49 protein-coding genes and 4 tRNA genes (2 of these 53 cut by a window edge) are annotated in these 57,671 nt (G+C 57.0%); 40 read left to right on the top strand and 13 right to left on the bottom strand.

Going from position 1 to position 57,671, the window contains the following annotated elements; translation table 11 throughout:
• Positions 1-1,634, bottom strand: the 5' portion of a protein-coding gene (gene rne, locus JJO78_RS10640) for a ribonuclease E (protein ID WP_273623643.1). It extends 1,549 nt beyond the left edge of the window; 1,634 of the gene's 3,183 nt are visible here — the first part of the coding sequence; the start codon lies at positions 1,632-1,634; the stop codon falls past the left edge of the window.
• A 704-nt stretch (positions 1,635-2,338) separates the two neighbouring features.
• Between rne and rluC the strand changes: the two genes are divergently transcribed.
• The 3 genes from rluC to JJO78_RS10625 are packed head-to-tail and all read left to right on the top strand — an operon-like array spanning position 2,339 to position 5,053.
• Positions 2,339-3,280: a 23S rRNA pseudouridine(955/2504/2580) synthase RluC gene (rluC, locus tag JJO78_RS10635; protein ID WP_185906490.1), complete on the top strand. Its 942-nt coding sequence runs from the start codon at positions 2,339-2,341 to the stop codon at positions 3,278-3,280.
• A gap of 50 nt (positions 3,281-3,330) precedes the next feature.
• A complete protein-coding gene (locus JJO78_RS10630; protein ID WP_036205004.1) occupies positions 3,331-3,978 on the top strand; it encodes an HAD family hydrolase in 648 nt (215 codons plus the stop codon).
• Between the two features lie 25 nt (positions 3,979-4,003).
• On the top strand, positions 4,004-5,053 hold the full coding sequence (locus tag JJO78_RS10625) for a S49 family peptidase (RefSeq protein WP_273063143.1): 1,050 nt from the start codon (positions 4,004-4,006) through the stop codon (positions 5,051-5,053).
• On the opposite strand, the gene JJO78_RS10620 is transcribed toward JJO78_RS10625, so the two are convergent.
• Positions 5,020-5,655, bottom strand: coding sequence for a Maf family protein (locus JJO78_RS10620; RefSeq protein WP_273623642.1), 636 nt, complete (start codon positions 5,653-5,655; stop codon positions 5,020-5,022). The genes JJO78_RS10625 and JJO78_RS10620 overlap by 34 nt on opposite strands.
• 121 nt (positions 5,656-5,776) lie before the next feature.
• Between JJO78_RS10620 and JJO78_RS10615 the strand changes: the two genes are divergently transcribed.
• The 14 genes from JJO78_RS10615 (at position 5,777) to putP (ending at position 19,652) form a co-directional block, all read left to right on the top strand.
• A complete protein-coding gene (locus tag JJO78_RS10615; RefSeq protein ID WP_075194781.1) occupies positions 5,777-6,331 on the top strand; it encodes a YceD family protein in 555 nt (184 codons plus the stop codon).
• A gap of 71 nt (positions 6,332-6,402) precedes the next feature.
• Positions 6,403-6,582 (top strand): 50S ribosomal protein L32, encoded by a 180-nt coding sequence (gene rpmF / locus JJO78_RS10610; protein ID WP_036205010.1) that lies wholly within the window; start codon positions 6,403-6,405, stop codon positions 6,580-6,582.
• 43 nt (positions 6,583-6,625) lie between these two features.
• On the top strand, positions 6,626-7,627 hold the full coding sequence (gene plsX / locus JJO78_RS10605; protein WP_051946665.1) for a phosphate acyltransferase PlsX: 1,002 nt from the start codon (positions 6,626-6,628) through the stop codon (positions 7,625-7,627).
• A gap of 129 nt (positions 7,628-7,756) precedes the next feature.
• Positions 7,757-8,692 (top strand): ACP S-malonyltransferase, encoded by a 936-nt coding sequence (fabD, locus tag JJO78_RS10600; RefSeq protein ID WP_228209776.1) that lies wholly within the window; start codon positions 7,757-7,759, stop codon positions 8,690-8,692.
• Positions 8,693-8,708: 16 nt separating this feature from the next.
• Positions 8,709-9,452: a 3-oxoacyl-ACP reductase FabG gene (gene fabG / locus JJO78_RS10595; RefSeq protein WP_007154070.1), complete on the top strand. Its 744-nt coding sequence runs from the start codon at positions 8,709-8,711 to the stop codon at positions 9,450-9,452.
• 132 nt (positions 9,453-9,584) lie between these two features.
• On the top strand, positions 9,585-9,818 hold the full coding sequence (gene acpP, locus JJO78_RS10590; RefSeq protein WP_007154069.1) for an acyl carrier protein: 234 nt from the start codon (positions 9,585-9,587) through the stop codon (positions 9,816-9,818).
• A gap of 115 nt (positions 9,819-9,933) precedes the next feature.
• Positions 9,934-11,181, top strand: coding sequence for a beta-ketoacyl-ACP synthase II (gene fabF / locus JJO78_RS10585; RefSeq protein ID WP_036205013.1), 1,248 nt, complete (start codon positions 9,934-9,936; stop codon positions 11,179-11,181).
• Between the two features lie 7 nt (positions 11,182-11,188).
• A complete protein-coding gene (locus JJO78_RS10580) occupies positions 11,189-12,004 on the top strand; it encodes an aminotransferase class IV (protein ID WP_273623637.1) in 816 nt (271 codons plus the stop codon).
• Positions 12,005-12,009: 5 nt separating this feature from the next.
• Positions 12,010-13,089 (top strand): endolytic transglycosylase MltG, encoded by a 1,080-nt coding sequence (mltG, locus tag JJO78_RS10575; protein ID WP_273623635.1) that lies wholly within the window; start codon positions 12,010-12,012, stop codon positions 13,087-13,089.
• Positions 13,086-13,718: a dTMP kinase gene (gene tmk, locus JJO78_RS10570; RefSeq protein ID WP_075194786.1), complete on the top strand. Its 633-nt coding sequence runs from the start codon at positions 13,086-13,088 to the stop codon at positions 13,716-13,718. Before mltG ends, tmk begins: the two co-directional genes overlap by 4 nt.
• A gap of 67 nt (positions 13,719-13,785) precedes the next feature.
• Entirely contained in the window at positions 13,786-14,412 is a 627-nt protein-coding gene (locus JJO78_RS10565; protein ID WP_337251850.1) for an AraC family transcriptional regulator, read from the top strand.
• A 22-nt stretch (positions 14,413-14,434) separates the two neighbouring features.
• Positions 14,435-14,566 carry a helix-turn-helix domain-containing protein gene (locus tag JJO78_RS20570; RefSeq protein WP_337251849.1) on the top strand — a complete coding sequence of 44 codons (132 nt, stop codon included), beginning with the start codon at positions 14,435-14,437 and terminating at the stop codon, positions 14,564-14,566.
• A 201-nt stretch (positions 14,567-14,767) separates the two neighbouring features.
• Complete coding sequence (gene putA / locus JJO78_RS10560; protein ID WP_273623633.1) at positions 14,768-17,947, top strand: bifunctional proline dehydrogenase/L-glutamate gamma-semialdehyde dehydrogenase PutA; 3,180 nt, start codon at positions 14,768-14,770, stop codon at positions 17,945-17,947.
• A 214-nt stretch (positions 17,948-18,161) separates the two neighbouring features.
• On the top strand, positions 18,162-19,652 hold the full coding sequence (putP, locus tag JJO78_RS10555; protein ID WP_036205025.1) for a sodium/proline symporter PutP: 1,491 nt from the start codon (positions 18,162-18,164) through the stop codon (positions 19,650-19,652).
• Between the two features lie 262 nt (positions 19,653-19,914).
• Here the strand turns inward: putP and acnB are convergent, their stop codons facing one another.
• Entirely contained in the window at positions 19,915-22,509 is a 2,595-nt protein-coding gene (acnB, locus tag JJO78_RS10550) for a bifunctional aconitate hydratase 2/2-methylisocitrate dehydratase (RefSeq protein WP_036205853.1), read from the bottom strand.
• A gap of 194 nt (positions 22,510-22,703) precedes the next feature.
• On the opposite strand from acnB, the gene JJO78_RS10545 reads away from it, so the two are divergent.
• Complete coding sequence (locus JJO78_RS10545; protein ID WP_036205028.1) at positions 22,704-23,306, top strand: tRNA-(ms[2]io[6]A)-hydroxylase; 603 nt, start codon at positions 22,704-22,706, stop codon at positions 23,304-23,306.
• Positions 23,307-23,319: 13 nt separating this feature from the next.
• On the opposite strand, the gene JJO78_RS10540 is transcribed toward JJO78_RS10545, so the two are convergent.
• Entirely contained in the window at positions 23,320-24,255 is a 936-nt protein-coding gene (locus JJO78_RS10540; RefSeq protein ID WP_041333775.1) for a LysR family transcriptional regulator, read from the bottom strand.
• 119 nt (positions 24,256-24,374) lie between these two features.
• Between JJO78_RS10540 and JJO78_RS10535 the strand changes: the two genes are divergently transcribed.
• The 3 genes from JJO78_RS10535 (at position 24,375) to JJO78_RS10525 (ending at position 26,710) form a co-directional block, all read left to right on the top strand.
• Positions 24,375-25,145, top strand: a complete 771-nt coding sequence (locus JJO78_RS10535; RefSeq protein WP_273623629.1) for a ferredoxin--NADP reductase — start codon at positions 24,375-24,377, stop codon at positions 25,143-25,145.
• Between the two features lie 101 nt (positions 25,146-25,246).
• Complete coding sequence (locus tag JJO78_RS10530; protein WP_273623627.1) at positions 25,247-25,585, top strand: DMT family transporter; 339 nt, start codon at positions 25,247-25,249, stop codon at positions 25,583-25,585.
• 15 nt (positions 25,586-25,600) lie between these two features.
• Positions 25,601-26,710, top strand: coding sequence for a hypothetical protein (locus JJO78_RS10525; protein WP_227664814.1), 1,110 nt, complete (start codon positions 25,601-25,603; stop codon positions 26,708-26,710).
• Here the strand turns inward: JJO78_RS10525 and JJO78_RS10520 are convergent.
• Positions 26,704-27,429 (bottom strand): DUF2182 domain-containing protein, encoded by a 726-nt coding sequence (locus tag JJO78_RS10520; RefSeq protein WP_273623625.1) that lies wholly within the window; start codon positions 27,427-27,429, stop codon positions 26,704-26,706. The two genes, JJO78_RS10525 and JJO78_RS10520, sit on opposite strands and share 7 nt — an antisense overlap.
• Positions 27,430-27,469: 40 nt before the next feature.
• Positions 27,470-28,075 (bottom strand): DUF1326 domain-containing protein, encoded by a 606-nt coding sequence (locus JJO78_RS10515; RefSeq protein WP_126812249.1) that lies wholly within the window; start codon positions 28,073-28,075, stop codon positions 27,470-27,472.
• Positions 28,076-28,203: 128 nt separating this feature from the next.
• On the opposite strand from JJO78_RS10515, the gene JJO78_RS10510 reads away from it, so the two are divergent.
• Positions 28,204-30,189, top strand: a complete 1,986-nt coding sequence (locus tag JJO78_RS10510; RefSeq protein WP_273623623.1) for a winged helix-turn-helix domain-containing protein — start codon at positions 28,204-28,206, stop codon at positions 30,187-30,189.
• Here the strand turns inward: JJO78_RS10510 and JJO78_RS10505 are convergent.
• Both JJO78_RS10505 and JJO78_RS10500 read right to left on the bottom strand, forming a co-directional pair.
• Positions 30,164-31,960 (bottom strand): glycerophosphodiester phosphodiesterase family protein, encoded by a 1,797-nt coding sequence (locus JJO78_RS10505; RefSeq protein ID WP_273623622.1) that lies wholly within the window; start codon positions 31,958-31,960, stop codon positions 30,164-30,166. The genes JJO78_RS10510 and JJO78_RS10505 overlap by 26 nt on opposite strands.
• A gap of 33 nt (positions 31,961-31,993) precedes the next feature.
• Positions 31,994-33,862, bottom strand: coding sequence for an LTA synthase family protein (locus JJO78_RS10500; RefSeq protein WP_136633814.1), 1,869 nt, complete (start codon positions 33,860-33,862; stop codon positions 31,994-31,996).
• A gap of 99 nt (positions 33,863-33,961) precedes the next feature.
• Between JJO78_RS10500 and JJO78_RS10495 the strand changes: the two genes are divergently transcribed.
• From JJO78_RS10495 to JJO78_RS10475, 5 genes are all read left to right on the top strand, one after another.
• Positions 33,962-34,843, top strand: coding sequence for a hypothetical protein (locus tag JJO78_RS10495; RefSeq protein WP_337251848.1), 882 nt, complete (start codon positions 33,962-33,964; stop codon positions 34,841-34,843).
• 260 nt (positions 34,844-35,103) lie between these two features.
• Positions 35,104-36,129 (top strand): amino acid ABC transporter substrate-binding protein, encoded by a 1,026-nt coding sequence (locus JJO78_RS10490; protein ID WP_126812256.1) that lies wholly within the window; start codon positions 35,104-35,106, stop codon positions 36,127-36,129.
• A gap of 93 nt (positions 36,130-36,222) precedes the next feature.
• On the top strand, positions 36,223-37,410 hold the full coding sequence (locus JJO78_RS10485) for an amino acid ABC transporter permease (RefSeq protein WP_085680117.1): 1,188 nt from the start codon (positions 36,223-36,225) through the stop codon (positions 37,408-37,410).
• Positions 37,410-38,495, top strand: coding sequence for an amino acid ABC transporter permease (locus JJO78_RS10480; protein ID WP_273623620.1), 1,086 nt, complete (start codon positions 37,410-37,412; stop codon positions 38,493-38,495). Before JJO78_RS10485 ends, JJO78_RS10480 begins: the two co-directional genes overlap by 1 nt.
• A gap of 95 nt (positions 38,496-38,590) precedes the next feature.
• Complete coding sequence (locus tag JJO78_RS10475; RefSeq protein WP_087149016.1) at positions 38,591-39,301, top strand: amino acid ABC transporter ATP-binding protein; 711 nt, start codon at positions 38,591-38,593, stop codon at positions 39,299-39,301.
• Between the two features lie 48 nt (positions 39,302-39,349).
• On the opposite strand, the gene JJO78_RS10470 is transcribed toward JJO78_RS10475, so the two are convergent.
• Together JJO78_RS10470 and JJO78_RS10465 are read right to left on the bottom strand one after the other, a co-directional pair.
• Positions 39,350-40,075: a UDP-2,3-diacylglucosamine diphosphatase gene (locus tag JJO78_RS10470; protein WP_075196092.1), complete on the bottom strand. Its 726-nt coding sequence runs from the start codon at positions 40,073-40,075 to the stop codon at positions 39,350-39,352.
• Complete coding sequence (locus tag JJO78_RS10465; protein ID WP_041333789.1) at positions 40,072-40,581, bottom strand: peptidylprolyl isomerase; 510 nt, start codon at positions 40,579-40,581, stop codon at positions 40,072-40,074. The genes JJO78_RS10470 and JJO78_RS10465 overlap by 4 nt, the downstream gene beginning before the upstream one ends.
• A 138-nt stretch (positions 40,582-40,719) precedes the next feature.
• On the opposite strand from JJO78_RS10465, the gene JJO78_RS10460 reads away from it, so the two are divergent.
• From JJO78_RS10460 to JJO78_RS10450, 3 genes are all read left to right on the top strand, one after another.
• Positions 40,720-42,396 (top strand): glutamine--tRNA ligase/YqeY domain fusion protein, encoded by a 1,677-nt coding sequence (locus tag JJO78_RS10460; protein WP_151982501.1) that lies wholly within the window; start codon positions 40,720-40,722, stop codon positions 42,394-42,396.
• 40 nt (positions 42,397-42,436) lie between these two features.
• Positions 42,437-43,819, top strand: a complete 1,383-nt coding sequence (cysS, locus tag JJO78_RS10455; RefSeq protein ID WP_151982499.1) for a cysteine--tRNA ligase — start codon at positions 42,437-42,439, stop codon at positions 43,817-43,819.
• A gap of 143 nt (positions 43,820-43,962) precedes the next feature.
• Positions 43,963-46,143 carry a malate synthase G gene (locus JJO78_RS10450; protein ID WP_075196089.1) on the top strand — a complete coding sequence of 727 codons (2,181 nt, stop codon included), beginning with the start codon at positions 43,963-43,965 and terminating at the stop codon, positions 46,141-46,143.
• A gap of 55 nt (positions 46,144-46,198) precedes the next feature.
• Here the strand turns inward: JJO78_RS10450 and folD are convergent, their stop codons facing one another.
• The gene (gene folD, locus JJO78_RS10445; protein WP_075196075.1) at positions 46,199-47,056 is read right to left on the bottom strand and encodes a bifunctional methylenetetrahydrofolate dehydrogenase/methenyltetrahydrofolate cyclohydrolase FolD; all 858 of its coding nucleotides are present in this window, start codon (positions 47,054-47,056) and stop codon (positions 46,199-46,201) included.
• 164 nt (positions 47,057-47,220) lie between these two features.
• Here folD and JJO78_RS10440 point away from each other — a divergent pair.
• The 10 genes from JJO78_RS10440 (at position 47,221) to JJO78_RS10395 (ending at position 56,651) form a co-directional block, all read left to right on the top strand.
• Positions 47,221-47,297 (top strand) — tRNA-Pro (locus JJO78_RS10440).
• Positions 47,298-47,347: 50 nt separating this feature from the next.
• A tRNA-Arg gene (locus JJO78_RS10435) sits at positions 47,348-47,424 on the top strand.
• A 94-nt stretch (positions 47,425-47,518) separates the two neighbouring features.
• A tRNA-His gene (locus JJO78_RS10430) sits at positions 47,519-47,594 on the top strand.
• A gap of 55 nt (positions 47,595-47,649) precedes the next feature.
• Positions 47,650-47,734, top strand: a tRNA-Leu gene (locus tag JJO78_RS10425).
• 314 nt (positions 47,735-48,048) lie between these two features.
• Entirely contained in the window at positions 48,049-49,353 is a 1,305-nt protein-coding gene (tig, locus tag JJO78_RS10420) for a trigger factor (RefSeq protein WP_036205090.1), read from the top strand.
• A gap of 185 nt (positions 49,354-49,538) precedes the next feature.
• The gene (gene clpP / locus JJO78_RS10415; RefSeq protein ID WP_036205091.1) at positions 49,539-50,174 is read left to right on the top strand and encodes an ATP-dependent Clp endopeptidase proteolytic subunit ClpP; all 636 of its coding nucleotides are present in this window, start codon (positions 49,539-49,541) and stop codon (positions 50,172-50,174) included.
• Between the two features lie 77 nt (positions 50,175-50,251).
• Complete coding sequence (clpX, locus tag JJO78_RS10410) at positions 50,252-51,535, top strand: ATP-dependent Clp protease ATP-binding subunit ClpX (protein WP_007154039.1); 1,284 nt, start codon at positions 50,252-50,254, stop codon at positions 51,533-51,535.
• 160 nt (positions 51,536-51,695) lie between these two features.
• Complete coding sequence (lon, locus tag JJO78_RS10405) at positions 51,696-54,113, top strand: endopeptidase La (RefSeq protein ID WP_036205093.1); 2,418 nt, start codon at positions 51,696-51,698, stop codon at positions 54,111-54,113.
• Positions 54,114-54,351: 238 nt separating this feature from the next.
• Positions 54,352-54,624 carry an HU family DNA-binding protein gene (locus JJO78_RS10400; protein WP_036205867.1) on the top strand — a complete coding sequence of 91 codons (273 nt, stop codon included), beginning with the start codon at positions 54,352-54,354 and terminating at the stop codon, positions 54,622-54,624.
• A 173-nt stretch (positions 54,625-54,797) separates the two neighbouring features.
• Entirely contained in the window at positions 54,798-56,651 is a 1,854-nt protein-coding gene (locus JJO78_RS10395) for a SurA N-terminal domain-containing protein (RefSeq protein ID WP_151982497.1), read from the top strand.
• A gap of 69 nt (positions 56,652-56,720) precedes the next feature.
• Here the strand turns inward: JJO78_RS10395 and JJO78_RS10390 are convergent, their stop codons facing one another.
• Both JJO78_RS10390 and pulA read right to left on the bottom strand, forming a co-directional pair.
• Positions 56,721-57,149 (bottom strand): hypothetical protein, encoded by a 429-nt coding sequence (locus tag JJO78_RS10390; RefSeq protein WP_085680126.1) that lies wholly within the window; start codon positions 57,147-57,149, stop codon positions 56,721-56,723.
• Positions 57,150-57,224: 75 nt separating this feature from the next.
• A protein-coding gene (gene pulA / locus JJO78_RS10385) for a pullulanase-type alpha-1,6-glucosidase (protein ID WP_273623617.1) crosses the window boundary here: on the bottom strand, positions 57,225-57,671 show its 3' portion. Its footprint extends 2,709 nt past the window's final position; 447 of the gene's 3,156 nt are visible here — the last part of the coding sequence; the start codon falls outside the window, past its right edge; the stop codon is at positions 57,225-57,227.

Below are 57,671 nucleotides of genomic sequence, written 5' to 3'. Positions count from 1 at the left end.
GCCTTTTCCGGGGCAGGTGCGGGCGCAACCGGGCGAATGGCTTTCACCGCTGCCTGTTCGCGGACCGGTGGCTGGGCAGCAGGGGCCTCGAAGATTTCTTCTTCCCGTTCACTGTATTCCTGAGCGACCTGGTAGCTCGATACATGCTCCACGCCGGTCTCATCGTCACGCATGCGCAGGATTTCGAAGTGAGGTGTTTCCATGTGAGGTGCGGGAACCACCACCACTTCCACTTCCTGGCGTGCTTCGATGTCGGCCAACTGCTTGCGCTTCTCGTTTAGCAGGAATGTGGCAACGGCGACGGGCACCACGGCACGGACCTGGCCAGTCTTTTCCTTGGAGGATTCCTCGTAGATCAGGCGCATGATGCTCAGGGCCAGAGACTCAATGCCCCTGATGGTGCCCTGGCCTTCACAGCGAGGGCAGACTTCGCTGCGGGTCTCGCCCAGGGATGGGCGCAAACGCTGGCGAGACATTTCAAGCAGGCCAAAGCGTGAAATCTTGCCCACTTGTACCCGGGCGCGGTCGATTTCCAGTGCTTCGCGCATCTTCTGCTCGACTTCGCGCTGGTGCTTGGCCGGGGTCATGTCGATAAAGTCGATCACGATCAAGCCGCCCATGTCCCTGAGACGCAGTTGGCGGGCAATCTCTTCCGCCGCTTCCAGGTTGGTCTGGAGCGCGGTTTCCTCAATGTCGTGGCCCTTGGTGGCACGGGAGGAGTTGATGTCAATGGACACCAGTGCCTCGGTGGGATCGATCACGATGGAGCCACCGGAGGGCAGCTTCACTTCACGCTGGAACGCGGTCTCGATCTGGCCTTCGATCTGGTAACGGCTGAACAGGGGGATTTCGTCCTTGTACAGCTTGATCTTGTTTTCGAACGAGGGCATGACGGCGCGAACGAAGTTCAATACATCCTCGTACACCGTTGCGGCGTCAATCAGTACCTCACCAATGTCCTGGCGAAGATAGTCGCGTACAGCGCGGATAATGACGTTGCTTTCCTGGTGAATAAGGAACGGCGCCTTGCGCTCACCGGCGGCCTGGGTAATGGCCTCCCAGAACTGGACGAGGTAGTCCAGGTCCCACTGCAGCTCTTCGGTGGTGCGGCCGATGCCGGCGGTACGAACGATGATGCCCATGGACTTGGGCACCTGTACATCGTTCATGGCCTCTTTCAGCTGCGCCCGCTCTTCACCTTCGATACGACGGGAAATGCCGCCGGCGCGAGGATTGTTGGGCATGAGCACGAGGTATCGGCCCGCAAGGGAGATAAAGGTGGTGAGGGCTGCACCCTTGTTGCCACGTTCTTCCTTATCCACCTGAATAATGACTTCCTGACCTTCGGCAACCACATCCTTGATGTTGATCTTGCCTTCAATCTGGCCGGGTGATTTCTTGAAATACTCCTTGGAGATTTCTTTGAGAGGAAGGAATCCGTGGCGTTCCGCGCCGAAGTCCACAAAAGCGGCTTCCAGGCTTGGCTCTACACGGGTTATGCGACCCTTGTAGATATTGGCTTTCTTCTGCTCACGGGAGCTGGATTCGATGTCGAGGTCAAACAGACGCTGGCCGTCAACCAGGGCTACGCGCAACTCTTCGGGATGAGTCGCATTGATCAGCATTCTTTTCATGGAAAGAAATGGTTCCTGTCGTTTGGTTTGGACAGAAAACCTGGGGAATAGCATCAGCGAAGCAGAACTTGCGTGCCGTGGGCCCCTTGTAACAGGGGTAATCCGACGGCCAGACGAATCAGATCCCTGCGGGGAATTTTCCCGGGGTTCCGAGGCCACCGCCGACGGTTCGCCTGCCTGTGGGCAGGAAAGAGTCGCTTTGGGTCAGAGTCTGTTGGCGCATGTTATCCGTTTTCAGGTTCACGCGGGTGCCTGGGTCTCACGTCGTATTCGTATGCTGGACGGCCCGGCCCTGCGTGCTGGTAATGATTCTTCGCGATGTCGCCCGACGGTTTTCCGTACGGTTTCTTGTTCCCCCGGCTTCTGGACAGTCGCTGTAATCAGCGTCTTCCGTTTTGGCCCGGGAGGATTTCAATCGCCGAGCCCGGTAATGATTGGGCTTTCGGCGTTCAAACTCTCAAATAGTGTCGGTATACTCCTGCCGCTCCGGCTTCTGGCATACTGGCCAGGCCGTAGACAAACGGCAGAGCACGCCGGAATATAACAGTATTCGCCGGCTCCTTCAATCCCGCAGGGTTTCCAGCGGTAAGGTATCCATGTCCAGATCGACCAGGCAAAAACGTCCCTCTTCGTCATCGCAGCCTGTCAGTGGCGAAAAGAGTAGCTCTGTGCCCGGCTCCAGAGGTGGCGAAATCAGGCAGGGTGTGCGAAAGGTGGTGGTTGATGAGGATAACCACGGTCAGCGCGTGGACAACTACCTGATGGCGCAGATCCGGGATGTACCGCGCAGTATCATCTATCGGATTATCCGCAAGGGCGAGGTGCGCGTGAACAAGGGCAGGGTGAAGCCCGACACCCGTCTGAATACGGGTGATGAGGTGCGCATTCCACCGGTTACCCGAAAGGAAAAGCCGGCGCAGGTAGTTCCAGGCTCCCGGGTTCAGGGGGTCATGCAGGACGCGGTGGTGTTTGAAAATGATCAGATGCTGGTGGTTAATAAGCCATCAGGTATAGCGGTTCACGGTGGTAGCGGGCTGGATTTCGGGCTGATCGAAGTCTTGCGGGCGGCGCGGCCGGAGGCCCGGTTTCTGGAACTCGTGCATCGGCTTGATAGGGATACATCGGGATTGGTGATGGTTGCAAAGAAGCGTTCTGCGTTGCGTTATTTGCAGGACGAGTTGCGTCACAAGCGTATTCGTAAACATTATCATGCTCTGGTGGCGGGCGACTGGCCTGGGGCTGTCAGGAAGGTCAGCGAGCCGTTGCTGCGGTTTGAGCTTGGCTCCGGTGAGCGCCGTGTTCGCGTGGATGAGGCAGGAAAGGACTCTCTCACCCGCTTCCGGGTATTGGACTCCTTTTCAGGGTATACCCTGGTTGAGGCCTCACCGGTAACCGGTCGCACCCATCAGATCCGTGTTCACAGTGCCTGGGCGGGGCATCCGATTGCCGGCGATGACAAGTATATGGATGATGTAAGCCTGCGGGCATTTCGTTCCGCCGGCGGTCAGCGTTTAATGCTCCACGCCCGCGCCCTGGACTTTACGCTGCCCTCCACGGGAGAGCCAGTTCATCTTGAGGCTCCCTATGATGAGGCTTTCAGCGAACTCATGGCCAAGCTGGCGGCGCGCCGGAAGGCCTCCGAATAATCCGTTGTTCTGTGGTTCGCAAGCAGAATGACCGCACCAAGGTAGTATCAATGGACGTAAAGGTCGTGATTTTTGACTGGGACGGAACGCTGGTGGATTCCGTTGATCATATTGCCGACAGCCTTCATCAGGCGGCCACCGAGCTGGGGTATCCGGAACTGGAGCGGGAAGCCTATCGCGATATCATCGGCCTGGGCATGATTGAAGCTCTGGAAAAGCTGTATCCCGGTATAACGCGGGAGGAAATGACGGCGATTCGCGAAGGTTATGCCCGTTATTTTTTCTCCAAGGTGACTACGCCCCAGAATGTGTTTGCGGGCATGGCGGACGTACTGGCTGACCTTCGTGCAGCGGGGCGCGGCTGCTCGGTGGCCACCGGCAAGAGCCGCCGCGGTCTGGAAGGTGCTTTGGTGTCCAGCGGGCTTGGGCCGCATTTTGATATTACTCGCTGCGCGGATGAAACCCGCTCCAAGCCCGACCCGGCGATGCTCGGAGAGATCATCCGCTTTTACGGCATTGAGCCGGCGGAAGCGGTTATGATCGGGGATACCCGGTACGATCTTGAGATGGCCCAGCGTATCGGGATGCCGTCTATTGGTGTGGAGTGGGGTGTGCATAAACGTGATGTGCTGGGGCATTACGCACCGCACGCGGTCGTCGATTCGGTAAAAGACCTGCGCGACGTACTCGGCCTCTGAGCCGCAACAGTAACAGGAAGTAGCAATGAGCGATTGGGAATCAGACAGACATCCTGGCTGGGGGAGCGAGCCAGAAAACCCGGAAAGCGGAGCGAAAAGCCCTGAAGGAAGTCGCCGCAAGCCAGCGATGCCGCCGGAGTCGGCTCGTGATTGGAAATTGATCGAAAAGTTGGTGATGTCTCTGCAGTCAGAGCAGCGAAAAAGCCGCCGCTGGGGGATATTTTTCAAACTGCTGACGTTCGGGTATCTCTTTGCCTTGCTGCTGATGATCCAGTTTCCGTTAAGCGGTGCGCTGGAATCCGCTGCCAAGGGAAAGCACACGGCGCTCGTTGAGATCGAGGGCACTATCGCGGCGGATGAGCTCGCCAGCGCCGACAACATTGTAGGTTCCCTGCGCGAAGCGTTTGAGGCAGAGAATTCGGTGGGGGTGATCCTGCGCATCAACAGTCCGGGCGGCAGTCCGGTCCAGTCCGGTTACGTCTATGACGAAATCGTTCGGTTGAGGGGTGAGTATCCGGAGAAGAAGGTGTATGCGGTGATTTCCGATATTGGTGCCTCTGGCGCCTACTATATTGCTGCGGCTGCTGATGAAATATACGCCGACAAGGCGAGTCTCGTGGGTTCCATCGGTGTGGTGGCCGGAGGTTTCGGATTTACGGGGATCATGGACAAACTGGGGGTCGACCGCCGTCTGTACACGGCGGGTGAGAACAAGGCGTTCCTGGATCCGTTCTCACCGGAGGAAGAAGAAGAGGTGCAATTCTGGCAAGACGTTCTGGAAACCACTCACAGTCAGTTTATCGAGAGTGTGCGGAAGGGGCGGGGTGATCGGCTTGCGGATGACGAGCAACTGTTCTCAGGGCTGGTCTGGAGTGGTGAGCAGGCGCTTGAGCTTGGCCTGATCGATGGTCTTGGCAGTTCTTCGCATGTGGCAAGACAGGTTATCGGCCAGGAGGATCTTGTGGACTACAGCCGCCGAGAATCGCCGTTCCAGGAAATTGTTGACCAGTTCGGCGTTTCTGTGGGCAGTGGTATTGCCCGCTACTTCGCTGAATCGCGGCTGGAGCTGCGCTGAGGGTCGTGGGGCTGATGCAGTGGATTCAGCCCCCAATTTAGCAGCATTCTGGTGAGTGCGATCAACGGCAGCCCGATCAGGCTGTTCGGATCGTCCCCTTCCAGTCGCTTGAACAGGGTGATGCCCAAGCCTTCCATTTTGAAGCTGCCTGCGCAGTCGTAGGGTGTCTCAGTGTGTAGGTAGTTGTCGATTTCGTCCGCGTCTAGCTCCCGGAAATAGGCATGGAAGTGTTCGCAGTGGCTCTGCCGTTCGTTGGTGCCGGAATCCAGCAGTACCAGGCCCGTCAGGAATGAGACTCTCTGGCCGCTGCTGCGCTTCAGCTGCTGCACGGCGCGCTCATGGTTTCCCGGCTTGTTCAGCACGGTGCCATCCTCGAGGCAGGCAACCTGGTCAGAGCCGATGATCCAGTGGTCAGGATAATCCCCGGCGAGCGCTTCGGCTTTCTTTTGCGCCAGTCGCACGGCCAGCTGTTCCGGGCCTTCACTTATCTCTGGTGATTCATCGACGTTCGGTGATGCGGCCTGGAAGGGCAGTCCCAGCCGTTCCATCAGCTGTCGCCGGTAAGGTGATGATGAGGCAAGCAGAAGTGGGCGGTGTTGCATTGGGTTCCTTATGTCATTGCTTGGTATTATCGTAGAATACACCTATCCGCAGTGTACCCCTTGCCCAAAAGCGCATGAAGTCTTTGACAGCGGGCGGTCAGGTCCCTAAAATTGCGCGCCTATGTCAAAAGCCTCAAGCACCGAGCTGCCCAAAACTGTCGATCCTTACCGATTGGCAGAGCAACAAATAGTGTTGGAGGGAGAAATTCCTCTGCAGGCATTGTCTCGTTTTGGTGATTCTGTATTTGGTTTTGAGGACGGCGCAGTGTGCCGGGTGAGCCTGTCATTCTCCATGGACGGCGAACGCCGACGCATGGTGACAGGTGAGCTGGAAGCACCGGTTACCCTGGAGTGTCAGCGCTGCATGGGGCCCATGCAAAAGACACTGGTCTCCCACTTTACATTGGGGTTGGTGACCAGCGATGAGCAGGCCCAGCAGTTGCCAAAAGAGCTTGAACCGTTTCTGACGGACGATTTCAGCGCGGATTTGTGGTCCTTGACTGAGGACGAACTGTTGCTGGTTCTGCCGCCGTTTCCGCTTCATGAGCGTGACGAATGTCCCGCCCGAGAAGAGCTGGAAGCCTTTGAACCGGATGAATCCGGGGACGAGCCGGTCAGGAAGTCTGAAGACAACCCGTTCAGCGTACTGGCGGATCTCAAGACAAAGAAACATTAATCAGGCGTCGTTTTCCCTGGAAACCGTCGCGAATTTAACGAACACACGTTTATCAGGTCAGGAGCATAATCATGGCTGTACAGAAAAATCGAAAAACCCGCTCAAAGCGCGGTATGCGTCGTTCACACGATGCTCTGAGCACGGCAGCTCTGTCCACTGACACCACGACTGGTGAAGTGCATCGTCGTCACCACGTGTCGCCGGACGGTTTTTACCGTGGCAAGCAGGTAATTGAGGCTCGCGACGAGTAAACCGTCGCGAGCAATCCACCCGCCAGTGCGAGATGGAGGAACGGTGAAGCCGGTCACCATCGCAATTGACGCCATGAGTGGTGATCGCGGAGCCGATGTTGTGGCCTCCGCTGCACTGGATGCGGTGAAAGAAAACGAAGCCTTGAGTCTCGTTCTGGTAGGAATCCGGAGTGAGCTTGAGGCTTTGTTGCATCCTGGGCACTCGCGAATTCGTATCGTCGAAGCTGCCGATGTCGTGCGGATGAATGAGCGGCCCTCCCATGCGCTTCGCCACAAACGCAATTCGTCCATGGCCGTGGCGCTGGGGCTTGTTCGCGATGGCGTTGCTCAAGGTTGTGTCAGTGCTGGCAATACCGGCGCGCTCATGGCGTTCGGCCGTTCTGTTATCCGTATGTACCCGGGTATTGAGCGCCCTGCAATCGCCAAACTGATTCCGTCGCTTCGGGGGCGTTGCCACGTGCTCGATCTGGGCGCCAACGTGGACTCCACTGCGGAAAACCTCTATCAGTACGCACTGATGGGCTCACTGATGGCATCGGCCATCTGCAATCAGCCAGAACCTCGAGTCGCTCTGCTTAATGTTGGCGAAGAGGAGATCAAGGGCAATGAGCAAGTGCGGCTTGCCTCTCACATGCTGGCCCAGTGCGATACCATCAACTACATCGGATACATCGAGGGCAGTGATCTGTTCCGCGACGTGGCGGATGTGGTGGTGTGCGACGGTTTCGTCGGGAATATTGCCCTGAAGACGGGTGAGGGCGTTGCCGGTCTGCTGATTGAATTGCTGGAACAAGCCTTTACGAAAACGTTTTACGGCAAGTGCGTCGGCTTCTTCGCGCGGCCGATCATCGGACGGCTGCTCCGGCTTATGGACCCCTCAAGGCACAACGGTGCCAGTCTCCTTGGCCTCCAAGGGGTGGTGATAAAGAGCCATGGCAACGCCAACGAGCGCGCCATGCTGGCCGCCATACGTCAGGCGGTTCGTGAAGTTGAGCTGGAAGTGCCCAGCCGCATAAACGACCGTCTCGATGACCTGATGATCTGAGTGCTCAAGCCTTAACCTGTCCCTGAGACTAAAGTCTCTCCCCATTTTTGCTAGATTGGCCGGATCGGCCCCCAGGTTGTACTATTGGCTAATCTCCCGTAACCCCTCATTGACGGTAAGATTCCCACTATGAAATCAGCCTTTATTTTTCCCGGACAAGGATCGCAGTCTGTCGGTATGCTGGGAGCAGCAGCCGAGAACTGGCCGATCATAGAAAAAACGTTTTCCGAAGCCTCCGATGTGCTGGGGTATGATCTCTGGCACCTGTGCCAGCATGGCCCTGCGGAAGAGCTTAATCAGACCACGGTTACCCAGCCAGCGCTGTTGGCGGCGAGCGTCGCGCTCTGGCGGCAGTGGTTTGTAGCAGGAGGTCAGGCGCCTGACTTTGTCGCCGGGCACAGCCTGGGTGAGTACAGTGCGCTGGTTGCAGCGGAAAGCCTGAACTTTTTTGATGCCATTAAACTGGTGCAACTGCGTGGCGAGCTCATGCAGGCCGCCGTGCCAGCCGGCGAAGGCAAGATGGCAGCCATTCTTGGTCTCGAAGACGACGACGTAACCGCCGCCTGTGCCGAGGCGGCGAATGGTGACGTGGTTGCCGCCGTCAATTTCAATGCCCCTGGGCAAGTAGTGATTGCTGGTGCTGCTGGAGCGGTTGAACGCGCCATCGAAGCCTGCAAGGCCCGAGGTGCCCGCAAGGCCATGCCATTGCCGGTGAGTGTGCCTTCCCACTGTGCCCTGATGAAGGGAGCCGCGGAGGAACTGGCAACCGCGTTGGACGAAGTAACGTTTAACGATGCTGTCATCCCGGTAATACAGAATGTTACCGCTTCCGTCGCCCAGGACAGTGAATCCCTCAAGGCTAATCTGGTCAAGCAGCTATACTCTCCGGTGTTGTGGACCGATACCGTTCGTAAACTGGTGGCAAATGATGTGCGGATCGCTGTAGAGTGCGGCGCCGGTAAAGTCCTTGCAGGGCTGGCGAAGCGCATTGACCGTGAATTGTCGGTTTACGGCATTGACGAGCCGGATGCGCTGGCAAAGGCGTCAGAGGCATTTGGACAGTAATAAATAGGAGCAACACATGTCTCTTGAAGGCAAAACAGCGCTGGTAACGGGTGCAACTCGCGGGATCGGAAAGGCCATTGCAAAGGCGCTGGCAGATCAGGGCGCCATGGTGGTCGGTACGGCAACCAGTGAGAATGGCGCCGAGTCGATTTCCGCTGACCTGAAAGCAGCAGGCGCGAAGGGTTTCGGTATCGTAATGAACGTCGCCGACCCAGACAGCATCGAGGCTGGCCTGAAGGAAATCAACGAGAAAGCCGGTGCGCCGGCGATCCTGGTCAACAACGCAGGGATCACTCGTGATAATCTGCTGATGCGGCTGAAGGACGATGACTGGGCGTCGGTGGTGGAAACCAACTTGTCCAGCGTCTACCGGACCAGCAAGGCCGTATTGCGGGGAATGGCCAAGGCGCGATGGGGTCGGGTGATCAATATCAGCTCGGTTGTGGCTGGTATGGGTAACCCCGGACAGGCCAACTATTGCGCTGCCAAGGCCGGAGTTGAGGGTTTTACCCGCAGCCTGGCGAAAGAAATGTCGAACCGGGGCATTACCGCCAATTGCGTAGCGCCCGGATTTATCGATACGGATATGACCCGAAAACTGGACGACAAGCAACGTGAGGCTATGATGGAAGTCATACCTGCCGGTCGTCTGGGTGAGCCGGAAGAAGTGGCTGCGGTGGTTGCCTTCCTGGCGTCGGAGGCCGCTGGTTACGTGACGGGCGAAACGATCCACGTGAACGGCGGTATGTACATGGGATAGTCCCTGTGGGGACGTGTGCGCAAACCCTTGTCGCACAACATGTTTGAATGGAACCCCTGCTTGTTTGCAGGTATGGTTTAAACTAAACTGGCAGCACTTAAGTTGCTTGGTTGACACAAAAGTGAGGACATTATGAGTACAGTTGAAGAGCGCGTGAAGAAGATCGTTTGTGAGCAGTTGGGCGTTAAAGAGTCCGAAGTTCAGAACACATCTTCTTTTGTAGAGGACCTTGGCGCTGACTCACTGGACACCGTTGAGCTGGTCATGGCACTCGAAGAAGAGTTCGAGACCGAGATTCCCGACGAGGAAGCGGAAAAGCTGGCGAGTGTCCAGGACGCGATCGACTACATCGTCGCGCACACCTGATACTCTGCACGCTTTATCGCCAGGCAAAAAGCCGTCCATGTGACTAGACATCGGACGGCTTTTTTATTGGCAGGAATTCCAGTCCATGATCAGCAAGGAACTCAGGTGAAGGGGTATGGCTAAACGACGTGTTGTAATCACAGGCATGGGAATGCTCTCGCCACTGGGTAACGATGTGGATTCGTCCTGGGACGGCATTTGTTCCGGTCGCAGCGGCATTGCCGGAATCGACCGTTTTGATACCACCGGATACAACACACGAATCGGCGGTGGCATCAAGAACCTGGATATTGAACCGTACCTGTCCACGAAGGACGCCAGAAAACTGGATGCCTTCATTCATTACGGCCTGATCGCCGCTCAACAGGCGGTAGATGCCAGTGGTCTTGATGAGTACACCGATCTTGATCGTGAAAGGGTAGGGGTTGCCATCGGCTCAGGCATAGGCGGTCTTGAATACATCGAGAAGAACGTGATCACGATGGAGAAGTCCGGGCCGCGAAAAGTGTCTCCCTTCTTTGTGCCAGCCTCCGTAATCAACATGATTTCAGGAAACGTGGCTATCCGCTTTGGCTATAAGGGCCCAAACATCGCCATCGTGACAGCCTGCACGACCGGCACCCATAACATTGGCTATGCAGCGCGCACCATTGCTTACGGTGATGCCGATGTGATGTTGGCCGGCGGTTCGGAAATGGCCACCACCCGAAGCTCAATTGCCGCGTTTTCGGCAGCGCGTGCGCTGTCCACCCGCAATGACGACCCGGAAAAGGCCAGCCGGCCGTGGGATCGTGGCCGGGACGGCTTTGTGCTCAGCGACGGCGCCGGCGTGTTGGTGCTGGAGGATCTCGAGCACGCGAAACGCCGTGGTGCCACCATTCATGGCGAAGTGATCGGTTTCGGTATGAGCGACGATGCGTTCCATATAACTGCTCCCCCAGAGAACGGTGAGGGTGCCGCGCGCTCCATGAAGAATGCGATTCGCGATGCCGGGCTCGGCGCCGACGACATCGACTACATCAATGCCCATGGCACTTCGACGCTCGTGGGAGACCTGGCAGAAGTGTCTGCCGTGAAATCGGTATTTGCCGACCACGCTTACAAGTTGGCTGTCAGCAGCACCAAATCCATGACCGGGCACTTGCTTGGCGCTGCCGGGGCCGTTGAGGCGATTTTCTCGGTATTGGCGATCCGGGAAGGTATGCTGCCGCCGACCGTCAACCTTGACGATCCCGATGATGGTTGTGACCTGGATTTTGTGGCCGGTAAGAGCCGCAAAGCTGATGTCCGGGTTGCGTTGTCCAACTCTTTTGGCTTTGGTGGTACAAACGGCACCCTGATTTTCCGTCGTTACGAGGATTGACCGGGTTGTGTTGAACGTTATTCGCCCCGACGGCAATGGAGTTTCAGCGACAGACCGGGGGTTGGCCTACGGTGATGGGTTGTTTGAAACCATCCGTATGCGTGGCCGGCAAGCCGTGCTGCGCTCATACCATCTGGATCGTATGGTGGCCGATGCCGGCCGCTTGGGCATTCCGGTTGAGCGCAGTGACCTGGATGTTGAAATTAGCCGCTCGGGTTGCGATTTGGCGTCCCAATACGGCGACGACTGGGTGCTGAAGCTCGTCCTCACTCGAGGGAGTGGTGGGCGAGGTTATCGGTCTCCTGTCGAGTGTGAGCCAAGCCTGATTGTCACCTCCTCTCCGATGCCCATACTTCCCCCGCCGGGAGGAGTGGTTGCAGCGCTGTCCAAGTTTCCACTCACCGTGAATCCGAGGCTGGCGGGTATCAAGACCCTGAACCGGCTGGAGCAGGTGATGGCAAGCCGTGAGTTCAGTGGCGAGGAATTCGAACTGATCATGGCGAACGCCGACGGGCAGTTGCTTGAGGGGACGCGAACCAACCTCATTATCAGGATGGAGGGAGAGTGGGTAACCCCTCCGGTTGAGAGCCTTGCAGTGGCCGGCGTCATGCGGCAGTTCGCCCTTGAATGTCTGCGCGCATCCGGCCATACCATCCGGGAGCAGATCATCCAGCCTGCGTTGCTGTCGTCACCCGGGCTGCGTGGACTGTATCTCGTTAACAGCGTTGTGGGTATTGTCGCGGTTCGCAGATTGGGCAGCGTTGATTTGCCAGTTGATGATGGGCTTGAGACAATCTGCGACCCTCTGAAAACTTTGGAATAAAAAGCTTGTTCAAGAAGTTATTCATCTGTGTGTTGTGTCTCTCCGTCCTGGCGCTTGCCGGGGGGGGGCTCTGGTTATGGCAGGGGCTTCAGACCCTTGAGCAACCTGTAGCGTTGGATGAGCCGGTTCTGTTCAGCGTGCCCTCCGGGAGCGGTTACGGTCAGGTTGCACGTAAACTCGAAGCGGAAGGCCTTGTGGGCGACAGTCTGTGGCTGAAGATTCATGGTCGTCTTTACCCGGAGCAGGCGCTATTAAAGGCTGGCGAATATGAGTTCACCGATGGCATGACCAGTCTCGACATGATCAATGCGATGGTTGCCGGTGACACCAAACACTGGCAGATTCAGTTTATCGAAGGCTGGACCTTCCGTGACATGCGCGCCGCGCTCGCCAGCAGTGAGCGTCTTGGGCAGGTGACCGCCGACTGGGCCGACGACCGGATCATGGAAGCGATGGGTGCCAAAGGGGCGCATCCCGAAGGCCGCTTCTTTCCGGATACCTACCTGTTTACCAGCAGTGAAACCGACCTTGATCTGTTACGCAGGGCCTTTGAGCGAATGGAAGAGGTGCTTGCGACGGAATGGCAGGCCAAGGCTGAAAACCTGCCTTACGATTCTCCCTATGACGCTCTGATTATGGCGTCGATCGTTGAGCGCGAAACCGGTGCGGTTCATGAGCGGGAGGAAGTGGCCGGCGTCTTTGTCCGGCGCCTGGAGAAAGGTATGAGGTTGCAGACCGATCCTACGGTCATCTATGGGATGGGAGAGAAATACCAGGGGCGTATCACTCGCAAGGATCTGCGAACCCACACTGACTACAACACCTATCGGATCGACGGACTTCCGCCCACACCCATCGCGTTGCCCGGCCGGGAAGCGATTCATGCGGCGCTGAATCCGGCTGAAGGCGATACGCTCTACTTTGTGGCGCGTGGCGATGGCACCCACAAGTTTTCGAAAACCCTGGCGGAGCACCAGAAGGCCGTGAGGGCGTTTCAGCTCAACCGCCGTTCAGACTACCGTTCCTCTCCAGCTCCGTCTCCAGCACCGTCTCCGGATACAACAGCGGAAGAGGGTGGCCAATGACCCGCAGAGGGCAGTTTATTACCTTTGAAGGTACGGAAGGGGTTGGTAAGTCCACTCAACTGGCGAACGCCGCAAGTACGCTGGACGCGCTTGGCGTTGAATGCGTTGTAACCCGAGAGCCCGGCGGCACCCCGATGGCGGAGTCCATCCGCGAGCTGTTGCTGGCGCCGCGTGATGAGCCCGTGAACGAAACCACCGAGCTGCTGCTGATGTTCGCCGCCAGGGCGCAACACCTTCATACGCGTATTCTTCCTGAATTGGAGGCTGGTCGCTGGGTTCTGTGTGACCGGTTCACCGACGCCACCTTTGCCTATCAGGGGGGAGGGCGTGGTGTGCCCGCCGATCGCATAGCGTTACTGGAAAGCCTGGTGCAGGGCACGGTGCGCCCGGATCACGTTATCCTGCTGGACGCACCGGTGGAAACCGGTATGACCCGTGCCCGCCATCGGGGGGATCTGGACAGGTTCGAACAGGAAGCGGTAGCGTTTTTTGAGCGAATACGCGAGACCTATCTTGCTCGCGCCGCCAGCGCGCCGGGCCGTTATCACATCGTGGACGCCTCCCAGCCGATTGAGGCGGTCAGCGACGAGGTCGCGGGCCTGCTTCGGAGTCTGGTGAATCGGGCGTAGTCGTGCAAGTTTGCCGATGATCTGCTTTAATTGAGCTACATTCTCAGGAAATTTCCGGATCGCGGGCATGTTGGACGCACGTTTGCTCAAGCTTCCCACCGCTTCACACCATCATCGTCACGAGCATCATCAGATTGTTGTCGGTGTTCGTGGAGAGGCCGACCTGAGTGTGGATGGAACAGGTTCACACCTGGACACCTGGCGAGCCTGCCTGGTGCCCACTGAAGCGCGCCACGATTACTGTGGTGATCTGCAGAACCATGTTCTGGTTATCAACCTCGATCCCTACATGCCGGCCATCAATAGTCCTGGGCACAGTGAGTATGAAACACTCGCGCCTCTGTTTGAGCGGCCGCGCACACTGGTTCTGGACAATAAGCTGCAAGGGCTGGTTCAGTTCGTAGCGGGAGAGTTCGATCGCTCGCCGGATAATCAGGATATGCAGCGGCACATGGGGGCAAGCATCCTGCACTGCATGGCCGGGCGCATGAACGAAGGCAGGGAGGTTCGCCAGAACCGCCATGCCATCAGCCCCGACACGATCCGCCGTTACATCATGGAGAATATCCAGCGAAAGATAACGGTGAGCGATCTTGCCGGTGTGGCCTGCCTCAGTGTCAGCCGCTTCCACGAGATGTTTCGTGATGTGACGGGTATTACCCCCCCACCAGTTTCTGCTCCAGACCCGGCTTGACCAGGCCGTGCAATTCCTGACCATGACTTCCTTTTCGGTCTCCGAAATCAGTTACCGGACTGGGTTTTCCTCCCAGAGTGCCCTCACCAACGCGCTCAGAAAACACAAAGGTACGACGCCCTCCAGATTGCGTTTTGGTGACAAAGTCGCCTGATTTGTTAAAAAAGCCTCATTTTCGGACGAATTTACAAAAGAATCGTAGGATTTTGTAAGCCTGAAGTCCGTAGTAATACTAACTTAACAGGGTAGCTGATCACGTCACAGCGCAGTACGGTACGTACGCGTTGCCTGACCCAACCATAATAAAAGTTCGAGGGGCCCGGCCATAGACGGGAACCGTCGGCGAGGCGCTCAGATGTTCAATGCAAGCAAGGTGCTCGAGCCTGCATTTCAGGAACAGCCAAAGTCGTTCTTCTGGCAAGCGATTACTGCCAACTACGCCGTCGACGAAGCACGTTACCTCAACGAACTGATCCCCCTTGCCCAAAGCGATGCTTCTGAGCATCGAGACGTCACTGAAACGGCAACGAGCCTGATCAGAAAGGTCCGCGAGCAGGACGACTCCGTCCATATGGTCGACGCACTGCTGCAGGAATACAGCCTGGATACCGAAGAAGGCATCCTGCTGATGTGTCTGGCCGAGGCGTTGATGCGTATCCCCGACAAATACACCGCCGATGCGTTGATTCAGGACAAGCTGTCGGACGCTGACTGGAAGAAGCACGTGGGCCGCAGTGAGTCGACCCTGGTCAATGCCTCCACCTGGGGGCTGCTGCTGACTGGTCGTGTGGTCAAGATGGATAAACGACTGGACGGTTCCCCGTCCAGTATCTGGAAGCGTCTTATCAAGCGTAGTGGCGAGCCGGTCATTCGGAGCGCGATGTACCAGGCCATGGCCATTATGGGCAAACAGTTCGTGCTCGGACGGGATATCGACGAAGCATTGAGGAACGCCCGCGAGTACCGGGATTTGGGCTACACCTACTCCTTCGACATGCTCGGCGAAGCGGCAATGACCAGGGGCGACGCTGACCGTTACCTGAAGGACTACATGGATGCCATTGAGTCCGTGGGAACCGATACCTACCCGGACAGCCGGGCACCAGCGCCCTCAATTTCCATCAAGCTATCAGCCCTGCACCCTCGATACGAGGCGTCCCAGGAAGAGCGGGTTCTGGAAGAGCTTTACGCAACAGTCATTGACCTGCTGACGTTTGCGCGGGAAAAGAAGGTGTCCATTACCATCGATGCCGAGGAAATGGATCGGCTGGAAATCTCGCTAAAGCTGTTTGAGAAGGCATTTACATCACCGGTTGCAAAGGGGTGGGGTGGTTTTGGCCTGGTTATCCAGGCCTATTCCAAGCGTGCTTTGCCGGTATTGTGCTGGTTGACCAAACTGGCGAAACAGCAGGGTGACGAGATCCCCATTCGCCTGGTCAAAGGGGCCTACTGGGACACCGAGATCAAAATCTGCCAGCAGTTGGGCCTGGAGGGCTACCCCGTATTTACGCGCAAAGAGGCTACCGACACCTCCTATCTGGCGTGTCTGCGTTATTTGCTGAGTGACTACACCGAAGGAGCGTTGTATCCGCAGCTTGCGAGCCACAACGCCCATACGGTTTCCTCGGTTCTGACCATGGCGAGGAACAAAGGGCGCAGGATCGAGTTCCAGCGCCTGCACGGTATGGGAGACGCCCTCTACAACAGCATCCTTGAGGACAACAATCTTCCGGTTCGCATCTACGCCCCTGTGGGAGCTCACAAGGATCTGTTGCCGTATCTGGTACGACGGCTGCTGGAGAATGGGGCAAATTCCTCATTTGTTCACCGGTTGGTGGACGCGGCAACGCCCATAGAGGCTCTGGTGCAGAATCCGGTTCAGGAACTGCAGGGATACGACTCACTGCCCAACGACCGAATTCCATTGCCCGTCGATATCTTTGGCAACGAGCGGCGCAACTCCAAAGGGATGAATATCCATGTAGCGGCTCATCTGGATCCGTTGCTGAATCATCTTGGCCAATGGGCAAAGAAACGCTGGGAAGCTGCACCGGTCATTGGCGGCGAAAAGCGCCGGGACGGAGCGCGGAGTGATATCCATGCGCCCTACGATCGCTCCCAACACGTTGGTCAGGTGTACTGGACGACCGAAGCCCAGGCGGAAGAAGCCCTGGTCGTTGCAACGGAAGGTTTTGTTTCCTGGCGGGAGCGTCCGGTGGAGGATCGTGCCGCCTGTCTCGAGCGATACGCCGAGCTGATGGAAGCAAATATGCAGGAGCTGATGGCGATCTGCTGCCGTGAAGCCGGGAAAACCATACAGGATGGTATCGACGAGGTGCGCGAAGCCGTCGATTTCTGTCGCTATTATGCCCTCCAGGGCAGATCCCGCTTTGGCAAGGCCTTGGCTCTACCTGGCCCCACGGGCGAGAGCAATGAGCTTTACATGGAAGGGCGGGGCGTCTTCCTCTGCATCAGCCCCTGGAATTTCCCCCTGGCTATTTTTACTGGCCAGGTGATGGCGGCGTTGGTGGCAGGAAATGCTGTTATCGCCAAGCCTGCGGAGCAGACAAGTCTGGTTGCTCAACGGGCTTTTGAGCTGATGTTGGAAGCTGGCTTCCCACCCGATGTGATTCAATTTTTACCCGGTGATGGCGCAACAATCGGCGGCAAACTGACCCCGGACCCCAGAATTGCCGGCGTCGCCTTCACCGGCTCTACACAGGTAGCGCACATACTCAATCGCACTCTGGCGCAGCGTGAGGGGGCAATTGTGCCCTTCATCGCCGAGACCGGCGGACAGAATGCCATGGTTGTGGACAGCAGTGCGCTGCCGGAGCAAGTGGTCAGGGATGTCATCCAGTCCGCTTTCGCCAGTGCCGGGCAGCGTTGCTCGGCACTGCGTGTGCTCTATATCCAGAAAGAGGTCGCTGAGCGCACAGAAAGCCTGCTGGCGGGCGCCATGCAGGAACTGATGGTCGGCAACCCTGAGCGTCACAGCACCGATGTCGGACCGGTGATTGATCAAGAAGCGCGGGATGGTCTGAAAGCCCATCTGACCGAGCTTGGCAAACATGCCAGGTTGGTATCGCAGGCGCCAATACCGGAGGCCTGCCGCGACGGCTACTTTGTGCCACCGTCCGCCTACGCCATTTCAAGTATCAACGAGTTGAAAGACGAACACTTCGGCCCTGTTCTCCATATAGTCCGCTACACTGCAGAGAAGCTGGACGATGTGATCGATGAAATTAATGCGGCGGGTTATGGACTTACCCTGGGTATTCACAGCAGAAGTGAGTCCACAGCGGCCTATATCGAGCGGCGGGTAAAAGTGGGCAATACCTACGTTAACCGAAACCAGATTGGCGCGGTTGTTGGTGTTCAGCCTTTCGGGGGGCGGGGGCTTTCCGGTACCGGTCCCAAAGCTGGCGGGCCGCACTACCTGCTACGGTTTGCGACGGAGAGAACCCGCACCATCAACACCACAGCGGTGGGTGGAAACGCGTCACTGTTGTCGCTTGGCATTGAAAAGGTTTGATAGGGCGCTTTGCTCACAAGGCAGTGCGGAACGAAAACCTGAACGATAGGAGGTAAGTATTGAGATGGGGAGGCAGGCGTTGTAAGCCGTAGCGCCTTAATGACGTGAGTAGTTTAGCGAGTCAAAAAAACAAAGGGTGCGACTACCGGGTTCACCGTGGTAAGCGCGCTAAACGGTCGGAGTTGATTCCGTCCATTTGAACTGGAGGAGTTTCATGGCTATTGGAGTTTGGATCAGTCTATTTGCTTACTTTGCGCTCATGATCGCCATCGGCGTTTATGCCATGCGCAGAGCTACGTCTTCATCCGAAGATTACATGTTGGGTGGGCGAGCCCTCAGTCCAAAGGTGGCGGCCCTGTCGGCTGGTGCTTCGGATATGAGTGGCTGGTTGCTTCTCGGGTTGCCCGGGGCGCTGTTTGCATCGGGCCTGGGATCGGCCTGGATCGGTATCGGCCTGCTTGTGGGTGCGTTCTTTAACTGGACCCTGGTAGCGCCGCGTCTTCGTGAACAGACGGTTCACTATGGCAATGCGATCACCATCCCCTCCTTCCTGGCGAACCGGTTCCCGACACAGGCACTTTCGCTGCGTACCGTGTCAGCCATCGTCATCGTTATCTTCTTCGCGGTTTACACGGCATCCGGCCTGGTTGCGGGCGGCAAGCTGTTTGAGAGTGCGTTCTCCGGCATCTTCAATTTCGGTGGTTTGAGCGACTATGCGGTTGGTATCGTCATCACGCTGGGTGTGGTGTTGGCCTACACCGTGGTCGGCGGGTTCCTGGCAGTAAGCATGACGGACTTCGTGCAGGGCTGCATCATGATGCTGGCACTGGTCATCATGCCGGCGGTTGTCCTCTTTGGTGAAGGCGGCGGTGGTTTCGCCCAGGCGTCGCAAACCCTGAACGAAGTCGACCCCACGCTACTGTCGTGGACGGAAGGCCTGACGCTCATCGGTTGGTTGTCTGCGGTAACCTGGGGTTTGGGCTATTTCGGCCAGCCACACATCATTGTGCGTTTCATGGCGATCCGTACGCTGGATGAAGTACCGACTGCCCGTAACATCGGCATGTCCTGGATGCTTATCTCCCTGATTGGCGCCGTCTCCCTCGGTGTGTTTGGCCGGGCGTACGCGATTCGCAATGGTATGAATATCGAAGATCCGGAAACGATCTTTATCCTGCTCTCAGACCTTCTGTTCCATCCGCTGATCACAGGCTTCCTCTACGCGGCACTGCTTGCTGCAGTCATGAGTACCATTTCCAGCCAGCTGCTGGTGTCGTCTTCTTCACTGACCGAAGACTTCTATCGCCTGTTCCTGCGTAAAGAAGCGACCGACAAAGAATGCGTCGGCGTAGGCCGTGTGTGTGTTGTGCTGGTAGGCTTGGTAGCTGCGGTTATTGCCTCCGACCCGAACTCTCAGGTTCTGGCCCTGGTCAGTAACGCCTGGGCAGGCTTCGGCGCCGCATTTGGCCCGCTGATTATCCTGTCACTGATGTGGCCGCGCACAAACGGCGCTGGCGCCATCGCAGGCATGGTTGTGGGTGCTGCCACGGTCATGATCTGGATCTCTCTGGGCTGGAACGGTGAGTTCATGGGTGGTCCTGGCGTGTACGAGATCATTCCTGGCTTCATTGCTGCTTTCATTGCCATTATGGTGGTGAGCTCGGTTACTGAAGATGCCGGTGAGTATCAGCACATCACCCGGTAAACAGGCGCGTTTTCAACGCTCTGAGTAAGAACAGGGGCTCCTTCGGGAGCCCCTTTTTTGTACGTCTGTTTACAAGGGGCTGGGCCCGCCGCGGGGTACCCTTTCTTCTGGGAAAAAGAACTCGCTGCGCTCAGACACCTTTTCCCCGGCAGAAAAGGCACCCCACACCGTGCCCGATCTGACTCGTAACGTTTACTTCAAACAAAAAAAACGCCAGCCCGAAGGCTGGCGTTTCCATGGAGCTAAACCAGAAGGTCAGGTCTTAAGCAACGTTCGCTTCAGACGCCTTCTTGGTGTAGTTCTCCATCTGGTCGAAGTTGAGATACTTGTAGATCTCTTTCGACATGCTGTTCAGGTCCTTGGCGTACTCCATGTACTCCGCCGGAGACGGGAGTTTGCCCAGTACCGCACCAACCGCTGCCAGTTCCGCAGAGGTCAGGTACACATTGGCACCATCGCCCAGACGGTTCGGGAAGTTACGGGTGGAGGTGGACAGCACCGTGCTCTTGGCTGCCACGCGGGCCTGGTTACCCATGCACAGGGAGCAGCCCGGCATTTCGGTGCGAACACCGGCGGTGCCGTAGGTGTTGAAGTAGCCTTCTTCCATCAGCTGCGCCTGGTCCATCTTGGTAGGCGGAGACATCCACAGGCGGGTCTTCAGCGGCTCCTTGTTCATCTCCAGCAGCTTGCCAGCAGCGCGGAAGTGGCCGATGTTGGTCATGCAGGAACCGATGAACACTTCGTCGACCTTGTCGCCGGCGACTTCGGACAGGAACTTGGCGTCGTCCGGGTCGTTCGGGCAGCACACGATCGGCTCTTTGATGTCAGCCAGATCGATTTCCACAACGTGGGAGTACTCGGCGTCTTTGTCGGCACGCATCAGCTTGGGATCGGCAATCCACTCTTCCATCTGCTGGGCGCGACGCTCCAGGGTGCGCGGGTCGCCATAACCTTCGGCGATCATCCAGCGCAGCATGGTGATGTTCGAACGCAGGTACTCAGCCACGGACTCTTCAGACAGGTTGATCGTACAACCGGCTGCGGAACGCTCAGCGGAAGCGTCAGACAGCTCGAACGCCTGCTCAACGGTCAGATGCTCAAGGCCTTCGATTTCCAGGATGCGACCGGAGAACTCGTTGATCTTGCCTTTCTTCTCAACGGTCAACATGCCTTGCTTGATGCCGTACAGTGGGATCGCATGTACCAGATCGCGCAGCGTGATGCCTGGCTGCATTTCGCCCTTGAAGCGAACCAGGACGGATTCCGGCATATCCAGGGGCATAACGCCCGTCGCTGCAGCAAACGCCACCAGACCGGAACCGGCCGGGAAGGAGATGCCCATTGGGAAGCGGGTGTGAGAGTCGCCGCCGGTACCGACAGTGTCCGGCAACAGCATGCGGTTCAACCAGGAGTGGATGATGCCATCGCCCGGGCGCAGGGAAACACCGCCGCGGGTGCGGATGAAGTCCGGCATGGTGTGCTGCATTTCCACGTCAACCGGCTTCGGATAGGCGGCGGTGTGACAGAATGACTGCATCACCAGGTCGGCCTGGAAGCCCAGACAGGCCAGGTCTTTCAGTTCATCACGGGTCATCGGACCAGTGGTGTCCTGGGAGCCGACCGTAGTCATGTGCGGTTCGCAGTAAGTGCCGGGGCGAACGCCTTTGTCTTCTTCCAGACCGCAGGCCTTGCCGACCATCTTCTGACCCAGGGTAAAGCCTTTGGTGCCTTCTTCCGGATCATTCGGCAGACGGAAGATGTCTGTGGCGCCCATGCCCAGTGCTGCGCGCGCCTTGGCGGTCAGGCCACGGCCGATGATCAGCGGAATACGGCCGCCGGCCTGAACTTCGTCCAGGATAACCTCTGACTTGAAGCCGAACTCCGAGATGGTTTCACCCGCCTCGTTCAGGATCTTGCCTTCGTAGGGACGGATGTCGATAACGTCGCCCATGTTCAGGTCGTCAACCGGTGCTTCGAAAACCAGGGCGCCAGCATCTTCCATGGTGTTGAAGAAGATCGGGGCTACTTTGTTACCAATGCACACGCCACCGGCGCGCTTGTTCGGAACACCCGGAACGTCGTCACCGAAGAACCACAGTACTGAGTTGGTGGCAGACTTACGTGAGGAGCCGGTACCAACAACGTCGCCTACGAAGGCAACGGGCAGGCCCTTGGCTTTGATGTCGTCGATCTGACTCATTGGGCCAGTAACACCGGGCTCTTCCGGCTTCAGGCCATCACGCTCCATTTTATAGGCAGCGCGGGCGTGCAGCGGGATGTCCGGACGGGACCAGGCATCGGGAGCCGGTGACAGGTCGTCGGTGTTGGTTTCGCCGGTAACCTTGAAAACCACCATTTTGGTGCTTTCAGGAACCTTCTTCTTGTTGGTGAACCACTCGGCGTTGGCCCAGGATTCAACCACAGCCTTGGCGACCGCGTTGCCGGCGTCCATCTTTTCCTTCACATCGTTGAAGGCATCGAACATCAGCAGGGTGCGCTTGAGCTTTTCGCCGGCCTGTTCGGCCAGTTCAGAATCGTCCAGCAGGTCGACCAGGGTCGCGATGTTATAACCGCCCTGCATCATGCCCAGCAGATCAACGGCCTTTGGCTTGTCCAGCAGGGGAGACGTTGCTTCACCCTTAACAATGGCGGTCAGGAAAGCAGCTTTTACATAAGCGGCTTCGTCCACACCCGGCGGAACGCGGTTTTCAAGCAGATAGACCAGCGTCTCTTCCTCGCCGGCTGGCGGGTTTTTAAGGAGATCGACCAGTGCGGCGGTCTGCTCAGCGTTCAGAGGCTTCGGGGGAATGCCCAGAGCCTCGCGTTCTGCAACGTGTTCACGATAGGCTTCTAACACGATATGGACCCTCATCAGTTGGAATGTCCCGCGCCTTGGGCGTCGTTGCCTGGCGGGAGTTTTATGGCGAAAAGGCGCTAAGTTGGCGCTGCATTCTATAGGAAACCCCTTATAAAGTTAAGTTGGACTGTGGTCGGATATTGTGGTTTGTTGCGGTATACTGCCGTGCCCGAGAAGCCGACCTGCTGTAAACAATGACCGATTCCCTCGACCAGATTCACGATTTCCTGCCCTGCAAAACGCCACAGCGATGGATTGAAAACGCCCTGGCCAATCAGGACCTGATGCTGATTGATCATGCCCATTGTGAGAAAAAAGCAGCGTCCACGGCGCTGAGTTTGATGTATCGCTATGTGGATAACACCGACCTGCTCAACAGGATGTCGCGTCTTGCGCGGGAAGAGTTGCGTCATTTCGAGCAGGTGCTGGCTATCATGAAAAAGCGGGGGGTGAGTTATGGTCACCTGAGCCCGGCTCGATATGCAGCCGGGTTGCGGCAGGAAGTACGCACAGAAGATCCCGGTCGGCTGGTGGATGTGCTGATCGTGGGTGCCATTATCGAGGCCCGTTCCTGCGAGCGGTTCGCGGCGCTGGCACCGCATCTGGATGCAACACTGTCAGATTTCTACACCGGGCTGCTGAAGTCCGAAGCCCGACACTACCGTGACTACCTGACATTAGCCGAGCAGGCCGCAGGAAACTCGGTGGAGGATCGGGTTGCGACCTTCCTCGCGCTGGAGCAACAACTGATTGAGACACCGGACACCGAGTTCCGGTTCCATAGCGGGCCAGTCTGACTTTAGAGTGGAATCAAGAAGATTTCCTGTCGTACAACAGGCCGCGCTCCTCAGGAAGCGGTGGATCCTGAAGTTGTTCGCACAGGTCAATCCAGCGGTCGATGCCGGCGCTCCGATACTTCTGTTTGTGCAGTATGAAATAGAAGGTTCGGTCGAACTGTCGTTCCTCCGGAACCTTCAACGGTACGAGGCTGCCCCGCCTGAACGCATCGGCAAGGCACACCCGTGACAGGCAGCCGATCCCAAGGTTGGCTTCCACCGCGCGTTTAATCGCCTCGGTATGCTCGAGTTCCAGCAGTATGTCCAGGTCTGGCAGCAGGCCGTGCATGCCACGCTCAAAGGTCTGCCGGGTGCCGGACCCCTGCTCACGCATCACCCAGGTTGCCGAGCGAAGGTCCGCATCCGAAAGCCTACCCTTCCGGGCAAACGGATGGTCCGGGGAACAAAAGACCACCAGCTCGTCTCCTCGCCAGGGTATAACCTCCAGCTCAGAGGATTGCAGTTCACCTTCAATCAGCCCGATGTCGAGTTCAAAATCCTTGACGCGCTGGGCTATGGTGCGGGTGTTGGCCACTTCAAGCGCCACTTTCGGGTGGGTAGGGGTATTCATGTATTGGGCCATGACGCCAACAGCCAGATAGTTACCAATAGTGAGGGTAGCGCCGACTTTCAGGGCGCCGACTTCAGTATGCTTGCTGAACGCCTGTTCCAGTTCCCCGGCCTGGGCCAGCAAAGCCTCGACCTTTGGCCGATAGAGACGGCCGAGCTCATTGAGCTGCAGTCGTTTTCCGACCCGGTCGAAGAGCTGGATGTCGAACTGGCTCTCCAGTTCTTTCAGGGCGCTACTGGCCGCGGACTGAGACATGGCCAGGGAATCCGCCGCACGGGTGATGTTCTGGAAGTGCGCCGCAGCCAGGAAGACCTCGAGTTGGCGGAAGCTAAACTTCATAATCGATAATTCCGAATAAGGTTATGAAAATATCCCATTTTGTCGATAGGTTACCCTTGGGTTACTATTTACACAATGATTTTTACTTATTTGCTAACGGCTAACGAACGGGCGATACCATGAGCAACCTGAATAAAGAGCGTGTAACAAGTGTTCGTCACTGGAACGACACACTCTTCAGCTTCACCACCACCCGTGATCCGGGGTTCCGGTTCAAGAATGGCCACTTCACAATGATTGGCCTGGAAGCCGATGGTAAGCCGCTGATGCGTGCCTACAGCATCGCCAGTGCCAACTATGAAGAGGAGTTGGAGTTCTTCTCAATCAAGGTTCAGGACGGCCCGCTGACGTCACGTCTGCAGAAAATTGAGGTTGGTGACGAGATCATGGTCAGCCGCAAGCCCACCGGTACCCTGATTATGGACAACCTGCTGCCGGGCAAGAATCTCTGGCTGATCAGCACGGGCACCGGTCTGGCACCTTTTATCAGCATCATCAAGGACCCGGAAGTCTATGAGGCCTTTGATAAAGTCATCGTGACCCATGGCGTTCGCTACAAGTCCGAGCTGGCGTACCAGTCCGAGATCGAGGAGCTGCCGAATAACGAGTTCTTTGGTGAAATGGTGGATGGCAAGCTGCTTTATTATCCTACGGTCACCCGTGAGGATTTCCGTAACACTGGGCGTCTGACCGACGCTATGGAAAACGGCAAGCTGACGAAGGACCTGGACCTTCCGGAATTTGACCTGGAAAATGACCGGTTCATGGTGTGCGGCAGTCCCAGCATGTTGAAAGACACCTGCTCCATCCTCAATAACATGGGGTTCAAGGAAGCACGCCATGGTAACCTCGGCCACTATGTGATCGAGAGGGCCTTCGTGGAGCAGTAAATCCTCCGCGTCGCCAGGGTTGATCCCAATGTCCGCAAAACCCCGAAGTGAGAGCTTCGGGGTTTTTGCATTTTGCGCCAATCTGAAAGGTGAATTGTGGAATGATTCAGTGGTTATATTTGTCGGTGGCTATCGTTGCGGAGGTCATCGGAACCTCCTTTCTAAAAAGTTCTGAGGGTTTCACCCGTCTGTGGCCGTCGCTGGTTGTGGTGGTGTCCTACATCCTGGCGTTCTACTTCCTGGCGTTGACCCTGAAAACCTTGCCAGTGGGAGTGGCATATGCGGTGTGGGCCGGTGCCGGCGTGGCCTTGATTGCGCTGTCGGGCTACCTGTTCTTTGGGCAGACGCTGGACCTTCCCGCCATCCTCGGCATCGGCCTCATCGTTGCCGGCGTTATGGTAATCAACGTATTCTCAGGCAGTATAGGGTCAACGCATTGAGGCAGAGGTGGATGTTTGAAGAAGGCCATGGTGATTCTGGGTATCGCGCTGCTGGTTGCCGCAATCGCCAGTGTCGCCTCCGATCCGGTACCCATTGAGCAGAAACTGATTTCGATCCAGGCCCGGGAGGCATTGCCCGGTTTTGATGGTATCGGGGACGAGCCTGTTGACGTCCAGGCCGCCATTCTGGACCTGGGGGACGACCCTCTTCTGCTCCTCAAGGCCCAGGCAGCTTTGATGGCACACCCTGACATGGCCCGCGCCGTTTTTCCGCTTTATGCGTCCGAGCCGGAATTCCAGGAGGTGTTGCGCACCTATGGAGAAAACGCCCTGCCGCCGATTCACTACTTCCTTCGCCAGCCCATCAGCTCCATTGAATGGATGAACAAGGCTGCCCGTCAGTATGAACGCGCCCGGGACTATATTGCTGAGCTCCGCGGCAAGGACCAGAGCGAACGGACGCCGGAAAAAACGGAGTCTTTGACGCCCGAACAGCGAGGCTGGTACGCAGTGAACTTCATCCGCAACGAGGGCCACGATTTTCTCGGGCAATTCGTGGTGGACGGGAATGGTCAGACCCAATGGGTACAGACCGAGAGGATTACGGAAGGGGTTGCCCAGTTCTTCACCAGCGGCGTGCGACAGTTGGAGGCGGATTATCGAACTGGAGAAGACATCTCCGCCAGTGACATAGGCTGGGCATCGGTGGATGTGTTGGTGTTTGCCAGTGCCGTAAAGGTACTTCGGGCCGGTCGCACGGCGGCAAAGGCGACCCAGGGCGCCAGGCTTTCAACACGCTCGGCGGCATTGGCTGCCCGTATTACCGGTAGCGGGCGGCTGATTCTCCGTAGCGCCCGCTATGCGAAGTGGCCCCTGATCATTGGCGCTGGCTACCTGGTGGTCGCCCACCCCAGCATCATCAACGACTTTTTTGCCGGGGTGGCCGATGTACTGGGTGTCTCCCCAATGATGGTCCAGCTCGCGGGCTGGTTGCTGATCCTAGTGCCGCTGTTCTATCTGGCAAGCTGGTTACTTTGGCCGGCCATCGCGCTGTTGAAGGGGCTGCTTGCGCTGCTCTACCGGCTCGCTGGCCACAGGCCCGGTTATTTTTCCGGCCTTCAGTAGAGGGTTCCCACTAAAAGCCCCCCGACAATCAGAGCGGCGCCGGTGATCCGGCTAAACGTTTGCGGCCAGGGCACCAGTTTCTCCGCCAGGAAATAGAGCGCAAGCACTGCCATCCAGGCCAGGTTCATCACTCCGCCGACGAACATTAGCAGCATCAGCGCCCAGCAGCAGCCGGTGCAGAAGGCGCCATGGCGGGCTCCCATTGTAAAGGCACCGATTGCGCCGTCGCGCCATTCCGTCATCAGGAAGGTTATGGGTGACTGGCATCTGCTCAAGCAAGCTTGTTTTAGAGAGCTGAACTGGAAAGCCCCAGCGACAACCAGCAGGCAGCCCCCGAGAAGTGGTTCCAGATGCCCCATTGCCGAGGTCATCATCAGGGTGTTGGCGTGCAATGCCCATTGAGCCACGGCTGCGACCGCGCCGAAGGCGGCCCAGACGGCAAGGTACCCGGCCATGAAAAGCCAGGTTGGTACCGCGGCCTTCTCGAGCTGGCGCCGGCGCTGGTGAACCCGGATATAGGTCATGATCATCGGGGCCGCACCCGGAAGCATCATGGCGGCCATCATCACCATCCACATGACGGTGCCAAGACCGAGGAATGACAGACCTGAACTGGCCGCCATAGTCATTGGCATGGCCATATAGGCCCATGCCAATGCGGTCAGAATCCCCAGGGAGGCGCCAATGGCTGCACGCTCCCACGAATGAATCTTAGCCATTGTCAGTTCCATCGAAATCACCTCAGGTGTCTCTCCGTTGTCAGGGGCCGGCGTATTCGAATGGGGAGTAGAGCGCTGTCCGCGCGCTCATATCCAGATCGATGCCGTGATTCCGATGGCGCAAACTCCGTGACTTCGCAACGACCAGTGAGTGGCCCGGAGCGACGGCCAGTGGGTGGTTGTCGATCGTGACCTTGCGTCCATTCTGGCCTTCGATCGCTTTGACATCGGCTTCATAGGACGAGCCGATGGTCAGATGCCGCCCGCCGTCATCAACGGAAAACCCGATGGGCTGTCTCTCGACAGCAAGAACGTCTCCGATCATGGAGGCCAGCAGTTCCGGGTGGCCGCCGGCCTTGCCGCCGAAGATATTGCCAAGCGCTTCCTGCTGTTGCTCATCGGCGCGTTGGTCGAGGTACAACACAACTTTCCAGTTGCCTTCTGCCATGGGCCCCGGGGCGTTGAGCGCAAGCGCAATGTTCAGATCATCAAGCGCCACCTCGCCGTAAGCTCCTTTCTTGATGTGCCAGCCTACCAGGGCCGAGCAGTCGCCTTCTGTCGGTGGCTCCAGGTAAATGCATGGGCAAGCGCCTTTGCATGTGCAACTTTCAAGATAGTCACCCTGAATTTGCCATTGGGTGCTCATCGTCGCCTCCTTACTCAAATTGAGGGTTGGTGTGCGGTTACTGCTATTGTCAGTTATAGCCCTGAATAGGTGTTTTGAGGTGATGAGGGGATGAGAATATCGTGAGAATGTAGCGGAGGGAGACGATCATGCCGCAACGGATGTCCGACATACTGGCGGCCCGGGCTCACCGGACGTTTGTAGGGCGCGATACAGAGCTTGGCGCCCTGGAAACCATGTTGATGCCAAAGGGGCCGAGGGTGTTACACGTTCACGGTATCGCCGGCATTGGTAAGTCCGCGTTGCTGGCGCGTTTCGCAACGATTGCCCGGGCCGGAGGAGCAACGGTTATCCTGCTTGATTGTCGCCATGTGGAGCCTACTGAGCAGGGTGTGCTCGGGGCGCTCGCGGAGGCCATTGGTGACACAGGATCGCGTGCCGGGGACATCGCTGATCGGTTGGGAGAGCTGGGCGGCGCTGTTGTACTGGCCTTCGATACCTTTGAAGTATTCAGGCTTCTGGATACCTGGTTGAGGCAGGTGTTCATTCCGCTATTGCCCGAAAACGTAAGGGTGGTTCTGGTGGGGCGACAGCAGCCTACCTCAGCCTGGTACGCGAGCCCGGGATGGGGGTGGTTAATGCGGGCTGTCCCGGTTTCCTCGTTGACCGACACAGAGGCGGAGAACTTCCTGCAGGGCCTGGGCCTGGAGCAGGCGGACATATCCCTGATCGCCCGCTGTACTCATGGCCATCCGTTGGCGTTGAAGCTCGCTGCGGCAGCCGTGAGGGAGGCCTCGCCGGAGCAATGGCCCACCGGTGCGCCCTTGCAGCGCGCCCTTGATGAACTCACACAGATTTTTCTTGAGGATGTTGGCGATGAGGTTACCCGGCAGGTGCTTGAGGGGGCGGCCGTTGTCCGCCGGGTAACCCTGTCGCTACTGCAAGCGCTGTTTCCGGATGTGCCGCCCCAGGATGCCTGGGAGAGGCTGCGTCGCTTGCCCATTGTGGTTGGCGCCAGCGATGGTCTGTTGATCCACGATGCGGTGCGAGAGGCCATTGCGCGTTCCCTGCATGCGAGTGATCCGGCGCGCTATCTCGAATACCGCCGTACAGCCTGGCGGCAATTGGCGACAGAGGCGGGCGTTGCCGGTGGCGGTGATCTCTGGCGATACACCGCCGACATGCTGTTCATGATTGAAAACCCAGTGGTGCGGGAAGCGTTCTTCCCGAGTGGTTCCCCCGCGTTCGCCGTAGAGCCGGCCCAGGCAGACGATGGACCTGCGCTGGAGGATATTACCCATACCTGGGAGGGAAGTGAGGCCGCCGGAGCTTTGATGGCGTGGTGGCGTCGTTTGCCCCAGGCATTCTCATCGGTCCGGGACGGTGAGGGCCGCATGGTAGGTTTCTACGGCAAGCTCCGTTCGGACGAGCTCCAGCCGGCCTGGCTGCTGGACGACCCGATAGCTGGCCAGTGGTATTCCCATCTCAAACAACATCCCATGCCCCGGGATGCCATTGCCCTGTTTTGCCGCCGCTGGTTGAGCATTGATGACGGAGACTCTCCGGGTGACGTACAGGCAGCGGTTTGGCTGGACCTGAAACGTGCCTACATGGAGCTCAGGCCCAGACTTCGCCGTGTTTACCTGACGGTCCGGGATATGGGCGCCTACGCTGCTGTCGCCAGACGGTTGGGTTTTGAAGTGCTGGAAGATCACACCGTTGTGTTGGATGGCCGACGCTACCATTCTGCCGTGCTCGATTTTGGCCCCGCCTCGGTGGACGGCTGGCTGGCGGACCTTGCAGCTGCGGAGCTTGGCGTTCGGCGTGGGAACGAACTGTTGGACCCGGACGCCCGGGAACTGGTACTCGAAACGGGCAGGGTAGCTCTGACGCCACTGGAATTCGGTGTCATGCGTTACCTGAATGCTCGTGAGGGCAAGGCCGTGTCGCGCAGTGAACTGTTGCGGGATGTATGGGGGACGCGATACGAGGGTGGCAGCAACGTGGTTGACGCGGTGGTTCGCACTTTGCGCAAGAAACTGGGGGATCAGGCTGCCCGGGTCGAAACCGTGTCTGGCGTCGGGTATCGGCTACGGCCAGGTGGGCAGACTAGCGCAGCCAGTTCCGGAGCTTGATCACCAGAAGTTCTGCGTCGGTCAGTGCCTGCCGGCGTTGTAGCAGTTGTGCCAACACAGCCGGTCGGTCGGTAATGATATTGTCCACTCCCATGTCGATGAAACGTGACATCGCCTGCGGCGTATTGACCGTCCAGACATGCAGTTCGTTGCCAGCACGGTGGGTGCGAGCCACTGTGGCGGGAGTGACACGGTTCTGTCGCAGGCCCAGTATGTCAAAGTGTTGCTCCCACAGCGGACCAACGATGAATTGTGCCAGCAGGCTGGTTTTAAGCGAAGGCTCCAGTTGTCGCGCTTCGGCCAGGACCCGCCATTCGGCGGCCGCAATCACCGTGTTCTCCACGGCATCCATGCGCTGCAGCATATGGACCACCTCCCTGGTCAAGTCGGGCGTCTCCGGGGCGGGCTTCAGATCGAGGTATAGATGGGCTTGTCCTCTGGTGGTTTCAATGACCTGTTCCAGGGTGGCGATTCGCTCATCGCTGAACGCAGGGCCGAACCACGAACCAGCGTCCCGGGCACGGGCCTCTTCCAGGGTGATATCGGAGATCCTGGCGTTCAGGCCGAAGACACGTCGCATGTCGGTATCGTGCCAAAGCACCGGCACGCCGTCTGCGGTCATGCGGATATCCACTTCAACGTAGTCGGCGCCATCCTCAATGGCTTGTCTTATGGCGCTCATGGTGTTTTCCGGCGCCTTGAAAGCACTGCCACGATGGGCAGTGATGGAAACATCGTCCCGGTGGTCGAAGGATTGCAGGACAAACCAGGCCTGGGTGGCGGCCAGGATGATGATTAAAAGCTCGGCCGACCACGCCAGTGGTGAGGCCCGCCGGGGCAGGGTTTGGGCAGTGCTGTGACGGTGGTGACCCGTTGCCTGCCTATACACGCTGTATATCAGCATGCTGTAGGCCGCCATGCCGGCAAAGGCGGCGGTGAGGGTGAACAGGATATAGAGCGCGATCAGGCCCAGGGTGACGGGCATCAGCACGCCCATTCGCTCCGGCAGGCTCGTTATGATCTCGCCTCCCGCTGCCTGGAACAGCCATGTAACCACGATGGGGATCAGCGCCAGGCCGACCAGGCCTGCGATGATTGCGCCCATCACAGGCAGGTGCTGGCCGTGGATATAGCGGCTACTTTGTCTGAGAGCGTCGCGCGCACCTCTGCGCTCCAGCAGGAGCAGGGGAACCGATAGTACCCAGCGCAGATAAAGCCAGCCGTTACATACGGCGATTCCCAGTGCTGCGACACCAGATATGCCCAGGAACCACCAGACTTCGGGTGGCCGTTCCAGCTTCAGATAGTAGATGTCGTGGGGTGAGATCAGCCACTGGTAACTCACCACTATGGCCAGCAGGAAAGGCACAGCGATCAGCGCATGGCCGCCCAATTGCAGCAGGGTGAGGGTGAGTAGTTGTTTGAAACGTCGCGCAAGAGCCCACAGCGTCGCAATGGCTATCCGGTATTCGCGGCCTCCGCCGGAGGCGGCAATCCAGGTCATGCCCGCCTGTTGAAGGATTACCAGGAGAGCGGTCAGGGTCGCCGTTGTGCTGATCCATAGTAAGCCGCCAGGGGACACCACAAACTGCACCAGCCCACCAGTGCTGATGGCGGCGTGACCGGTTATCGGCCGAAGCGCTGCCAGGGCGCTGGAAAAGAGCGGCGCAATGGCGGCCAGAACGAGGCCGGTGAAAAACAGATAAAAGACCAACAGCGCCCGGCGATGAACGTGCAGGAATGCCAGAGTGTGCAGTGCAAGAATCTTCATTCAGGTAGCCGTTCCCATATCGAAGTTTCAAGCTCAGGGGTCCTCTGCGGGCTTCATGAGGGCTGCCCTGTTGAACAATGCCGTGCGCTCATCGAACGTCAGGAATGGTTCGGCATTCGTCGCCTCAAGCGTGCCAAACAGCCGCTCCGGATTAAAGCGCCAAGTGGTGCAGTCGGTCATCAGTTCGCTGCAGCTCAGAAGCTGCCCCGATTCCCTCAGGAAATACTTGAGCCCAGTATAGGTGTCCGCCAACAGCAGGTCGCGTTGCTGTTTCGGTTGCTTGACCATCAGGCTCCGGCCAATCATGTCGCCGGCCTCTGTTCCGAGCCCCGTTGCATCCAGGATGGTGGGTGGAATATCGATTTGCGCCACGATCTGGTCGCGATTGGCGTAATCTTCGAGTGAATCGCTGTCCGGAGGACGTATCGCCAGCACACCAACGTTGCTGTTCAGAGGCACGGATTCATGATCCTTGCGAATGAATCCGCCGGACTCATCCGATGTGATAATGACTAAAGTGTCGTCAAGAATGCCGTCGGACGCCAGGTCGTCAAGAAACCGATTCAAGGCATCTTCCATGGTTCTCATGGCCTTCTTGCGCGCCTCCTGAGGCTCTGGTGTGATGTCCTCGGTGCTCAATTCGTCATCCAGTGGTTGTTGCTCCGGCTCTTTTCCGATTTTAAACGGGTGATGGGTCCCCACGTTCAGCAGGGTGACCATCCACGGGCCGGGCTTCTCATCAAGCTGTCGCAGACGCTTTGCAACGTTGCTGAAATAGATCGGATCAGGTGGCCCCCAACCTTCCACTTCTTCTTCGGGGCCGTTGAAGATCGTTGCGCCGGTGACGTCGATAAATCCGGCCTGCGGCATGAACTCACCCTTTTGCATGTAATCCAACGGCGCGGCCTGCCAGTAGGCCGTGTGGTAGCCATGTTCCTTCAGATGTTTGGGCATGCAGTCCACCACAACCCGGCCTTCAGCTACATCAACCATTTTCCGCGATTGCCGGCGGAAGTCCGGGTATTCGCCACACAAGATGGCAAAGGTGCCGCGATCTGTCTGGCGCTCCATGCTCAGCGAATTCCGGTAGATACGAAATCCATGACGGCGCAGGTTTTCTTCAAGGCTGGCCAGGGTAACGGTTGGGTCGAGATCGTGATAGCGGCTCAGGCTTGGGAAATAGCCGCCGGACATACCCTCAATCATGACCAGCAGCACGTTGGGGTGGTCCCTCACAATGGGGGCGGCAACCTGGTGACGAAAAAAACTCGCCGTCTGCAATGTTTTCAGGGCCTTTTCAGACCCGTTGAGCTCCTCGTCTTCCGTGGATAGTGCTGGGGCGAGTGGCCCGATGATCGCCCCTGGTATCTGGGCGAAGAAGCTGGCGACAACGTTGTTTGCGGGCGTTGTAAGGCTCTGGAACGACACGCCATAGACCGCGGCCACGAGCACCGCAACCACCACCTGCCCGGTCCTGCCCGCCGGCAGTGCTTCTGTGTCGATACGACGGTGCTGCCAATGAAGAATCCAGGCAAGGGAAAGGTAGACGGGAAGCCAAAGCGCGTGAATGTTGATCAGGCTGCCAGTCACAAAGGTCGGATCAACGCCCTTGCCAATCAGTGACAGCTGGAACAGGGTTCCGTGAACGGTAAGGTGCATACCGGCAACAAACGTTGCGCATCCCAGAACCACGACCAAAATAACCCTGGAAATGCCTCTGGTGATGCACAGCAAAACAGCGAGAACAAACGCACCGGCCAGGTCGCCGGCAATCATTGCCAGCGGATCGGGAACGACACCGCTTTGCAGCACATAGCTCGCCCTGACGACAACCAGCCAGCAGAAAGCCAAAACCAGTGTCTGGCGGAAATGTCTGGCCATGAGCCCAGAGAAAAATGTCATAGTGTGGTCCGGTATCGAGCGGCGGTTGAGGTCGTCAGCATTGGCGTGAATGGCCGGGCGCCAAACAAACAGGTTATCGCTACCGGCTGGAGGCTGGCAATGTCGCGGAACGTTTATGAATCACTGGTAATCGGATGGCTGATCATTTTTACCCTGTCAGGGTGCTCCGATGAAAAGGATCCCCCGCCTGCGGGAGCAGAATCGACAAGCGTGCAGGACCTAAGCGCACCTACGATTATGCTAAGTGACGCTGAACTCGACTGGGTAGGGCAGCAGATTTTTCGTAATGAATGTTCTGCGAAGAAAGCCTGCCTTGTGCACTGGAACAAAGGGGAAGCCTTTCCGTCGCTCGGTATCGGGCATTTTATCTGGTATCCGTCGGCAGTGGAGGGGCGGTTCGTAGAAAGCTTTCCCGCACTGATTCGGTACATGGCCAAGCGTGACGCACCATTGCCCCGCTGGCTTGCACGGCTGGATCCATTTGACGCGCCATGGCCCGACAGAGCCGCTTTTCTCGAGGTAGCAGATTCTGCGCGTGTTGCTGAGCTGAGGGAGTTTCTGCTGGCGACCCGGGATCTCCAGGCCGGCTTTATTGTCCAGCGGGCAAGTAGCTCCCTGTTACGCGTCATTCAGGCAGCTCCTGACGCCCAACGAGCACGTGTAAAGCGGCATCTTGAGGAACTGGTCAGCACGTCCGGCGGGGTTTATGCCGTCATTGACTATGTGAACTTCAAGGGGGAGGGGTTGTCCGCCACGGAGCAATACAACGGTGAAGGATGGGGGTTGTTACAGGTCCTTCTTGCCATGAAAGGCGATGACCGGCCGACCCTTGACCGATTCCGAAGCGCAGCCGCCTATGTATTGACCCGTCGGGCCGGGAACGCCGACGCTCCGATCGAACGAGAGCGCTGGCTGGCGGGCTGGCTCAGTCGTTTGGAAAGCTATCGGGAGCCGGATCATACTTTGGTCGCACCAAAATAATTCGTGAAAACTGGTCCAATTGGCGAACGCCTTCTACTTTATAGGGAAGTGGTTGAGAAATTGCCTGCCCTATGGTCTGTCAGCGCGTGCTGATGTGAGGCATTCGCTGCACAAAGTTGTGGCCTGTAGAGGTTGAAGACAGTATTCGAGGCTGCTTGTTTGATAAAACAAATACTATAAATCAACACGTTGGTATATCTGGCTCGTAAATTGCTCATATTCAGTGCACCTCTAACCAACGGAATTTTGGAGATAAGATAATGAAGAACGCCAAGTCGATTGCCGTCGGCGCAGCCATGCTGTGTGGAGTTTTTACCGCTTCGGTTGCTAGTGCGGCTACGACGCTTGAAAGCGTCAAGGAAAAAGGGCATTTGCAGTGTGGTGTAACAAGTGGTCTTCCGGGGTTTTCACAGCCGGACGACAAAGGTAACTGGACCGGTATAGACGTCGACACCTGTCGTGCCGTAGCCGCAGCGATTTTTGGGGACGCTAAGGCGGTCGAGTTCACGCCTTTGACCGCGAAAGAGCGTTTTACCGCACTCCAGTCGGGTGAAATAGACATGTTGTCCCGTAATACCACGTGGACGCTTACCCGGGATGCATCGCTGGGTCTCAACTTTGCCGGTGTTAACTACTACGACGGTCAGGGCTTCCTGGTGAACAAGGGCATTGGCGTGGACGATGCCACCCAACTGGACGGTGCGACTGTCTGTATCCAGGCCGGTACAACCACCGAGCTCAACCTGTCGGATTACTTCCGCGCCAAGGGCATGGAATACAAGCCCATTGTATTTGACACCTCTGAACAGACGGTCCAGGGCTTTGCGTCCGGTCGTTGTGACGTGCTGACCTCAGACCGTTCACAGCTTGCGGCACTTCGCTCCAAACTGTCCGACCCGGATTCCGCCAAGATCCTTCCCAACACCATCTCCAAGGAGCCCCTTGGACCGGTCGTACGCCAGGGCGATGACCAGTGGTTCAATATCGTGAAGTGGGTGTTGTCGGTACAGATCAACGCTGAAGAGCTGGGCGTTACCAGCGCCAACGTTGATGACATGCTGAAGTCTGACAACCCGAACATCCAGCGTCTGCTGGGCACTGACGGTGATATGGGAGCCAAACTCGGTCTGCCGGATGATTTTGGTGCCAAGGCCATCAAACAGGTCGGCAACTACGGCGAGATGTACGATCGTAACGTAGGCCCGGACACTCCGCTTGGCCTGGAGCGGGGCATCAACGCCCTGTGGACCGAAGGCGGTGTTATGTACGCGCCTCCGGTACGTTAATACCTGAAAGCACCCAGTGGGCGCGCTCCCGTTGGAGCCGCCCACTGACATCTGTGATTCGTTTCGTCGCGGGCTAGCTTTCCGGGAACATGCATGAAAAAACAAACCTTTGATTCCAAACCTGCGGGGCCAAAGCCCTGGTACGACCCGCGGGTTCGCGCTATTTTTTTCCAGGTAGTAGCCATTGCCCTCGTCTTCTGGGGTGGCTGGATTCTTATCGACAATACGCTTTCCAATATGGAAAGCCGTGGCATTAGCACCGGTTTCGGGTTCCTTGATGAATCAGCCGGGTTCGGCATCATCATGAGCCTGGTCCCTTACGACGCCACCATGTCGTACGGTCGAACCTTTTGGGTCGGCCTGACCAATACCCTTCTGGTATCGGCAATGGGTGTGGTGACCGCCACTATCCTCGGTTTCATCATCGGTGTCGCCAGGCTTTCAAGTAACTGGCTGGTTGCCAAAGTCTCTCTGGCTTATATCGAAGTGATCCGCAACATCCCCCTGCTGCTGCAGATTTTCTTCTGGTACTTTGCGGTGCTCAGCAGCCTGCCTTCACCGCGCCAGAGTGTGGACGTCGGCGGAGCTTTTTTCCTCAACAATCGTGGCCTGTATGTGCCGGAGCCGGTGACTCAGGATGGCTTTGGTCTGGTGTGGGGAGGCGTTCTCGCGGCCATTGCAGCCGTCATTGGCATTCGTATATGGGCCAAGAGGCGCCAACTGGCGACCGGAGCGATTTTCCCAACGTTCAAGGTGGGCGTGGGCATTCTGGTTCTGGTTCCGATAGTGTCGTACCTCCTCGCCGGTCAGCCCCTGGAATGGGATTTGCCAGCACTGAAGGGCTTCAATTTCGGTGGTGGCATTTCCATCATTCCGGAACTGGCGGCGCTATGGATTGCCTTGTCCCTGTACACCGCCAGCTTCATCGCGGAAATCGTTCGGTCCGGCATCCTCTCGGTCAGCAAGGGGCAGACTGAGGCATCGAAGGCACTAGGCCTTCCGAATGGTCTTACGCTCAGGTTGGTGGTGATTCCCCAGGCGATGCGGGTGATTATCCCGCCGTTGACGAGCCAATATCTTAACCTGGTGAAGAACTCCTCACTCGCCACGGCCATCGGTTACCCCGATCTGGTCGCGGTGTTCATGGGAACCACGCTGAACCAGACCGGCCAGGCCGTGGAAGTTGTGGCCATTACCATGGCTGTTTATCTCACCATCAGCCTGTTGATCTCCCTGTTTATGAATATCTATAACCGGGCTGTAGCGATTAAGGAGCGATGATGGCTGAGTCAACCATGAAGGCGCCGAAAAAACGCATTGATCCTGTCCGGTGGGCGCGGGAGAACCTGTTTTCAAGCTGGCACAACACGATTCTGACCCTGTTGGTGGGCTACCTGATCGTGACCAGCGTGGGTCCCTTGCTCAATTGGGTATTGCTGGATGCGAACTTCCAGGGCAGTGACCCGAGTGACTGTACCGGAGCGGGGGCCTGCTGGCTGTTTATCAATCAGCGGCTTAATTTCTTTATCTACGGGTTCTACCCCGAGGAATTCCAGTGGCGCGTGGACATTATGTTCGGCCTGCTGGCACTGTCTTTCGCGCCTCAGTTCATTGAACGCTTTCCGGGCCGTAAATGGCTGGGGTTGTTCGGACTGACCGGGCTGCCGATTGTCGGCTACTTCCTGGTTCCGGGTGGCGTATTTGGCCTGGAGGAGGTTCAGAGTTCGAAGTGGGGTGGGCTGATGCTGACGCTGATTCTGGCGTATATCGGCATCATTGCCTCGCTGCCGATTGGCACCTTGCTGGCACTGGGACGTCGCTCCGAGATGCCGATCATCCGTGGGCTTTGTGTGGTTTTCATCGAAGTGTGGCGAGCAGTTCCGTTAATCACGGTACTGTTCATGGCCTCGGTGATGCTGCCGTTGTTCCTACCGGAAGGTATGAACTTCGAGAAGCTGGCGCGCGCGCTCATCGGCATCACGCTCTGGCAGTCCGCCTATATGGCGGAGGTCATTCGTGGCGGCCTGCAGGCCATTCCCCGTGGACAGTACGAAGCCGCCAGTGCGCTGGGCCTTGGGTACTGGAAGAAAATGGGACTGATTATCCTGCCCCAGGCGCTCAAGCTCGTTATTCCTGGCATCGTTAACACGTTTATCTCGTTGTTCAAGGACACAACGCTGGTGCTGATTATCGGGCTGTTCGATATTCTCGGCACCGTTCAATCGACGGTTACGGACCCCGCCTGGCAGAACGTGGCTGTGGAGGGGTATGTCTTTGTGGCGTTCTGTTTCTGGGTGTTTTGCTTCGGCATCTCCCGATACAGCCAGAACCTTGAACGCAAACTCGATACCGGTCACAGAACCTGATGGGTAAACCAATGACAGAACAAACGCAAACTCCTGAAACACAATCGTCACCGTCCTCAGACGTTGGCAAGTCCGACATTATTCGGGTGGAGGGCATGCACAAGTGGTACGGCGATTTCCACGTGTTGCAGGACCTCAACCTGACAGTCCGCCACGGTGAGCGGATCGTTATATGTGGCCCATCCGGTTCGGGTAAATCCACGTTCATTCGCTGCATTAACCGATTGGAAGAGCATCAGCAGGGCAAGATCATTGTCGACGACGTGGAACTGACGGACGATGTGCGCCAGATCGACAGCGTCCGGCGAGAGGTTGGCATGGTGTTTCAGCATTTCAACCTGTTCCCGCATTTGACGGTGCTCGAGAACTGCTGCCTGTCACCGATCTGGGTGCGGAAAACGCCGCGCAAGGAAGCCGAGGCCACGGCGATGGAATACCTGGAGCGGGTAAAGATCCCGGACCAGGCCAACAAATTTCCAGGCCAGCTTTCCGGCGGTCAGCAACAGCGGGTGGCTATCGCCAGGGCGCTGTGTATGAAGCCGAAAATCATGCTGTTTGACGAGCCGACGTCCGCGCTGGACCCTGAGATGATCAAGGAGGTGCTGGACGTCATGATTGAACTGGCCGGTAGCGGCATGACCATGTTGTGCGTCACCCATGAAATGGGCTTCGCCAAGACGGTGGCTGACCGGGTGATCTTCATGGACGGCGGTGAAATCGTTGAAGAGGCGCCGCCTCACGATTTCTTCAACAACCCGCAGGAACCCAGAACCCAGAAGTTCCTGAAGCAAATCCTGCAGCATTGAACGGCCTGCAACACCTAACGGAAAGAGCCGGGCGTCGCCCGGCTCTTTTTACAGTGGTTGTTTGGTAAGAACCGGTTCCTTGTCCGGTTCTACCTCCAGCCACCAGACGTTCTCGTCCCAGTCTCCCAGCACAATCCGCTTTGCCGGCTTACCGCCTGCCTCCAGCTCGTGAACCGCCGGACGGTGGGTATGGCCGTGGATCAGTCGTTGCACCCCGTGCGCCTCCATTTCCTTCACCACCTCATCCGCGGTGACGTCCATAATGAACTCTTCCTTGCCCTGGTTCTTGGCCATGCTGATTTCCCGTAATTGACGGGCCATCTGCTGACGTTCGGCCAGGGGTCGTTGGAGAATCATCTGCTGCCATTGCGGGTTGCGCATGTTGGCGCGGAATTTTTGGTACTCCACATCCGCGGTACACAGGCTGTCACCGTGCATTAGCAGGGTAGGCGTGCCGTAAAGATCCACCACCGTTGGGTCATCCAGTAGAGTGGCGCCGATTCGGTTGCAGTAATCTTCGCCAATCAGAAAGTCCCGGTTTCCGTGCATCAGGTACAACCTGGTGCCCGAGTCACTGACCGCGCGCAGTGCCGCCGCAATCTGCTCCTGCAGGGGCGTTCGCTCGTCATCGCCAATCCAGGCTTCGAAAAAGTCGCCGAGAATGTAGAGTTGCTCCACCCCTAGGGCCTTCTCTTCAAGGAATCCCAAAAACGCGTTGGTGATGTCCGGGCGGGACTCTTCCAGGTGTAAATCTGAGATGAACAGCGTGGTCACGCCGCGCCTCCGTCCCCTGTGATTTCGGCTTTCTCGATCACCACATCTTCTGCAGGCACATCCTGATGGCCTGCACGCATAGTGGTACGCACCGCGCGAATGGCATTAACGGTTTCCATGCCTTCCACAACCTTGCCGAAAACGCAGTAGCCCCAGCCTTCGGCATTCTCGGCGGTGTGGTCGAGGAAGCCGTTGTTCTCGACGTTGATGAAGAACTGCGCCGTGGCGGAGTGCGGGTCCATGGTGCGGGCCATGGCAACGGTGCCCTGCATATTGCTGAGGCCGTTGTTGGCTTCGTTTTGAATGGGCTCGCGGGTCTTTCGCGGGGTCATCCCCGGTTCAAAGCCGCCACCCTGAATCATGAAGTTGCTGATGACACGGTGGAAAATCAGCCCGTCATAGAAACCGTCGCGAACGTACTGTTCGAAGTTTTTGGCAGTCTCGGGGGCCTTGTCGTAATCCAGTTCCAGAGTGATGTCACCGTGGGAGGTTTTCAGCAGAATCATCAGGGTTTCCTGTTCAAGTAGGTATTAAAAGCAACGTGGCTGTTATTGTACTGAAGAGTTTGTACGCGTGCATGAGTTAGGCAATGATTTGTGAGTATAATACGCGGTTTCAGATACACACCCTACGATTGAGATTGTATGAGCGCCGAGTCCAAGAAAGCCCATAACTTCATCCAGAGCCTGATCGAAGACGCCGTTGCCAAAGGCGAACACACGGGTAAGGTTGTGACCCGTTTTCCGCCCGAGCCGAATGGTTACCTGCACATCGGCCACGCCAAATCCATTTGCCTGAATTTCGGCATTGCGGAAACCTTTGGCGGTGAATGCACGTTGCGGTTTGATGATACTAATCCGGAAAAGGAATCCCAGGAGTATATTGACTCCATCAAGAAGGATGTTCATTGGCTGGGTTGTGAATGGAGCGGAGAGGTTCGCTACGCTTCGGACTATTTTGACGCCATTTACGACTTTGCCGTTGAGTTGATTGAAAAGGGCAAAGCCTATGTGTGCGCGCTGACTGCCGATCAGATGGCCGAGTACCGGGGTACGCTTAAAGAACCGGGCCAGAACAGCCCCTATCGTGACCGGCCGGTGGAAGAAAACCTTCAGCTGTTCCGCGATATGCGCGCCGGTAAGTATCAGAACGGTGAGCTGGTGCTGCGCGCCAAAATCGATATGGCCTCCCCGAACATCAATCTGCGGGACCCGATTCTGTACCGGATTCGTTATGCCGACCATCACCAGACTGGCGATAAATGGTGCATCTATCCGATGTATGACTTCACCCACCCGATTTCCGACGCCATGGAGGGGATTACGCACTCCCTGTGCACACTGGAATTCGAGGATCATCGCCCGCTCTATGATTGGGTGCTGGACAACATCTCAGCTCCCTGCCAGCCACGGCAGATCGAATTTGCCCGGCTGAATCTCAATTACACCATCACCAGCAAGCGCAAACTCAAGCGTTTGGTGGACGAAGGCTTTGTGGATAGCTGGAATGACCCACGCATGCCCACCATCTCCGGAATGCGCCGCCGTGGTTATACCCCGGAGTCCGTCCGTACCTTCTGTGACATGATCGGTGTCAACAAGGCCGGCGGCACTGTGGATATGGGGATGCTGGAGCACGCCATCCGCGAAGACCTGAACACCCGTTCGCCCCGCGCCATGTGCGTAATGCGGCCGTTGAAGGTGACACTGACCAATTACCCGGAAGACAAGACCGAAACCCTGGTGTTGCCGGTTCACCCTCAGAACCCGGACATGGGCGAGCGTGAAGTGACCTGGAGCCAGACCCTGTACATCGACCGGGAAGATTTCGCGGAAGAACCGCCCCGTAAATGGAAACGTCTTGCTCCGGATCAGGCGGTGCGTCTGCGTGGCGGATACGTCATGACCTGCCGTGAGGTTATCCGTGACGACAGCGGTGAGATTGTTGAACTGAAATGCGAGTACGATCCCAATACCCTCGGCGTTAACCCCGAAGGCTACAAACCGAACGGTGTCGTTCATTGGGTGTCGGCCACTGACAGCGTTGAGACGGATATCAATCAATACGACCGCCTGTTCAACCATGAGTCGCCGGACAGTGATAAAGAGACTGACTTTGTGGACCTGATCAACCCGGAATCTCTGGTGGTCCTCAAAGGCGCCAGAGTAGAGAAGAGTTTGGCCCAGCCCCGTACTGATTTGCCATATCAGTTCGAGCGTGAGGGGTATTTCTTCTGCGATCAGGAGCTGACTGAGGCAGCAGGCTGTCCGGTGTTTAACCGTACCGTGACCCTCAGGGATTCCTGGGGCAAGGGCAAGTAAGTTCGGTGATACATTCATTCAATTATTTAACGAGCGTAGCGTGATTAGAATCTACAACACCCTTAGTCAGCAAAAGGAAGAGTTCCAGCCGATCGAACCAGGAAAGGTTCGCATGTATGTCTGCGGCATGACGGTATATGACTACTGTCATTTGGGGCATGCGCGGGTGTTGGTGGCGTTTGATGTGATCACGCGGTACCTGCGTCACAGCGGCTACGATGTCCAATACGTGCGCAATATCACCGACATCGACGACAAGATCCTGCGCCGGGCTGACGAGAATGGCGAAGTTTATAGCGACCTCACCAAGCGCATGATCAAGGCCATGCACGAGGATGAGGCCAAGCTGGGTGTTTTGTCGCCTACAGAGGAGCCGTGTGCGACCGAATACATTAATGACATTGTGGCCATGATCCACAAGCTCGTTTCAGGCGGTCATGCCTATGCTGCCGATAACGGCGACGTCTACTTCTCCGTAGAGTCGTACTCCGATTACGGCAAACTCAGCAAGAAAAAGCTTGAAGACCTTGTGGCTGGCGCAAGGGTGGATGTTCAGGAAGCCAAGCGCAGCCCGGCGGATTTCGTGCTTTGGAAAGCCGCCAAAGAGGGTGAGGTAAGTTGGCCTTCGCCTTGGGGAGATGGCCGTCCAGGCTGGCATATCGAATGTTCCGCCATGTCTAACCGCTGCCTCGGCGAAACCTTCGACATCCACGGCGGCGGGCCGGATTTGTTGTTCCCGCACCATGAGAATGAAATTGCCCAGTCCGAGTGTGCCAATGGTCACACATTCGTGAACACCTGGATGCACGCCGGTGCTATTCGGGTGAACAAGGAGAAAATGTCCAAGTCCCTGGGCAATTTCTTCACCATCCGTGAGATCTTTGAGAAGTATGCGCCGGAGGTGGTGCGTTACTTCCTGGTGTCCAGTCATTACCGCAGTCAGGTGGATTACTCGGAAGAAAATCTCGCGGAAGCAGGGCGTACGCTCACCCGGCTCTATCATGCCCTGCGTGGTCTGGTGCCGGCCAAGAACGTGGCGGAAACGGAACACGACCAGCGTTTTGCCGAGGCCATGAATGACGACTTCAACACCGCAGGAGCCATTGCGGTTCTTCATGCTGTCGCTAATGAAATCAACCTGGACCGCAGGGAAGGGCGCGACGAAAAGGCTAACCAGCAAGCGGCAGTGCTTGTAAGGCTCGGGGGTATTCTGGGTTTGTTGCAGCAGGACCCGGAAGCCTACTTCCAGGCCGACACTGGCGGCGAGCTCAGTGCAGACGACATTGAGGCGATGATCCAGGCCCGAGCCGATGCGCGGAAGCAGAAAGATTTCGCCGAGGCGGACCGTATAAGGGATGAGTTGGCCGATAAAGGCATTATCCTGGACGACAGTCGCGAAGGCACCAGCTGGCGCAGGGGATGATGTCAACCAAAGGTCGTGTTGTTGGCGCGGGAATGACCTTGTAGGGAAATTCCCGTACAATACCGCCCTCGAATTATAACGGCCCTGACGGGTAAACCCGTAAAAAGGGCAGGGAATACAGTAACCCACTGAGGCAAACAACGATGACAGAACGCGTACAAGTCGGCGACCTTCAGGTCGCAAAGAACCTGTTCGATTTCGTTAATAACGAAGCAATTCCGGGCACGGGTGTCGACGCTGACAAATTCTGGGCCGAGTTCGACAAGATTGTTCACGAATTGGCTCCCCGCAACAAAGAGCTGCTTGCCAAGCGCGACGACATCCAGGAGAAAATGGACACCTGGAATCGTGACCACAAGGGCCAGAAGCTCGACATGGCCGAGTACAAGTCGTTCCTGAAGGATATCGGCTACCTGGTTGATGAGCCTGGCGACTTCAAAATCTCCACCTCAAATGTGGATCCGGAAGTGGCCACCATGGCGGGTCCCCAGCTTGTGGTTCCGGTGATGAACGCCCGTTTTGCACTGAACGCTGCCAACGCCCGTTGGGGTAGCCTTTATGACGCGCTGTACGGCACCGATGCGATCTCCGAGGAAAACGGCGCCGAAAAAGGCCGTGGCTATAACCCGGTTCGTGGTGCCAAGGTCATTGAATTTGCGCGCAACCTTCTGGACAGTTCCGCTCCGCTGGCTTCTGGCAGCCACAAAGACGCAGCCCAGTATCTGGTTGAGGGTGGCAAGCTGGTGGTCAAGTTGCAGAACGGTGAGTCTACCGGCCTGAAAGACGAGTCCGGCTTTGTGGGTTACACCGGAGGCGCCGATGCACCCACGGGCGTGCTGTTGGTCAAGAATGGCATGCATTTCGAGATTCAGGTCGATGCCAGCCATCCGATCGGGAAGGATGACGGGGCGCATGTAAAAGATGTGCTGATGGAGTCGGCTCTGACCACCATCATGGACTGTGAGGATTCTGTCGCTGCCGTGGATGCGGATGATAAGGCTCTGGCCTACCGCAACTGGTTGGGGCTGATGAAGGGCGATCTGGAAGAAACCTTCGAGAAAGGCGGCCAGCAAACCACCCGCAAGATGCACGGTGATCGTGCCTACACCAAGCCGGAAGGCGGAGAGCTGGTGCTGAAAGGCCGCAGCCTGATGTTTGTGCGTAACGTGGGTCACCTGATGACCAACCCGGCCATCCTGCTGAAAGACGGCAGTGAAGTGCCTGAGGGGCTGATGGACGGCCTCATGACCTCACTGATCGCGATTCACGACCTCAAAGGCACTGGAAAGCTGCAGAACAGCACCACCGGCTCGGTTTACATTGTTAAGCCGAAGATGCACGGGCCTGAAGAAGTGGCGTTTACCAATGAGTTCTTCGGTCGTGTTGAAGATGCGCTTGGTCTGCCGGCCTTCACCCTGAAAGTTGGCATCATGGACGAAGAGCGGCGCACCACCGTTAACCTCAAGTCCTGTATCCATGCCGCCAGGGAGCGTGCCGTATTCATCAATACCGGCTTCCTTGACCGCACTGGTGACGAAATCCACACGTCCATGGAGTTGGGGCCGTTTATCCGCAAGGGGCCGATGAAGCAGGCTGCCTGGATTCAGGCCTACGAGCAGTGGAACGTGGACGTCGGGCTGGAAACCGGTTTCCGAGGTGTTGCCCAGATCGGTAAAGGTATGTGGGCGATGCCGGACCTGATGGCGGGTATGCTGGAAGCCAAGATTGGCCACCCGAAAGCCGGCGCCAATACCGCGTGGGTTCCATCACCAACAGCGGCTACATTGCACGCCACCCATTATCATCAGGTGAGCGTTGCGGATATCCAGCAAGAGCTGGAAAGTCGCACCCGTGCCAACCTGGATGACATCCTGACCGTGCCTGTAATGGACGACCCGAAATCTCTGTCGGCGGAAGAAATTCAGCAGGAGCTGGACAACAACGCCCAGGGTATTCTTGGTTACGTGGTGCGCTGGATCGACAGCGGTGTCGGTTGCTCCAAGGTTCCCGATATCAATGACGTGGGCCTGATGGAAGACCGCGCTACCCTGCGTATCGCTTCGCAGTTGCTGACTAACTGGCTCTACCATGGCATCTGCACCGAAGAGCAGATCAATGAAACCATGAAGCGCATGGCAGCGGTGGTTGATCGCCAGAATGCGAACGACCCGTCCTACCGTGACATGGCGCCGGAGTTTGAGGGCAGCATTGCCTTCCAGGCCGCCATGGATCTGGTTCTCAAGGGCCGTGAACAGCCAAATGGCTATACCGAGCCGCTTCTGCACGCCTATCGTCTGAAGGCGAAAGAGAAGTACGGTCAGTAATCCGGGCCGGTGATAAAAAAACCCCGCGAATGCGGGGTTTTTTTATGAGGTCAGATTAATCCTTGTGTAGCTCGTTCGCTGCATAGAGCGTGTTCTGTAGTAGCGTGGCAATGGTCATCGGCCCTACGCCTCCCGGAACCGGGGTGATGTAAGCAGCCCGCTCCGACGCCGCTGCGAAATCCACATCGCCACGCAGTTTGCCGTCTTCCATCCGGTTGATTCCCACATCAATCACCGTTGCTCCGGGCTTGACCCACTCGCCCTTGATCAGTCCTGGCTTTCCGACCGCGGCAATCAGAATGTCCGCTTCCCGCACAAATTTCTCGAGATTGTCGGTAAACCGGTGGCATATTGTGACTGTGGCGCCTTTGAGCAGCAGCTCCATGGTCATCGGGCGGCCGACGATGTTGGATGCGCCGACGATAACCGCGTGCTGGCCCTTGTAAGGGGTGTCTACGCTGTCCAGCAGGGTGATGACGCCTGCGGGCGTGCAGGGTCTCAGGGCCGGTTTGCGCTGCATCAGGCGGCCGATGTTGTAGGGGTGGAAGCCGTCCACATCCTTGTCAGGGCGGATCTTTACCAGAATGGGGTCTGGGTCCATATGGTCGGGCAGGGGAAGCTGCACCAGGATGCCGTCTACGTCAGGGTTCTCGTTGAGCTCGTCAACCAGTGCCTCCAGGGCCTCCTGTGACGTGTCTTCCGGAAGGTCGTAGGAGAGCGACATGATGCCCGCCTCGTCACAGGCCCTGCGTTTGTTGCCTACGTATACGTGCGAGGCCGGGTCATTGCCCACCAGCACCACAGCCAGCCCCGGCGCACGAAGCCCCTGCTGTTTACGGGCCTCGGTTCCTGCCGCAACCTGTTGTCGCACAGAGGCGGCGATATCTTTTCCGTTGATCAGTTTGGCGCTCATGTCTTTGTCTTGTCGGTTGTGCGAAAATAAAGGCGCAGCATTGTCTCATGCTTGGGCTCCGTCGCCAATCGATGGGCGAAAACCCCAAATGCGTGTTGACGGACCGGTTCGGCGCCGGTAATATGCGCGCCAACTTTGCTGAGGTATCTGTTGTTCAGTTTAGACGGGGTATAGCGCAGTCTGGTAGCGCGCCTGCTTTGGGAGCAGGATGTCGGGAGTTCGAATCTCTCTACCCCGACCACTTTCTGGCCAGTCCAGGATATTGAACAGTCAGGTGGGCGAACGGTTTATGCGCTCGTAGCTCAGCTGGATAGAGCATCGGCCTTCTAAGCCGGTGGTCGCAGGTTCGAGTCCTGCCGGGCGCGCCATACCGCAGACGGTTTGATCCGTCCCGGAGACACCGAATCAGCAAAGTTAACCTGAAGTACCTGTTGGGGTCTGCCCGGCGGTAGTCTGGATGTGGTGGACGTAGCTCAGTTGGTAGAGCTCAGGATTGTGACTCCTGCGGTCGAGGGTTCGAACCCCTTCGTCCACCCCACTTTCCCGCTTACAGTGATGCGCAGCTCCTTTAGATTGAGAATTCCGATTTTTTTGCCTCGGTGGTGGAATTGGTAGACACGATAGGTTTAGGTCCTATTGCCGCAAGGCGTGGGGGTTCAAGTCCCTCCCGAGGTACCAAATCAAAAACCCCCTCAGAATTTCTGAGGGGGTTTTTTTATGGGTTATAGAAGTGGCTGGAGAGTGATTCCTGTCACATTGATGTTTATAGCCCCCTTTCTTTTTTGGTTTTAATCCCCAACTCTCGTTTCAGATAAAAGAGCGGGGCGCCCATATTCCCGGAAGTTGCCTGTAACAGGTGGATTCTCTCGGCACGGCAAACCGTGATAAACTACCCGCTTTTAAATTTGCGTCCTTTTCAGGAAATTCGTCCTGAAATCGATTTTAGCTTTTATTTTCATTCACATACCGAACCTGTAATTTGAGGATCTTCCATGCAAGTGTCTGTTGAAACGACCTCCAACATCGAACGTCGGATGACAATCGGTGTGCCCGCCCAGGAAATCGACCAGGCGGTTCAGAAACGCCTGCAGGAAACCGCTCGCACGGTAAAGATGAACGGTTTCCGCCCGGGCAAGGTGCCCATGCGTGTGGTGAAGCGTCGTTTTGGTGACAGTGTCCGTCAGGAGATTGTCGGCGAGGTTATGCGCGACAACTACATCAAGGCGCTGCAGGAGCAGGACATCAACCCGGCGGGTTGGCCGAAGTTCGAGCCGAAAACCATGGAAGAGGGCAAGGACCTGGAGTTCGTCGCCATTTTCGAAGTACTGCCGGAAGTGGAGCTGGGTGACTTCAGCAAGATCTCCGTTGAGAAGCCGAAAGCTGAGATTGCCGATAAAGACGTTGACACCATGATCGACAACCTGCGTCGCCAGCAGGCCACCATGAAGTCGGTCAAGCGTAAGTCCAAGAACAAGGATGTGGTGCTGATTGATTTTAAAGGCACTGTTGATGGTGAAGAGTTCGAGGGTGGTGCTGCCGAGAATCACAAGCTGACCCTTGGCTCAGGTCAGATGATTCCCGGTTTCGAAAAGGGCATCGTCGGCGGCAAGGCCGGTGAAGAGCTTGAAATCGAAGTGACCTTCCCCGAGGACTACCAGAACGAAGAGCTGGCGGGCAAGCCGGCTAAGTTCGATATCAAGATTCACGAGGTTCAGGAGCCGCAGCTTCCGGAGCTGGATGCTGAATTCTTCAAGAAATTTGGTATCGACGCTGAAGACGAAGCCACGTTCCGTGAAGAAGTGCAGAAGAACATGGAGCGTGAGCTCAAGCAGGCGGTCTCCAACAAGGTTAAGAATGACGTAGTTGAGGGGCTTCTGGAAAGCACCGAGCTTGATGTGCCCACGGCCCTGGTGGATCAGGAGATTGATCGCCTGCGCCAGGATGCGGTACAGCGGTTCGGCGGCCAGGTAGACTTCCAGCAGCTGCCTAAGGAAATCTTCGAAGAGCAGGCCCGTCGCCGTGTGAAAACAGGCCTTCTGTTCCAGGAAGTCGTCAAGCAGAACGACCTGAAGGCAGATCCTGCTAAAGTGGATGAAAAGATCCAGGAAATTGCGTCAACGTATGAACAACCTGAAGAGGTTGTGGCGCATTTCAACAGCAGCCCTGAACAGAAGCAGCAGATCGAGTCATCTGTTCTTGAAGATGCGGTTGTTGATCTGATTCTTGACCAGGCCAAGGTCAAGGAGAAGAAGCTGAAGTACGAAGAGGCTATCCAGGCCGGTCAGCAGCAGCGCTAAAGACGGCAGGGCTATTACAGATTGGCCCTGCATGCCTGGGAAGTAGAACAGCCGGTACGTCCGGCTGTTTTCATCTTGGCCCGGTGCTGGCACAGTAATAGCGATAAGAAAAACGAGGCGTAGCTGATTTATAAGCGGTGGCGATAAAACGCCACTCCATTGTCCAGAAGGAGTTCACGCGCATCATGACGCAGACACCAATTGATGGTCCCGCAATGGTTACCAATTCCGGCCTGGTACCAATCGTTATCGAGCAGACCGCACGAGGCGAACGTTCTTTTGACATCTTTTCCCGTCTGTTAAAGGAGCGGGTAATCTTCCTGGTGGGCCCGGTTGAAGACCATATGGCCAACCTGATTGTGGCTCAGTTGCTGTTCCTTGAGTCCGAGAACCCGGACAAGGACATTCATCTGTACATCAACAGCCCGGGTGGCTCCGTTACTGCGGGTATGTCTATCTATGACACCATGCAGTTCATCAAGCCCGATGTGGCCACGCTGTGCGTGGGTCAAGCTGCCAGCATGGGCGCTTTTCTGCTGGCGGGCGGTGCAGAGGGCAAGCGTGCCTGTCTGCCGAATTCGCGGGTTATGATTCATCAGCCGTTAGGCGGTTACCAAGGGCAGGCTACGGATATTGAGATCCACACACGTGAGATTCTGAAGATCCGTCACACCCTGAATTCTATCCTGGCCCATCATACCGGCCAGAAGCTGGACACCATCGCCAAGGATACGGACCGTGATAATTTCATGGATCCTCAGCAGGCGAAGGACTACGGGCTGATTGATTCTATACTTGATAAGCGTGTACCGAATAAATAATACTGAAGGTAATCGCAACATTCCCTGCCGGCGTATTGAGGTGAGTGCGCCGGCAAACCAAGCTCAGAGGTATTTCAATGGCAGATGAAAGAAACGGCAGGGGCGACGATAACGGCAAGTTGCTGTACTGCTCGTTTTGTGGAAAGAGCCAGCATGAAGTCCGTAAGCTCATTGCAGGGCCCTCGGTGTTCATCTGCGACGAGTGCGTCGATCTGTGCAACGATATTATCCGGGAGGAAATCCAGGAAAATGCACAGGAAGAGGCCAGTGATCGTCTTCCGACACCCGCTGAAATCCGCGACACGCTGAATGAATACGTGATCGGCCAGGACCGGGCCAAGGTGGTGCTGTCTGTAGCGGTTTATAACCACTACAAGCGCCTCCGCTACGGTGAGGGCAAGGCCGAGGTAGAACTTGGCAAGAGTAATATCCTGCTGATCGGCCCGACGGGTAGTGGTAAGACCCTGCTTGCCGAAACGCTGGCTCGGATGCTGAATGTTCCCTTCACTATTGCCGACGCAACCACGTTGACCGAGGCGGGCTACGTCGGTGAAGACGTCGAGAACATCATCCAGAAACTTCTGCAGAAATGCGACTACGATGTCGACAAGGCCCAGCGGGGCATTGTGTACATCGATGAAATTGACAAGATTTCCCGCAAGTCTGATAACCCGTCCATTACCCGGGATGTGTCCGGTGAGGGCGTTCAGCAGGCCCTGCTCAAGCTGATTGAGGGTACCGTGGCGTCCGTTCCTCCCCAGGGCGGCCGCAAACACCCGCAGCAGGAATTCCTGCAGGTGGACACCGGTAACATGTTGTTTATCTGCGGCGGCGCCTTTGCCGGCCTGGATAAGGTGATTCAGGAGCGCTCAGAGCGCAGCAGTATTGGTTTCTCTGCGCTGGTGAAGAGCCCGGACGACACCAAGAACACGGGCGATATCATTAAGGATGTCGAAACCGAGGATTTGGTCAAATATGGCCTGATCCCGGAGTTCGTCGGTCGTTTGCCGGTGGTGGCGACTCTGACGGAACTGGATGAAGAGGCGCTTGTCCAGATACTGACTGAGCCCAAGAACGCTCTGACCAAACAGTACCAGAAGCTGTTTGACATGGAAGGCGTGGAACTGGATTTTCGTGAAGACGCGTTGCGGGCTGTTGCTCGCAAAGCCATGGAGCGCAAAACCGGCGCCCGTGGTCTTCGTTCCATCATGGAGGCGACATTGCTGGACACCATGTATCAGATACCGTCTGAACATGATGTCTCCAAGGTGGTGATTGACGAGAGCGTCATCAGCGGCCAATCCGAGCCCTTCAAGATTTATGCGAGCAGCGACCACGCCAAGGCGGTACCGGAAGATTAATGCTCCGGTCAGTCGGCGTTTAAAAAAGGGCGGAAACGCCCTTTTTTTATGCCCGCACCGTGCCGGGAAATGGTGCCTGGGCGCGTAAAAAGATTGCAATTTTTGCTGTCGCCCCAATGAAGGGTGATATGCTGAATCAAACATCGTCAGAGGATTTTCTATGACCCTGATACCTGAAGAGTCCGTGCAAGAATACCCGCTGTTGCCGCTGAGAGATGTGGTGGTGTTCCCGCACATGGTGGTGCCGCTGTTTGTGGGCCGAGAGAAGTCCATACAGGCACTGGAAGCGGCCATGGAGGGCAACAAGGAAATCCTGCTGGTGGCTCAGAGAGATGCGTCGACGGACGAACCAGGCCCGGATGATGTGTTTGCCATGGGTACTGTAGCCACAGTATTGCAAATGCTCAGGTTGCCGGATGGCACCGTCAAGGTCCTGGTTGAGGGCAACGCCCGTGCAACCGTTACCGGCATCGCTGAAGGCGAGTATCTCGCCGGTACGGCCATGCTGATGGATGAGGACTCGCTGCCAGCCAGGGAAGAGGAAGTACTGGTCAAAACCCTGATGGACGAGTTCGAGAAGTACGTGAAGCTCTCCAGGAAGGTGCCCTCGGAAGTCTCCAATGCGCTGACCGGCATCAATGAGCTTGAGCGCCTTGCAGATACCATGGCAGCCCATCTGGAGCTGAAGATTCCCGAGAAGCAGGAGCTTCTTGAAGCCCTCGAGATTCGCCAGCGCGTTGACTTGCTGCTAGGCAAGCTGGACGGCGAAATTGACCTGATCGAAGTTGAAAAACGCATCCGCGGCCGCGTCAAGAAACAGATGGAGCGGAGTCAGCGGGAGTACTATCTCAACGAGCAGATGAAAGCCATCCAGAAGGAGATGGGCAGCCTCGGTGAGGGCAACAACGATTTTGAAGAGCTTGAGCAAAAGCTGGAGGAAGCCGGCCTGCCCGAAGAGGCCCGCAAGAAAACCGAAGCGGAACTGAACAAGCTCAAGATGATGTCACCGATGTCTGCAGAGGCAACGGTGGTGCGTGGTTACATCGACTGGATGCTGGCCATTCCCTGGAAAAAACGCAGCCGTGTTCGCCACGATATAGAGAAGGCCCGCGATATCCTGGATGAGGATCACTACGGGCTGGACGAGGTGAAGAAGCGGATTCTTGAGTATCTGGCGGTTCAGAGCCGGGTGAAAAAAGTGAAGGGCCCGGTTCTCTGTCTGGTAGGTCCTCCCGGTGTTGGTAAGACCTCCCTTGGCCAATCGATCGCTCGCGCGACCAATCGCAAGTATACACGTATGGCGTTGGGCGGCGTCCGTGATGAAGCGGAGATTCGTGGCCACCGCAAAACCTACATTGGTGCCTTGCCCGGCAAGTTGCTTCAGAAGCTGTCCAAGGTGGGTGTGAAGAACCCGTTGTTCCTGTTCGACGAGATCGACAAGATGGGCATGGACCATCGTGGCGACCCGGCATCAGCGTTGCTGGAAGTGCTCGACCCGGAACAGAACCACACCTTCAACGACCATTACCTGGAGGTCGATTACGATCTCTCCGACGTGATGTTCGTGTGCACCTCGAACTCCATGGACATTCCGCCGGCGCTGCTGGACCGCATGGAGATTATTCGTATTCCCGGGTACACCGAGGACGAGAAGGTCAACATTGCGCTTAAGTATCTGCTGCCCAAGCAGGTCAAGGCCAATGGTCTGCGCAAGAACGAACTCGACATGCCGGAGCAAACGCTTCGTGACCTGATTCGCTACTATACCCGTGAGGCCGGCGTACGCGGCCTTGAGCGTGAGATCGCCAAGATCTGCCGCAAAGTGGTGCGGGATCACGTTGAAAGCGGTGACAAGGCCTCTGTGACGCTCTCGCCCGAGATGCTTGAGGACTATTCCGGCGTCAAGAAGTTCAAGTATGGCCTGGCCGAGGAGAAGAATCAGGTCGGGCAGGTAACAGGCCTTGCCTGGACCCAGGTCGGTGGTGAGCTGCTGACTCTCGAATGCGCGTTGACCAAAGGCAAGGGACGGGTGGTCAAGACCGGCTCCCTGGGTGATGTGATGCAGGAGTCTATCCAGGCCGCCCTGACAGTGGTCAGAAGTCGCGCACTGGGGTTGGGTATCAGTGACGATTTCCATGAAAAGCACGATCTGCACGTTCACGTTCCTGAGGGCGCAACGCCAAAAGATGGTCCTAGCGCCGGTATCGGCATGTGCACGGCACTGGTTTCTTCATTGACCCAGATTCCGGTTCGGGCCGATGTGGCGATGACCGGCGAGATCACCCTGAGGGGCCGCGTGCTGGCCATCGGCGGCCTCAAGGAAAAGCTTCTGGCGGCACACCGGGGTGGCATCAAGACGGTGATTATCCCGGATGAAAATGTTCGTGATCTCAAAGAGATACCGGAGAACATCAAGGAATCACTGGAGATCCGTCCGGTCAAATGGATTGACGAGGTTCTGGACATTGCGCTGGCCTATCCGCCCGAACCGCGCGCCGAAGATTCGTCCTCGAAACCGGGTGCAGGTAAGCCCCGTGACGAAGACGGCGACGCTGCAGAGCGCATAAATACACATTAAACCCGCGTTGAATTGTTGACATGCGAGAGAGCCCATTGGTATAACTGTTTCGCCGTGAAGCAGCCAATATCAAGGGCTCCCGCGCAGTTAATGCCTATTCCGAACACCGGTTAGTAACCGAAAGGAATAAAAATAGTGAAGAATGGAATTCTCTGACCGCTTATGCGATAGTCGGGAACGTCCAGGAAACAACAAACCAACCTATAACATCTTCAACCTGAAATCGAAGGGGTTTAGTGTGAACAAGTCCGAACTGATCGATGCAATTGCAGAATCCGCAGATATCTCCAAAGCCGCTGCTGGCCGTGCTCTGGATGCCATGACCACCTCTATCACCGGTGCCCTTAAAAAAGGCGATCAGGTAACCCTGATTGGTTTTGGTACTTTCTCTGTTAAAGAGCGTGCCGCTCGTACTGGCCGTAACCCGCAGACGGGTGCCGAGATCAAGATCCCGGCCTCCAAAGTGCCTGGGTTCAAGGCAGGTAAGGCCCTGAAAGACTCCGTTAAGTAACGGACTCTTTCATCTGGCAATGTCCGGGATTCCCGGTCATTGTCGGAGCGGTTGGCCCGGTGGCGATACCGCTGCCAGCCTGCTCCAGATGAATTCAAGGCGCATTCCTGAAAGAATGCGCCTTTTTACGTTAAGAGACCCTCACAGACTTTGATCAGGGATCCGGGAGAGACATGCTTCAAGATATTCGGGAAAATGCCCAGGGCACCATTGCCAAAATCATCATTGGCCTTCTGATTGTTTCACTTTCTATCTGGGGAATGGACGCGATTGTCGGTGGTTTTTCCGGCGAGCCTGAAGTGGCGACGGTCAATGGGGAAGACATTACCGAGAGGGAATTCCTCCGGGTTGTACAGATTGAGAGTCAACGCCGCCTGTCCGAGATGGAGAATCCAGATCCGTCGTTGCTGGATGAGGATCAGGTTCGTCAGGATGTTCTCGATGCCCTGATCCAGCAGAAAGTGATGACCCTGAACGCCGAAGACCAGGGGCTGGAACTCTCTGATGCCGATATTGACTCCCTGATCACCCAGATGCCCCAGTTCCAGGTAGACGGTACCTTTAACCGCGACCGGTTTGTCTCTGCGGTCAGGAATATGGGAATGGGCGTTGCCGAGTTTCGCGAAACCATGCGCAAGCAGTATGTGGTGAACCAGATCCGTGCCGGTATCTCTCAGAGTGGCGTAGTGACGGATGAAAATGTGGCCCAGTTGCTGCGCATCCAGAACCAGACCCGTGACTTCCGTGTGACGACGCTTTCTGCAGACGCTGTGAGCGATCAGGTGGAGGTGACCGAGGCCGATGTGGAAGCGTACTACGATGAGAACCAGGACGCCTTCAAGCTTCCTGAGAGCGTGGATGCCAGTTACATCGTTCTGTCACTGGCAGCACTTGCCGAAACCATCGATGTCAGTGATGACCAACTGCGTGACTATTATGAACAGCGGTCCTCTGAGCTGGCCCGCGAAGAACGACGTGCCTCACACATCCTGATTGAGGATGGAGAGAACGCTGAAGAGACCATGGCGACAATTCAGGAGCGTCTGGCAGCCGGTGAGTCGTTTGCAACGCTGGCTGAAGAGTTCTCCGTGGATACGGTCTCCGCAGAGCAGGGGGGCGATCTGGGCTTTGCTGAGCGTGGTGTCTACGATCCGGCCTTTGAAGAAGCCCTGTTTGCACTTGAAGAAGGGGAAGTATCCGATCCGGTGTCCACCAGCTTCGGTGTTCATCTCATCAAGCTTGAGGACGTGCAGAAAACCGAAGCACCCCCATTGGCAGAATTGGAAGATCAACTCCGCCGTGAGCTTGCCCAGCGTGAAGCCACCGAGCGTTTTGCCGAAGTTCGCTCAGAGCTTGCTGACCTGGCTTATGCGGCTGATGATCTGGCCGGTCCAGCAGAAGAACTGGGTCTTGAAGTGCGGGAAAAGAGTGGTATCACCCGGAACGGGGGTGAAGCGCCCTTTGATCACGCGGGTCTGATCCGCCAGTTGTTTTCCGAGGATGTATTGACCGAAGGCTTTAACACCGAGCTGATTGACGTCGGCGACAACATGTCCGTCGTAGCTCGGGTGGATGAGTACCAGGAAGCACAACAGCAGCCGCTTGAAGAAGTGGCCGATGAAATTCGTGCGGCGCTGACCAGTCAGAAGACTCGTGAAGCGCTCAGAGAGCGTGCTGACGCGATCATCGCTGACCTTGAATCCGGCAAGAACATTGAAGAGCTGGGGCTTGAGGAGTGGCAATCCTATGAGGATCAGCCCAGGAGCAACCCATCGCTCGGTGGTGCTGTCATGTCCCAGGTGTTTTCACTTCAACGCCCTGGTGACGGAGACAATGTCTACGGCTCGGTGGTGTCCAGTGACAGCGCGACCATCGTGGCCCTCGATGCGGTTAACGAGGGTGACGTGAACCGGGATGGTGGTGAATTCCGGCAGCTTCGCGGTTTCCTGGCATCGCTTGAGGGGCAGCGCGAGTATCAGGCGTATCAGCAGTTCCTCAGAGAGAACGCCGAAGTAGAACGGCCGTAACAACAAGGCACCCGGTATCGGGTGCCTTGTTGCATTGCACGAGAGGCCCGGGCAACGTCCCGGGCTTTTTTAGTTGGCTTCGTCGATGTAGATTTCGGGGGTCTCCCCGCGTACATCGAAGTAGAACCCATAGGTACCGGTCTCGGGCGGGGTAAAGCGGAAGTTTTCGAAGACCGCGGAGCAATTAGTCTTTACCGGTTTGTTCAACTGAACATCCTTGTCTTCTTCCGACAGGTAGCCGCAATTGGTGCCTGACGTCCAGTTGGCATCACCAAACTTGAACTCGTAGGGTTGCCCGTCAGCCTTGAGTTCCACTTCCGTGCGATAGAGCCCGTTGTCCACTTTCTTGACCTTGTACTCCGGCAGTGCATCCCACCAGGCAAATTGCCCGCGTAGGTACAAGGATTTGCTGTAGTCGCGTTCACCACCGGTGGTGGCGCAACCGGCTGTGATGGCCATAACCGAGGCCAAAGCCAATGTTGTGAGTTTCCTGTTCATGATTGTCTCCTTTATGGTTGCTGGCCCCATGGGATCTGTTCCTCCATGGGGCCGCCAGGGCCGTTGTCAGCGGCCCTATCGATTGAATACAGCCACTGACAGGGCCGGTACCGTGAAGGTGCCGTTCGCTGCTGCAGCGGTCTGTTCCGGGGAGGTGTCCGCCATCACGGAAAAGGCCTCATTTAGGCTGGTGTCCAGTGCCTGTTGGGTCCCTGTGCTGTTGATCACCACGACGACCTGATCCACGTCGCTGTCCAGATCGGTCAGGCCGTTGTCGGGGCCATCGTCCAGACTGAAGGCAATCACGCCGGGTACCTGGCTGGGTCCGGTGTTGTGGAACGACAGTCGTTCACTGACCTGTTCAGCGGTGCGTAGACGGAAAAGCTCGCTTTCGTTACGAACGATCAGCAACTTCTCGACCTGCTCGCGGGTGTAGTCGATCTCGCTTGGCGTTGGGCCGGCCTGGAACTGGCCGATGATCTCGGTGATCAGGTCCCAGTTCGCGCCGTCCTTGTCCTGACG

The sequence above is a fragment of the Marinobacter sp. DS40M6 genome, from assembly GCF_028581595.1.
Lineage (GTDB): Bacteria > Pseudomonadota > Gammaproteobacteria > Pseudomonadales > Oleiphilaceae > Marinobacter > Marinobacter salarius.
The sequence above is the reverse complement of the archived record's forward strand: the minus strand, read 5'-3'. Positions and strand labels throughout refer to the sequence as shown.

Bases quoted from the DNA above. Each gene is read 5' to 3' on its own strand.
- JJO78_RS10465 (WP_041333789.1), bottom strand. From the start codon at position 40,581: ATGATTCTGCTGAAAACCTCCCACGGTGACATCACTCTGGAACTGGAT.
- putP (WP_036205025.1), top strand. From the start codon at position 18,162: ATGGCTATTGGAGTTTGGATCAGTCTATTTGCTTACTTTGCGCTCATG.
- JJO78_RS10565 (WP_337251850.1), top strand. From the start codon at position 13,786: ATGTTGGACGCACGTTTGCTCAAGCTTCCCACCGCTTCACACCATCAT.
- JJO78_RS10530 (WP_273623627.1), top strand. From the start codon at position 25,247: ATGATTCAGTGGTTATATTTGTCGGTGGCTATCGTTGCGGAGGTCATC.
- acpP (WP_007154069.1), top strand. From the start codon at position 9,585: ATGAGTACAGTTGAAGAGCGCGTGAAGAAGATCGTTTGTGAGCAGTTG.
- JJO78_RS10475 (WP_087149016.1), top strand. From the start codon at position 38,591: ATGCACAAGTGGTACGGCGATTTCCACGTGTTGCAGGACCTCAACCTG.
- JJO78_RS10485 (WP_085680117.1), top strand. From the start codon at position 36,223: ATGAAAAAACAAACCTTTGATTCCAAACCTGCGGGGCCAAAGCCCTGG.
- JJO78_RS10545 (WP_036205028.1), top strand. From the start codon at position 22,704: ATGACCGATTCCCTCGACCAGATTCACGATTTCCTGCCCTGCAAAACG.
- JJO78_RS20570 (WP_337251849.1), top strand. From the start codon at position 14,435: ATGACTTCCTTTTCGGTCTCCGAAATCAGTTACCGGACTGGGTTTTCC.
- JJO78_RS10390 (WP_085680126.1), bottom strand. From the start codon at position 57,149: ATGAACAGGAAACTCACAACATTGGCTTTGGCCTCGGTTATGGCCATC.
- JJO78_RS10505 (WP_273623622.1), bottom strand. From the start codon at position 31,960: ATGAAGATTCTTGCACTGCACACTCTGGCATTCCTGCACGTTCATCGC.
- JJO78_RS10515 (WP_126812249.1), bottom strand. From the start codon at position 28,075: ATGAGCACCCAATGGCAAATTCAGGGTGACTATCTTGAAAGTTGCACA.
- JJO78_RS10615 (WP_075194781.1), top strand. From the start codon at position 5,777: ATGTCAAAAGCCTCAAGCACCGAGCTGCCCAAAACTGTCGATCCTTAC.
- lon (WP_036205093.1), top strand. From the start codon at position 51,696: ATGACCCTGATACCTGAAGAGTCCGTGCAAGAATACCCGCTGTTGCCG.
- JJO78_RS10450 (WP_075196089.1), top strand. From the start codon at position 43,963: ATGACAGAACGCGTACAAGTCGGCGACCTTCAGGTCGCAAAGAACCTG.
- JJO78_RS10535 (WP_273623629.1), top strand. From the start codon at position 24,375: ATGAGCAACCTGAATAAAGAGCGTGTAACAAGTGTTCGTCACTGGAAC.
- fabF (WP_036205013.1), top strand. From the start codon at position 9,934: ATGGCTAAACGACGTGTTGTAATCACAGGCATGGGAATGCTCTCGCCA.
- JJO78_RS10395 (WP_151982497.1), top strand. From the start codon at position 54,798: ATGCTTCAAGATATTCGGGAAAATGCCCAGGGCACCATTGCCAAAATC.
- fabD (WP_228209776.1), top strand. From the start codon at position 7,757: ATGAAATCAGCCTTTATTTTTCCCGGACAAGGATCGCAGTCTGTCGGT.
- folD (WP_075196075.1), bottom strand. From the start codon at position 47,056: ATGAGCGCCAAACTGATCAACGGAAAAGATATCGCCGCCTCTGTGCGA.
- putA (WP_273623633.1), top strand. From the start codon at position 14,768: ATGTTCAATGCAAGCAAGGTGCTCGAGCCTGCATTTCAGGAACAGCCA.
- clpP (WP_036205091.1), top strand. From the start codon at position 49,539: ATGACGCAGACACCAATTGATGGTCCCGCAATGGTTACCAATTCCGGC.
- JJO78_RS10620 (WP_273623642.1), bottom strand. From the start codon at position 5,655: ATGCAACACCGCCCACTTCTGCTTGCCTCATCATCACCTTACCGGCGA.
- JJO78_RS10625 (WP_273063143.1), top strand. From the start codon at position 4,004: ATGAGCGATTGGGAATCAGACAGACATCCTGGCTGGGGGAGCGAGCCA.
- tig (WP_036205090.1), top strand. From the start codon at position 48,049: ATGCAAGTGTCTGTTGAAACGACCTCCAACATCGAACGTCGGATGACA.
- clpX (WP_007154039.1), top strand. From the start codon at position 50,252: ATGGCAGATGAAAGAAACGGCAGGGGCGACGATAACGGCAAGTTGCTG.
- rpmF (WP_036205010.1), top strand. From the start codon at position 6,403: ATGGCTGTACAGAAAAATCGAAAAACCCGCTCAAAGCGCGGTATGCGT.
- JJO78_RS10540 (WP_041333775.1), bottom strand. From the start codon at position 24,255: ATGAAGTTTAGCTTCCGCCAACTCGAGGTCTTCCTGGCTGCGGCGCAC.
- JJO78_RS10520 (WP_273623625.1), bottom strand. From the start codon at position 27,429: ATGGCTAAGATTCATTCGTGGGAGCGTGCAGCCATTGGCGCCTCCCTG.
- JJO78_RS10630 (WP_036205004.1), top strand. From the start codon at position 3,331: ATGGACGTAAAGGTCGTGATTTTTGACTGGGACGGAACGCTGGTGGAT.
- JJO78_RS10460 (WP_151982501.1), top strand. From the start codon at position 40,720: ATGAGCGCCGAGTCCAAGAAAGCCCATAACTTCATCCAGAGCCTGATC.
- JJO78_RS10510 (WP_273623623.1), top strand. From the start codon at position 28,204: ATGCCGCAACGGATGTCCGACATACTGGCGGCCCGGGCTCACCGGACG.
- JJO78_RS10500 (WP_136633814.1), bottom strand. From the start codon at position 33,862: ATGACATTTTTCTCTGGGCTCATGGCCAGACATTTCCGCCAGACACTG.
- JJO78_RS10490 (WP_126812256.1), top strand. From the start codon at position 35,104: ATGAAGAACGCCAAGTCGATTGCCGTCGGCGCAGCCATGCTGTGTGGA.
- JJO78_RS10495 (WP_337251848.1), top strand. From the start codon at position 33,962: ATGTCGCGGAACGTTTATGAATCACTGGTAATCGGATGGCTGATCATT.
- JJO78_RS10480 (WP_273623620.1), top strand. From the start codon at position 37,410: ATGGCTGAGTCAACCATGAAGGCGCCGAAAAAACGCATTGATCCTGTC.
- fabG (WP_007154070.1), top strand. From the start codon at position 8,709: ATGTCTCTTGAAGGCAAAACAGCGCTGGTAACGGGTGCAACTCGCGGG.
- tmk (WP_075194786.1), top strand. From the start codon at position 13,086: ATGACCCGCAGAGGGCAGTTTATTACCTTTGAAGGTACGGAAGGGGTT.